The sequence below is a fragment of the Paenibacillus shunpengii genome (assembly GCF_042684905.1).
Classification (GTDB): Bacteria; Bacillota; Bacilli; order Paenibacillales; family Paenibacillaceae; genus Paenibacillus; species Paenibacillus shunpengii.
The window spans coordinates 375,841-433,511 of sequence record NZ_JBHUMJ010000011.1; the positions used below are offsets into that span (position 1 = coordinate 375,841).

The window sequence follows — 57,671 nt, forward strand, 5'->3', positions numbered from 1 at the left end:
CACTAGACAATCGCCGGAGCACATCAGGATAGTCACCATATTTTAACGATCCACGCCCCTCATCTATGCTCAAATCCAGTACATTCCCCGCCTCTTTAATCGTCCAATTCTGCTGGTAGGGATCGGCAAGGCTCCCGCCAGCTCGATACATAAGCTCCTTGTTCGTTCCCCCTTGGCGTACATGGATCCATTCACCCTCCTGCCATGATACAAAATCGATACGAGGGTCTATCGTCATCAGACGAGCCCATTCTTCATAGGACTTCACAGCAAGGTTTGGATATACATAAGCCATCGTTTCATTCACAGCGAGAATGATATCTGTCTCGTCATTGACTTCCTTACCCGCACGAAGAACTTGATAACCTGTGAACAGATCGGGCAGATCAATCACCGAGTTCTGATCCTTCGGCAGCAGTCTCGTCATTCCGCTGTCTCCCGCAATGATAATAATTGACTTATCCATCGCTGTCTCGCGCGATCCAAAAGCCTGCAGGATTCCGTCAAGCTGCTTGTCTACTTCTTTGACTCCCTTTAGTCCAGGCGGGCCGCTCTTATGTATTTTTTGATCCAAATCGGGAAGATAGGCAAATAGAAAATCAGGCAGCTTGTTTTGCTTCACCAAATATTTTACTGCTTCTACAGAGTATTTGTTCGTAAGACCCATCCGATCAGGGAGACCATCGGGCAAATTATGCGCAGTTGTACCCCCGGACGAGTTCTCTAATGGATTGGCGATCGAACCCAAAGATAGCAGATCGGGGCCCTTGACCTGGATTTGCTGCGGCAATGAAGACGGTCCATACACCCAAGCGGGAAGCTGAAGTGTATGATCCGACATCCCCCGGTAGATCAACCCGTTTATTGAACCGGATTTTAGATGTTTACGTGCCAAATCCTCGTAGATTGTGGAATGCTGCGAGCTCAGATGCTTGTCGTTTAGATGTATCAGAGCATCTGCTAGTGTTCTGTTGATGCCATGATTCCAGATCTCCGCAGGACCTGATCCATAGTTGATCAATCTCTTCTCCTGTGCGGAATACCACACGAGTCCTGGAACTTGATGCTCATCAGGATAGGTACCCGTCAGCAAAGAACTGTCAATAGAAACCGACATCGTAGGAAAGGAGGTAACCATATCCCTGTAATATTGGCCGTGATCAATTAAGTATTTGAAGCTTGGCAGCTCACCCTGCCGGATACCCTGATCAATGGCTTCTGCCATTAACGAATCGACCAGCAGAAATATAACCTTCTTGGATTGAACTCTGTCCGCCGACTTCACGTGCAGCAGATCTTGATCCTCGGATTGCGAGCTTTGATGCTGACACCCTGTTACCAAGCTTAGAATAAGAACCATGATCATTACCTTGCACAGTAGATCTCTCATGTATCACTTTACCCCCTCTATCCGTCGATTCACGTATAACTTATGAATTAGCATAAACTTCAACATTTGCATCATTCATCATTGTTATCGTTCGCCACAGCATAAAGAAACTTACTAGGGATATTTTGTTAAATTAATCTAGCTATTCAAATCAAAAAAAGGCCCTCACTCGTGAGGGCCTTCCATCATGCATTTACATCTAATAAGGCTGTAATTGTTAACCAGCTCACTCTCGATTAATCGTCGTCACGCTCATCCTTGTCTACAGACAGCACCTTGCCGGTGTTCGCATCAATCTCAACATCTGCTTCATACTTCGAGTTAACAACCTCTACCTCATATTGAAGCCGGTTGTCATCCTCATCCAGCTCAATCTGTACCACCTTGCTGTTGCTCAGCTGTTTCTTCGCTATTTTCTCTGCATCCGCTGCAGAGAGCTTCACAGAAGCGATGGCTTCCGACTCGTAACGATCATCGTCATCCTCGTAGCGGTCATCATCATAACGATTGTCATCATCATTGCTTGTGAATACATCAAGTGTCTTTCCCGTGTAAGCATCGATATGAACGGTAACATCTTTGTCGCCTTGCTCGATTTCTACATCATAGAAGGCTTTGTTATTATATCTCTCCAAATCAATATCATCGATATGACCTTTATTCCCAGCTGCCTTCAGCGCTGCTTTCTTCGCCTCACCGAAGTTTATCATCGTGTCCGGGTTGAAGGAGGATGAGGATACCCCGCTATTTCCCGTTGTACTTGCAGTTCCTGTTCCCGTATTACTTGCGGCGAAGATTGCCGTCCCTCCAGCGATCAAACCTACTGCCAAAACTCCGCTCAATACGACTTGTTTCTTCATTACTCATCAGCTCCATTTCGTGTTATTGGGTTGTTCGTTTCTCCCTTACAACACCATCTTACCCCTGCAAAATGAGAGCAAAGAAAGAGTAAGATTAGAATTTGATGAGAAAATGAAGTGATTTCTCAGCTACATGAAATCGTCTCTAATGATTAGTTAACTGAGTACTAAAGAAAGGATTATTGGTTCTCATCATCTTGATCGTCGTCATTGTCATCAAAATCATCCTCATGCTCAACAGATTTGACCGTACCCGTAATGGCAAGCACTTGAACGATCATCTCCTCACCGCTCACATTCTCAATTTCAACCAAATAATAAGGAATATCCGATTCTCTGGCACGCAGCTCGATGTCTTCGAATTCTCCCTTCACCTCGGCTAGCGCGATATCGATTGCATCCTGTTCACTGATCAGACGGATCGGTTCCTGTGTTTCAGCTGGCTGTTTATTGTCTGAATCGGGATTCTGAGGCTTTGTTTCAGATCGGGAGAGAACCTCCCCGCTGTACGGATCAAGCCTTAGTTCTACGATCTGATCTTTCGTCTGTACCTCAGCTTTGTAATATTTTCCTTCAGGGGAATCAGAGACAAGCTCCAGTAACAGCAGCTTTCCTGGAGTATCAGCCAGGACAGCCTTCTTGATAGCTTCTCTGCTCTGAGGTACCGGTGTATCCACTTCCCCCTCTGAAATCTGCTCAATGGTTTGTATGCTTCCACTCTCCGCATCTACCGTTAGGCGGTATTCGCCACCCGTTTCCGTAACCAGCCGAAGGTGATACTCACTACCCTGCAATCGGTTATCCTCAATCTTGAAGTCTGGGTACTGCTGAAGCACACTCTCGGATACGGCCTCCGCTGATAAAATATCTGATTTATTCCATGGCTGAAAATAATAAAGACCAATTGCCAGCACCAGTACTGCAGCCACACCGCCATATAAACCCCACTTTTTAACGTTCATTAGGAGAACACCCCTCTTAAGTTTCATATCACAACACAGCCATATATGGCTTATGTATGCCATTATAGCGGAGCTTTATGAGAATTTGCTGAGAAAGGAGGGGAAGCGTAATATCGCCGTTGTACCTTCTCCAGGACGGCTCTTCAGCTCAATCTCTGCCTGAATATGGCCGGCGATCTCTTTGGCCAGCGACAGCCCGAGTCCTGATCCCCCTTGCTTACGTGTTCTGGCCTGATCCACACGATAGAAGCGGTCATATACTTTGGCGAGCTCACTGTCCGACATGCCAATACCGTAATCTCGAATCGATACTTTAATATGACCTTCTTCCTTCTCGACATGGATATCAATGTGCTCTTCACTATATTTCCTCGCGTTATCGAGGAACAGAATAAGGAGCTGCTTGGCTTTATTAAGATCCGTAATCGCGAACATCTGCTCATCAGCTTCAGCGGCTTCGATATGCACATTCACCTCTCTGCGATAGGCCGTCTGATAGGAGCGGGCTGTGTCCTGCGTCATATCCGCGATATTGCAGGATTCCAGCTTCACTCCTGCAGATTCAGTCTGCCTAGCCATGAGCAGCAGCTGCTCTGTCATTTCACGCATCCTGACCGCCTCAGAATGAATGGCCTCAACAGACTCATTGAACAGATCTGGCCGCTCTGCACCTCTGCGTTTAAGCAGACTCGCGTAGCTCTCAATTACGGTTAAAGGTGTCTTCAGCTCATGAGAAGCGTTGGAGACAAATTGCTCCTGCTTCTCATAATTCATCTCCAGCCTATCCATCATGCGATTAAACGTATTGCCCATCTCAAAGAGCTCATCCTTGGATTTCTTCTCTAGATCAATGGATTTAAATCCGCCGCCCTGTTCTATATTCTTCATGGTGTCAATCATTCTTGATATCGGCTTGATAATAATTCCGCTAAGCAGACGGCTGGAAATAATGACCGCAATCAGTGCGGCTACTGTGACGGAAAATAATACGTTACGCAATACACGCAGATTGTTATCTGCGCTCGCCAGACTTTCAGTAATTTGTATATTTACGACCTCACCGTCTACCCAGATAATCGGCATCGATACAAATACATACCTCGCTCCTTCGACCTCAATGACCTGTGATAGCTTGTTTGGATGGTATGTCACTGCAAGGCGACCCAGATGCTGCTGATTTGGAGACGCTACGACAGGTCCCTCGCCCGACATCCGTACCAGACGGAGCATGCCATCGGCCGGAACAAAAGCGCGAAGGAGATCATCCGGAGCAACGCTCACCGCTGCGTTCTTTATTCCTTCCACAACGGCACTTGCTTCAGCCTCTGCACGCGCTGTCTGGGTATTAATCGACATGCGATCAAACAGAATATAGATAAATGCGTTAATCAACAGAAGCAGTACCATAAAAAATACGGACGTATAAACGTAAATCGTCGTTCTCAGCTTCATGCGTCCGCCTTAAGCACGTATCCGACACCGCGCACTGTATGTATAAGTCCGGTTTCATGGCCATGATCCACTTTTTTGCGGACATAACGAATGTAAACATCAACCACATTCGTATCTCCCATGTAGTCGTAACCCCACACCGATTCAAGAATTTGCTCTCGATTCAATACTTGGCGCTGATTGCGCAGCAAATAGACAAGCAGATCAAATTCACGGGGAGTGAGCTCTATCGAGCCCTCCCCGCGTTTGACCTCTCTAGTGGCCTCATTCACACGCAGATTACCTGCTGTGAGCCACGTCTCGAACTCTCCGGCGTTAGAAGCTGCTGCTGGCTGGGGCTGCAGCTTACTGCTCAAACGCAGCGCAGCCCGTACACGAGCCAGCAATTCTTCAATCTGGAACGGCTTGGTGATATAATCCGTTGCCCCAAGGTCCAGTCCCGACACCTTATCCTCCACAGATCCCTTCGCTGTCAGCAAGATGACCGGCGTGTGCTCGTCCTGACTACGAATACGACGCAGCACCTCAATCCCGCTCAGTCCCGGCAGCATCACATCAAGCAGAACGAGATCATACTCCCCTTGTTGATAAGCCGCAAGCCCCTCCGTGCCGCTTGTCGTTTTATGCACTTTATAATTCTCATACTCCAGCTCGATTTCAAGCAATCGAGCGATCTTCTCTTCATCCTCCACAATGAGAATGGATGCACTCATGACGACTCCCCCGCTTCATTTAAATATGAATATCATCATAGATCACAGGACTAAATTTGTTCAATCACCTCGTTAATGGATTCTGTTCCGGATACGATTGGGAAGGCCTTTCTATACGTGTTGTCCGCATCGAGCGCAGCGACAATGACAGCAGCTACATCTTCGCGAGGTATACTGCTCGCTCCGGCCTCTGGATTCAGAGATACTTTGCCGTTCCCTGGCTCATTCTTCAGCCCTCCTGGGCGAATAATCGTATAATTCAGGGACGAATTCGCCAGCCACTTATCTGCATAGTGCTTGGCCACATAGTATGGCTTAATTGACTCAGGCCATTTGGTTCTGTCTTCTGCATAGAGGGCGCTTACCATAAGATAACGAGAGATGCCTGCCTTCTCGGCTGCTTCCATCGTCTTCACCGCACCATCCAGGTCGATGAGTAAGGTCTTGTCTGCCCCTGTACTTCCGCCTGATCCCGCCGTGAACACAATGGCATCATTCCCCTTCATGGCTTCCGCCAGCTCCTCTACCGTGCCTTCCAGATCGGCAAGCACCGCCTCTATCCCTGATTTATCGAGTGCCTCTAACTGTTCCTGTTTACGAACCATAGCACGAACCGTATGTCCCGGGTTTTCCTTTAGCTGAGATACTAGATGTCTTCCAATTTGGCCGTTGGCTCCGATAACGAGTACATTCATGATGTAATAACTCCCTTCCCTAATTAAAAATTCATACCCTCAAGTTATATAAAGGCATTTCTATCTCATTACCCAAACTGAACAGTGTATGGCATTCCTTATTTTGAGATACAAGTTCAGTAATTGTCTATTGTCCCCGTTTGTCTCTTCCGTAGTACAATTTTCATCTTAATATATGTTTGCAGGTATTGCACGCAACCTGCCTGCACACGAAAAAAGACGCCCCCTAAGGGACGCCTTCTAGATGAGGAGCTTAGTACGCCAGAGCGAACAGACCCTCAATATGTTTCAGGTAACGAATGTTACTTGCTTCTTTCATGAGTGTTGCAGGAAGACCCTTCAGACGAGTCTGGCTTCCTCCAAGCATTGCGATTGCATCTTTACGTCCAAGGCTTCCCAGTGTACCGGAGAAGACTGGAGTGAAGACTTCAAGCTCGCCGCCCTTGATGGTTGCTGCCAGGTTATGTCCGATCGTCTCACCCATTTGCCAAGCAAGCTGTGCTGTTGGAGGGTAAGGACGAGCGCCTTCACTTGGAATAACAACTGCGCTGTCACCAGCGATAAACACATTCTCATGGGATGTGGAATGCAGTGTTTCTTTTACCGTTGCACGTCCGCGGTTCACTTCAATACCACAGTTCGCTACTACAGCATTACCTTGAACGCCGCCAGTCCAGATCAGAGTGCTTGTCTCGATGGAGCTGCCGTCTTTCAGGAATACCGTATGCTCTTGCATTTCTGTGATCGCTACGCCAACGATGAATTTCACGCCGCGTTTCTCAAGGCTTGTTTGTGCACGCTCAACCAGCTCTGGCGGGAATCCTGCCAGGATCGAAGGACCTGCTTCTACACTATAGAGCTCAACTTCGCTGCGGTTGATACCTTTTTGTTTGCAAACTTCTGTAAGCACATCTGCATACTCACCAACAAGCTCGATACCTGTCAAGCCGCCGCCGCCGATAACGATGGTAGCGTCTTTTTTCTCGCCTGTTTTCTTGTATGCATCCAGACGAGCTTCCACGTGAGCACGAATATTGTTCGCTTCTTCAACAGATTTCAGCGTAAAGCTGTACTCTTGAAGTCCTGGAATACCGAAGAATGCTGTTTCACTACCCAGAGCAATAACCAGGTAGTCATAGCTATAGATGGTTCCGCTCTTCATTGTGACTTTGTTCTCGTCAGGTTTGATTTCGGCAACCGTATCAATTTTAAGATTTACGTCTTTACCGCGGAGCAGTTTCTCAAGTGGAAGAGCAACAGCCTTCTCTTTGATTGTACCTGCAGCCAGACGATGCAATTCTGTAATGATTTGGTGAGTCGGGAAGCGGTTCACAACCGTAATGGTCGCTTCTTCGGCAGTCAGGTATTGACGCGCTGCAAGTGCGCTAAGCAATCCGCCGTAGCCGCCGCCCAGGATCAAAATTTGCTTCGACATATCCATCCTCCGTTCTTACTTTCGTATGAAAAAATCTTAGTCTTGTTTGTTTTGCTGACGCTCGTTCAGAATGTTCAAGAAAGCTTGAGCAAAACGAAGCGTATGTTGTACGTTAGGGTCTTTCAGCATTTTGAGCATGCCGAACAGGCCAACAGAAGACTGTTCCGCTTGAGCGCGATCGCCAGCTTCGATGGCTGCAGAAGCAACACCTTTTGCTTTTTCTACTACTGGAGTAGTAAATTCGCCAAAGGCAACTTTCATGTCGTTTACGAATACTTGGTCCTTCGCCAGCCCTTGAGCAAAGTCATAAGCTGTAGTCATTGCAGTTACCATTTCAGCCAGTTTAGGCAAGTTCTCAACCAGAACAGTAAGAGACTCCTGAACCTCCGGCTTCATCAATTGATCGAGCACATCTTTTTGTGCTTGAGGAGCACCTGTAGCAGGTACTTCTTGTTGCGTCGGTTGTGACATAAGAGAACGTCCTCCTTTACTTTGGGTTATAAGCCCGCTCGCCTGACATTTCTGCTAAGCAATCTAGTCGATCAAGGAACTACATGATTGTAATGTAACAATTTTCACACAAAGAAAGAGCCGATGCCACTAAGGGCGGCTCAGGCAGCTCTACAGCAGAAGTGTGATGTATTCCATGGATCTATTGCAGACACGAATATGATCATTCATCGCAATAACAAACTTACCGAACAGGTCATAAAAACGGATCCTATACCCTAATATTACACTTCTTACACGTGAACATGAAATAAATATTTTGGCAATTGTGAATACCTTGTGAACATTGTAACAAATACACCTTTTTTGTCAATACGACGTGCAAAAGCCTGTTCCCCATCCATGAATTTGCTTTTTCTCATATTTGCTACTATATGCGGTGTCAAAGAGCATGCTGATCACTATATGTATCAACGTATACCGCTTAAAATTTCCATAAAGTTTTATTCTCACTCTTGTTAAAATTTAACTCCACCAAATTTCACAAAATAAATAAGACTGCTCATGCCTTCTCGCACGAACCGTCTTATCATCTCGGTATTGTCCCCTGGCCCGCCCTCGCCATTACCTGAAAAATCAGCATTTGGTCATAACATTAACATTCACATGTGATATGTACATTGTACTGGGGATAAATTGTAATGAATGGAGTCCCCGGCTCGCTATTTATTGTTTATTACCGAATCAAATAGGCCCGTCTCCGCTTCATGTTTGCCTTTCTACAGACCGGGTATGTAATAACTATATCCATTAAGAACAAGGAGGCGTTCACGATGAAACAGCAATCAAGCGAAGAGGTACGCAATCAATTGGACAAGGATAAGGACTCCAAGGAGCAGGTAGACAAAATGAAAAACCATGAGGACGTGGAGCCTCAAGCCGAGAACTGGAATCCCCGCTCTGAGGACAATCTGAAGCAGTCTTAATCCTGCTAAAAGGGTTAGAATAAGCTGCAGTAACGTTATCGTATACTGCACATACAAGCCATGACCAGAGGTTACCCCTTGTTCATGGCTTGTTTCATATATGAACTTTAACAGCAAACAGAAGGAGGAGAACTCACATGGCACATACCGAATTTAAGACACGGGCTTATCATTTCCAGGATGATGGCATCATCCCAAACCACCCAAACTTACCGGTTCTCTTATATCCGGGTGTTCTAAGAGGCAGGGAACAGGAAACGGAAGCCCTATTCAACAGCCACAATTGGCAGAACACCTGGACAGGCGGCGTATTCCCCTATCATCATTATCACAGCAACACACATGAGGTCCTCGGTGTGATCAGCGGATCGGTCAAGCTGCAGCTTGGCGGAGAGCAAGGGATCGTGGTCACAGCAGCGGCCGGGGATGTGATCGTTCTTCCTGCCGGCACCGGCCATAAGAGGATTGAAGCAAGCCGTGATTTTCAAGTGGTGGGCGGTTATCCCGACGGCACCCAGTATGATACCTATACAGGCGAAGCTGGAGAGCGGCCCAAGGTACTTCAGGACATCAAGCAAGTTCCCTTGCCCGATCAAGACCCGGTATTTGGAAAGAGCGGACCGCTCCACACCTATTACCGATTAGATGATTCCGTGTAATAAGCTTCTATTCTTTTGCTCGCCACAATGGTCAAAATGATGAATATGACGACGCCAACCAGAATGAGCGGATGCTGGATAATCTCCTCCAGGTTGGTGCCAATATAAGTCACATAAAATATCATGATCCCTTTGCCGAGACCTGCCGCGAGCAGGAAGAGACCGGGGCGCATCTGAGCTGCGCCTGCCGCCATGTTCACCAGTACAAATGGCCCCATCGGGAACATCCCCAGTATGAACACGTAGCTGAACGCATTGCGGCGAATCCATCGCAAGCTCTTCTGAACCTTGGGCTTCTTCGTCCAACGCTGGATATAGGAAGTTGTTGCGATTCTGCGGATGATAAGAAACGTCAGGAAGCTGCCCCCCACCAGACCAATCCACGAATATATAAATCCAGCCCAGCCATATACAGCCCCGTTCGCTCCTACGATCAGCAGGGTTGGCAGCGGCGGGATAAAGGATTTCATAAAGGTGATGAGAATGCCGGGCAATGGTCCATAGGAACGAAACTGTTCAAGCAGCATGATAATATTTTCTTCCGTGAAATAGGACATGATATCCGTGAAGGACCAACTGTACATTAAAGAAGCCTCCCAGGTACTCTGGTAAATTTAGAGATAGTATAGCTTATTCCCCGCGATTAAAACATCGCTGCCCATAAAAAAACCTGCCCTCGGCAGGTTTACATTTATTTATTTCTAAGCTGGATCATATTCCGCTCCTGCTCATGCTCTGCTTGCAGCATTTGATCTGCCTGAATCTGACTGCACTCGTGCAGTATATGTTCAACATGCTCCAAGACATCGTTTAATGATTTACCACAAATATGACATTTCATCACGTTATCACCTATTCTCTATCGTACCTATTGTACCTTTCGTATATCCTCCTCTTATTAACCGTGATGCATCCACACGAAACCTTCTTTCACGCTTATGACCCTTGCAGCTCTTCATGCCGGTTCGTTTGCATCCAGCAGCTGCACCGAAACACCGACATCCAGAGTGGACTCTCCGCCCCGATACTTTCCTTGCAGTGGACTCACATCGACATAATCGCGGCCCGTACCCACTCTGATATGATTGGATAGAGCCTCCACATTATTCGTCGGATCAAGCCCTGCCCAGCCAATGCCAGGCACCATCACCTCAACCCACGCGTGTGAAGCAGCATCTCCCTTCAGTGCCGAATCTTCACCTACGTACAAATAACCGCTCACATAACGTGACGGAATGCCGCTCGCTCGCAGAATCCCCAGCATGACATGAGAAAAATCCTGACAGACCCCTCTTTTGTGCTCAAAAGCCGCCTCTGCCGTTGTCTCTACGTTGGTCGAGTCTTTATCATAGGTGAAGCTGCTGTACAGATAATCCATCACTTGTAATGCATAACTGAGCGGATCCTTCATGCTCCCCGCTTCCTTCTGTACAGCTCGAATCTGCTCCATATTAAGCTTGGTATACGCGGTCTCCACTAGATAAGCTCCATAATGCTCTTTATATAAATGAGACTCAAACAACGTCTTCATCTCAGAGGAGTACGGAATATCCTGCAAAAAAGGACTCCGCTGCACCGTCACAATGGAGGTAGCAATGACCTCCAGAGAGGTATGGGGCTCCGCGATAAAGAATTCTTCCACATAATTCCCCCACACATCCTCATGCCCCTTCGTCAGAGCCGAAGGATGGATATCGGTACGGTATGATATTAGCTGCTGACACTCATCCTCTAGTGGACGCAGCCGTATTGTATTCATGCTCTGATCCACCGGAGCGTCATATTTAAACGTGTTGGTATGCACAATTTTGTATTTCATCGCTTCTCTATTCTCCTGCGTAGTGAAATTGAAACTGCCGCTCTCCTGTATCCATTAAATAATAAGTTCTCGAGAACACATGGCCGATCTCTCTGCACTTTTCTTGAAATTGGCTGAGAAAGAAGTCCAGCTCCGGTCCCCTCAGCTCCGTAATATGGACCTCATCCAGCATACCCAGCAGATCATCAAGGGAAGCATACATCTCCCAGGAATAATGAGATACCCTGCCATACTCCAGAATTTGAACCGACTCCCGTACCTGGCTTATGCAGTAGCGGATCGATTTGGGATAGGCTTCATCCGCAACGAGAAAGCTGAGGATCGGACCGGGCTCCATAGCCGGCGGATGACGCTTCAGAAATGCCTCATACCCATTTGCCAGTTGCAGAGCCAGACGCCAGTAATACGATTCTCCTTGGCCTCTGCAGGCCGGATCTGCATAGATATAGCTGCTTACGACATCCAGAATCCGAGCTGTCTTCTCTGCTTGCTCGAGCCATTTGCCAACGTTGATCATATGATAGGCAGGTCCGCGTGACATCGAGGTTTCGATGATGCCTCTCGCAGTAAGGGAAGCAATCTTCGTCCGCTCAAGACAGCGCCTTACCTCTCTGCTGTCGATATCTTCTCCTCTGTTCATCCGGTTCATATCCAGGTAAACATCGTTCCAGATCTCCCAGAGGTCATCCGGGAGCTGGGTTCTCGTCATTCTTGCATTCTCCCTGGCATATTGGACACAGTTCACCACGGAATTGGGATTGGCCCTTGCGAAGACAAGCTGGTGAATAAGCGCTTGCTCCGCCCCCATTCGTTCCTGCATTGCTTCATGAAACAGATCGGTCCGTGCACATATTTCAAAGATCATCTCCCAGTCATGCTTGGCAAGAATCTCTTCCTCTGAAGCTTCCAGCATCTGAATGAATTGTACATTCAGTATACGCGCGTTGCTCTCTGCCCGTTCAATGTTACGGGACATCCAGTATAAGCAATCTGCCACTCTGCTCAGCATCTATACCTCTCCTCCCTCTCTCCGCAGAATCCATGTATCCTTTCCACCCCCGCCTTGCGAGGAATTAACAACAAGCGACCCCTCCTTAAGGGCAACTCGTGAGAGTCCGCCAGGGAGCACATGCGTGTTCCGGCCCCGGATAACGAATACGCGCAGATCGACATGGCACGGGTAAAAGCGTTCGTTCTGAAAGGACGGTGCTCTAGATAAGCGTATGGTGGGCTGGGCGATATACTGATGAGGCTGCTGCATGATTTTTAGCCTGAACCTATCGATCTCTTCGCCTGTCGCATGCGGGCCAATCAGCATATCATAGCCGCCGGAGGCTCCGACGTTCTTGACGACCAGCTCCTCCAGATGGTCCAGCACCCACTCCCGTTCCAAGCGTTCGGTTAAACGATACGTTTCGACATTCGACAGAATTGGATCTTCGTTCAGATAATAACGGATCATATCGGGGACGTAAGCGTAGATGGCTTTATCATCCGCAACCCCGTTTCCGATGCCATTCAGTATAGCAACATTGCCTTTGCGATAAGCGGAGAGGAGGCCGGAGACGCCAAGGACAGAGTCTTTGCGAAAATGCAGCGGGTCAAGAAAATCATCATCAATCCGGCGATAAATAATATCGACCCTTCGAAGTCCGCGGATCGTCTTCATATATACAACATCATCTACCACTGTAAGGTCTCTTCCCTCTACTAAAGGAATACCCATCTGCTGAGCCAAAAACACATGATCATAATAAGCCGAATTGTACATACCTGGAGTCAATAGCACCGCACAGGGGGAGGAGGAGAAGCTGAAGGACTGCGGTGTATGGTCAAGCAAGGCTTGGTAGAGATGAACAAGCTGATGCTCAAGCGGGTGAATCGAGTGTCTGGCGAACAATTCAGGGTAAACCTGACGCATAACATAGCGATTCTGATACACATAGGACATGCCGGACGGATTGCGCAGATTATCCTCGAGAATATGATATTTACCCTGATCATCCCGAATCAGATCAATACCTGCGAGGAAGATATGGTTGTTCAGTGGAATGTCTATTCCCTTCACTTGCTTATGATAGTAGTAGGGGTTGTTCATAATCAGCTCTTTAGGAATGACTCGGTCGCGAATAATGTGCTGTTCACCGTAGATATCCTCCAAAAAGAGGTTGAGGGCTTCTGAGCGCTGAATCATCCCCTTCTCAATCAGCTCCCAGTCTCTAGGGGGAATGATAATGGGAATAAAATCAAAGGGCATTGCACGCTCTGTTCCTATCTCATTGTTGTATACCGTAAAAGTAATTCCTTGTCTTAAAAAAGACAGCTGTGCAGTTTCATGCTTCTCCTTCAGCTCTTCTGCTGTAAAACGTCTGAGTCTGCGATAGAACTCGGCATAATGAAGCCTCGGCTCACCCGCCTGCATGAACATCTCATCAAAGAACGGCTCCGTTGGATACGGAATCAGCATAACGTCATCCCCTTTTATCTTTTTCTTATGTCAGGGAAGCTGCCTATTGAAGCAGAACAACGTCGAATACACTAAGGCCTCATGATGAATAATGTAATATTTCCTGCTACTGAAATGTGATTAATTACTGAAAAACAGCTGATTTGTGTTAATCATTATACAACACGTTAGATTATATTACACTTCATTTTTGTAAACCGAAGCGAAAGCTAGGATGGAATGAAGAGCAGCTGCGATAACGTTCCGCCTATTTTTTGTAAAAGTGTTGACTTCTTACCTTGTTGCTTGTATGGTTAATTACATAAGTAACTAACCAATGAGGAGAGGTGGCACATGGGACTGCAAATGGATGATGACCGCCCCATTTTTATACAGATCGCGGAACGAATCGAAGACGACATTATTGAGGGTGGTTTGGAAGAAGAAGCTCAAGTCCCTTCAACGAATCAATTTGCTTCTTTTTATCAAATTAATCCTGCCACAGCCGCCAAAGGTGTAAATCTGCTGGTCGATCAAGGCGTGCTGTACAAGAAACGAGGAATTGGCATGTTTGTAGCCAAAGGCGCGAGGGGGATGGTTATGGAGAAACGCAGAGAGCAATTCTATGAGCAATATGTCACCAAGATGATCCAAGAGGCACAGAAACTCGGCATCAGCAAAGAAGAGCTGTCTATTATGATTCAACGGGAGGAGAAACGATAATGCGTGATGTAGTGGAAATCCGGAATCTGACCAAAAGCTTCGGAAATGATGTCACCGCGATTAATAACATCAGTCTGAGCATAGAAGAAAACAAAATATATGGACTTCTCGGACGAAACGGAGCAGGTAAAACAACCTTGATGCACATCTTAACTGCCCAAATATTCCCCACGTCCGGCGAAATTCGGGTGTTTGGTGAGGAACCCTATGAGAATGCCAAGGTGCTCAATCAAATGTGCTTTATTAAAGAGAGTCAAAAATATCCGGATTCCTTCCGGATCAGAGATGTCATCGCCATTGCCTCCTACCAATTTCCGAATTGGGACGCGAAGCTTGCAGACACCCTGCTGACGGAGTTCAATCTTCCTTTGAAACGTCATGTGAAGAAGCTGTCTCGGGGGATGCTTTCTGCAGTCGGTATCGTAGTCGGTCTGGCCAGCCGTGCTCCGCTCACCATCTTCGATGAGCCTTATCTCGGATTGGATGCTACCGCAAGACAAATGTTCTATGACCGGCTGATTCAGGACTATATGGAGCATCCTCGCACCATTATTTTATCGACGCATCTCATTGATGAGATCAGCGCCATGCTTGAGCATGTTATCGTCATTGACAGCGGCCGGATTCTGCTGAGTGAAGAGGCAGAGAAGCTAAGAGGAGCTGCCTATACGATCAGTGGAAAGAAGCAGGATGTGGAAGCATTTATTCATAATAAAAAAGTCCTTCGCAGCGAGACGCTGGGCTCTATACTTCAAGTCACAGTGCGAAGCGAAGGAATTTCGGACTTCCGTAAACAAGCTGAGAGCAAACATCTGGACGTAGCCCCTGTATCGCTTCAGCAATTCATTGTCCATTTGACCAACAACCGTAATAAGGAAGAGGTGATTCTATAATGCCAGGTATACGTAATGTCATCAGAACTCACCATATCGATCGGTGGCTGTGGGTTTACATGCCCTACACGATTATGATATTTAACTTTTTGACCAATTTGATCGTCAGCACCTTTACTGGGCCCTATACTTCTGGAGGCGTGCTGAGCATTTATGTATTCATGATGACCCTTGGCATCATTATCGTGCCTATGAATTTCTCGTTCTTGCTTGGCTTCGGTGTCAGAAGAAAGGATTACTACTCAGGTACTGTTATCTGGCTGACCGTCCATATGCTCGTCGCCTCAATCGTTCTCGCTGTGCTGCGAGCAATAGAGAAGGCCACCTCCTGGGGGACTGGGCTTGGGTTCTTTAACTTTCCGTTTACTAACGAGCTCGGTTTCCTGGAGTTCCTCGGGCTCAACTTTGTCGTATTCACCTTCTTCTGCTTCTTCGGCTTCTTACTCCCCAGCATTGCCCGCAGATTCGGTGCTCTTGTGCTGGCTGGGCTGCTTGTACTTATGTTCGTTGTAATGGGCATTGCGAGCGTGCTCGTTACGTTCTATGAACTATGGGATGAAGTCGGCCGATTCTTTGTAACTTATCAGACCGATTCCATCTGGTACCTGACTCCCTTCACTCTGTTGTTTGTCGTCATTGCCTATTTCTTGCTGCGCAGGTCGACTGTCAAGTAAGCCGCTCCATGTTTTGAGCGGCTTACTTGACACTCTATTTTTGATTTAGCAGATTCAGTCGTTTCATTTTTTGATTCTCTCTCTCCGGTTGCTAACGCAAAAGTCAGGCGCTCCATTTTTGGCTGGCTCTCTCCGGTTGCTAAAGCAAAAGTCGTTCGCCATCCAAAAATTCCGCTTGGGATGTAAAACACAGCATGGTCTTCGCTAACGGCTCGACCATGGTTAGCGCACAAAAAAGCATGCCGCTAAATTTCGCGGCATGCTTTTTTGTATGAGAAAAGATTGAATTATGCAGGGAGGTCTCTCTTCTCCCCAATAGTGCGCTCCTTCTTCTTCGGCTTCGGCAGGTTCCCGAACAGGATCCACGACTGTGGAATTCGAGATGCCAGCGACACGACGATATACGAACCGATCAGTGCCACCAAGAAGCCGCCTACGTACCATAGATGGTGCAGCATAGAGATCCCGGTTTGCGGCGGGAACTCGCGGTAGATCAGCAGGAAGAAGGGGTGAATCAGGTAAATCCCGAAGGACAGTCCACCAATGCGAGACATACCGCGTACAAACATGTTCTGCCCACGTGCACGTTTATATAGCAGGAAGGCGATCTGGAAGAGCACCAGAGCCGCTGCAAATGTGTGCAGGTTCCACAAGAATTCATACCAGAGCGAATCGTATACCGCAATGCCTTTGCGGTTCAGATACCAAATCTGCGCATGGGCAATCCCCGCACCAAGCCAGACTACCCAGAGTCCAATCCAGGCGGTAATCTTAGCCGGCGTGGCATACTCCTTTTTCATCACAATCCACTGTTTGATCTTAGGGAAGTATACGCCAAGGAATGCACCCAGCATAAAATAGGCAAAATAAGACGGTGACCAGCTTCCTTTATTTGCAACAGAGATCACTCCGTACTTGTTCATGAGAATGAATCCCCATTGAATCGCTAGACCGATCGGGACTGCCCATTTGACAAGCGATGGCGCCTTCTTGAACAGCCACAGCACAAGCGGAAATAAAATATAAAACTGCATATTGATAAATACGAAGTATAAGTGCGTATATGCCTTACCTGTAAACAGCTTATCAGTGAAGCTTGTTATTGTATCCACTAAGGAACGGTCCGGATAATGCGTCACATGCAGGATTCCAAAGTAAAAGAGTGAGAACATAAAATACGGAATCAGGATGTAAAGCAGCCGTTTCTTATAAAAGCCTGTGACCAGCTGTTTATCCAGCGGTCTTGTGTAATAATTGTAGAACAAGACAAAGCTGCTGAGAAAAATAAATGTCGGTGTACCAAACTTCATAAAAATATTGAAGAAGTTGTATACACCATACATGCCGGAATCAATCATGTTTAATGTCGCAAATGAAGACGAATGCACGGTCAATACCCCGAGAATCGCCATACATCGCACCAGGTTCAGCTCGGGAATACGTTCCCTTTTTTCTAATTGTGTTTGACTCATCATTTAAAACTCCTTGTTTCTATATAATAGAGTTCAGCAATTTGTCCTTATATAACAGGATCTTCTGAGCTCACAGTGCTTCATCTATCATAGATCATTCATGCTCTGTGTACCTTAAGAATCTCTTAATCTATTTTTAAATACGGATAAACATCCAATCACTCTGACCAATCTATTGTATATGATAACATGATTTATTTGTATTTTTACTAGTAAAAAAACCACCTATTGGCGGCTTTTTTTAATATTAGCTATTTTTGGATAGGTGCTAACTGCGTGAAATCGCAATCAATGCCGGTATCCGTCAGGATTGTGCTGCAGCAGGCTGTGCTTGTTCATGTACGGGCGGATGCTCCACCAAGGCATGCTTGCGCCAAGCACCGCTCTTCCAGCGGAAATGCATAATGAACGCTCGAATCCACTCATCCGCTGCATTCGCCATCCATACACCAAGGAGGCCCATATCGAGAGAGAATACGAGTACATAGCCAAGCGGAAGACTTACACCGACCATGGAGATGAGACCCATATATACCGGGAATCGTGCATCTCCTGCGGCGCGCAGCGAATTAATCATGATCATATTGCAGGTTCTGGCTGTCTCCAGCACGATACTGAACAGGATCACCTGCGATCCAAGACGAATAATTTCGGCGCTGTCTGTGAAGATCCCAAGAAGCGGCTCCCGCAGCGCAATAATAATCAAATCCATAATAATCGTGGAGGTCAGCCCGATCTTGACGCTTTTTCGCAAACGGGCATATGCTTCTTCCGGATTCCCTGCACCAACGAAGCGTCCGACAAGAATGGAGGTACCGATCGAAACCGCCATGCTGAACAGATAGATATAGTGTGAAATTTGAGCAGCATACTGCCTTGTCGCCAGGGATTCCGTACCGAGATAAGTGACATAATATAAGAAGACGAGCTGACAGACCTGATAGATGATCTGTTCAAAGGCCGACGGAATGCCGATCTTCAGAATTTTCCCTACATAATTCCTGGAAATGGTGAAGTAATGCTTCCACTCGATACGAACAGACAGCACCCTGTACAGAAGCCAGAAGAAGATCACGACGCAGATTAAACGACTGAGCACCGTTGAGATGGCTGCACCTTGAACACCCAGTGGACTAAAGCCAAAATGCCCAAATATAAGCGCATAGTTACCGACCAGATGGATAACATTCATCACCAGAGAGACCAGCATCGTCTGCTTCGTATATCCATAAGTCCGAATGATCGCGGCAAGGATGTTAATCAAGGCTTGGAGGAATATCCCTCCCCCTACAATGGTTAAATAAGCCTGACCGAGTGCAAGAAGCTCTCCCGAAAGATTCATGGCTTGTAGTATGGAGCGCCCTCCAAATACAAACAATATACTGATCGCAAGTCCGACACACAGGTTCAGGGTAATCGCGATAGCAGATACTCTTGAGGCTTCTGCCAGCTTCCTTGAACCGATGTACTGGGCAACGACAATGGCTGCTCCATTACCGATGACCTCTAGTATCAGAATGGCGATGGTTACGATCTGATTCGCTGTACCAACGGCCGATACGGCCTCATCGGATACCGCGCTGAGCATAAATGTATCGACTGTACCCATTAGCATGAACAGAAGCAGCTCTAAAAATATGGGCCAGGTTAACGCAAAAAGCTTAAGATTATTCGTTTCGGCGGCGCCCCCGCCCGTTGCTGTCGTCGTCATAATTTCTCCCTTGCTGACTCATTAATTAATATATGAAAACGGCTTTCGAAAATTTTCTGGAATTGATGAAAAACATAGGTAGTTTATCATAATATTTTCATTTGATCACCTAAAAAAAGAATATTTTTGCGGGACATCGTTTAGCTGCAGGTTTTTCGGGGTTATTTCTACAATAAAAGCATTTATGTGTTCTGGAGTTCCGCCCTTCCGGCGATCTTAAGAAATACATATAGGATGCACGAGATTTTTTGATATGGAGAGGGGAACATACCATGAAACGTAATCATACGATGATGCAGTTTTTTGAGTGGCATGTTGAACCGGACGGTTCCCATTGGAAACGACTGGCCGAGAAAGCTCCCGAGCTGAAGGCACAAGGCATTGACTCCGTCTGGATTCCCCCGGTTACGAAAGGCTCCTCGCCTGAAGACACGGGATATGGAGTGTATGACTTATACGATCTCGGCGAATTCAATCAAAAAGGGAGCGTTCGAACCAAGTACGGAACCAAAGCGGAGCTGCTCGAAGCACTAGCCGCCTGTATGCAGAACGGCATTGCCGTATACGTCGATCTGGTCATGAATCACAAGGCTGGAGCCGATGCAACGGAGCGCTTCAAAGTCATTGAAGTCGATCCTAACAATCGTACCAAGGATATCTCCAAGCCGTTTGAAATCGAGGGCTGGACCAAATTTGATTACCCTGGACGGGGAGACAAATACTCCAGCTTCAAATGGAATCATACTCATTTCAACGGCACAGATTATGATGCCAAGACCAATCGGACCGGCATCTTCCGCATGGCAGAAGAAGACAAGGCCTGGAACGAGAATGTAGACGATGAATTCGGCAACTATGATTATCTCATGTTCGCTAACATCGACTACAGCATCCCTGAGGTCAGAGAGGAAATGATCCGCTGGGGTAAATGGCTCATCGACACTTTACAGTGCAACGGTTTTCGTCTGGATGCCATCAAGCACATCAACCATGAATTCATCAAGGAATTCGCTAAAGAGATGATCAACAAACGCGGACAGGATTTCTACATTGTCGGAGAGTTCTGGAAGCCCGATCTCGCGGCCTGTCAGAACTTCCTGGACACGGTCGATTACCAGATTGACTTATTTGATGTATCTCTCCACTATAAGCTGCATGAGGCCTCCCAGGCTGGAAAGAACTTCAATCTCAGCACGATCTTCCAGGATACACTCGTTAATACCCATCCGACTCATGCGGTAACGTTCGTTGATAATCATGACTCTCAGCCGGAAGAGGCACTCGAATCATGGATTGATGATTGGTTCAAGCAGAGTGCCTATGCGCTGATTCTGCTGCGTCAAGGTGGATACCCTTGCGTATTCTACGGTGACTATTATGGAATATCCGGTGAGCATCCAATTCCTCCGAAGAAGGATGCGATCGATCCGCTGCTTCACGCCAGATATCATTACGCCTATGGTCCACAGGAGGATTACTTCGACCATCCGAATACGATTGGCTGGGTAAGGCGCGGGGTCGCCGAGTTCCCTCATTCCGGATGTGCCGTCGTTATCGGCAATGGCGAAGAGGGCAAGAAGCACATGAAGGTAGGCTCAGAACGGGCTGGGCAGACCTTTATCGATATTACGGGCAACCGGACTGATCAGATCAAGATTGGCAAAGACGGCTTTGCCGACTTCCCTGTGAACGGTGGAAGCGTATCGGTATGGGTTGAAGCATCGAACAACAATTGATCCGCTAATTGGATAGAACATGCTTACCAAATTACAAATCCCCTGCCCTCTAACGTTATGGAGAGGCAGGGGATTTATGTTATTTAATTTTGGAACAGCTTCTTGGCCTATTATTTGAATGCCGGCAGCCAGTCACCGTGAGCCTCAATTAAGTCATCACACAGGGAAGTAATATCGTCCAGGGACAGCTCGGCAGCTGTATGTGGATCAAGCATCGCGGCATGATAGATATGCTCCTTCTTCTGAGTCACCGCTGCTTCAATCGTCAGCAGCTGGGTGTTGATGTTCGTACGGTTCAGTGCAGCAAGCTGAGGCGGCAGATCCCCGACATAGGTCGGCGTAATGCCAGAGCGGTCTACTAGACACGGCACTTCAACACAAGCTTCCTTCGGAAGGTTCGTAATGAGTCCGGTATTCATGACATTACCGCCAATCTTGAACGGATTACCTGTCTCCATCGCTTCCATGATGTATGAGGCATACTCTGCAGATCGTGTGTGCTCAATACTTTCGCTGGCAAATATTTTGTCCCGCATTTCCTTCCAGCCATTAATCTGGTTAACACAGCGGCGCGGGTACTCATCCAGCGGTATATTGTATCTGTCGATGAGCTCAGGATAGCTCTTCTTAATAAAGTAGGGATGATATTCTGCATTATGCTCCGAAGATTCGGTGACATAATAGCCAAACCGAAGCATCAGCTCAAACCGTACCATATCATGATGCTTCTCCTTCTGCTTCTCAGCCGCCCGGCGTTTAATCTCCGGATACAGATCCTTGCCATCCTTCTTCACTTCAAGCAGCCAGGCCATATGGTTGATGCCGGCAATCTTCGATTCTACTCCCGCCGTATCCATCTCAAGCGAGCGGAACAGATCGGAGACGCAGTGCTGTACGCTGTGGCAGAGTCCAACCGTCTTGATGCCGCCAACCGTATTCATAACATTCGTAAGCACAGCCATCGGATTGGTGTAGTTCAGGAACCAAGCGTCCGGGCAGACCTCCTGCATATCGCGGGCAAAATCCAGCATCACCGGAATCGTCCGAAGATTACGGAAGATTCCCCCGATCCCCAGCGTATCCGCTATCGTCTGGCGCAGACCATATTTCTTCGGAATCTCAAAATCAGTGATCGTACACGGATCATAGCCGCCGACCTGAATCGCATTAATGACGTATTTCGCACCGCGAAGTGCTTCTTTGCGGTCATGATAGGCGATGATTCGGCAGGTGCTGCCGAGCGTTTCCTTTATGCTGTTAAGCAGCCGCTCGGAGTCCCGCAGCCGCTCTTCATCAATATCAAACAGAGCAAGCTCGAAGTCCTGCAAAGCTGGAGTTGTCATCACATCGCCGAGTACATTTTTGACAAAAACGGTGCTCCCCGCACCAATGAATGTAATTTTGGACATTTTATCTGCCTCCCATAGTCAGCAACCGCTGTATTGAATACAGCCTAACTATACGCCTGGGCAAGGGCAGGAGGACATAGAATAGTCCAAGATAAACATGTTATAATCCCACTTGATTGATTAGGAATGGTAATACATTTACAACCGTTCCGCCCCTTTTGTTTGGTATAATACAGCTACATACGTGCAAAAGGGGTTATCATACAATGCCAATCAATGAAGTCTATCTAACCCTCCAGGATTCGCAGGAGAAGATGGAGCTCCGCATGGATTTCTTCGGCCTGCAGGAGTGTGAACCCGGGCACAGCTGGGGTCCAGGTCTACGAGATGCCTACATCCTCCATTACATCCATAAGGGACATGGGAGCTTTCGCTATGAAGATCAGACGGCTCAGCTCGGTCCAGGACAGGGATTTGTCATTTTCCCAGATGAACGTATTCACTATACCGCCGATGAAGAGGACCCCTGGACTTATTCCTGGATCGGTTTCAGAGGAATATATGCCAAATCCCTGCTGCAGCGCGGAAGCTGTACGCCTGAGCATCCCATCTATTCAGCTGCATCCGGAACTTGTTTCACTTCTTTCTATGACGATCTCATTCATGTTCGTCATCATGCCGGTGGGGATGTTCATAGTCTGGGTATTCTGTATAAAGTGCTGGGCGATCTCATACGCAGCGCTCCCGCTCCGGCTGCATACCATAAGTCCCCATCACGGGACAGCTATATTCGGAAATCGATCCGCTTCATTGAGAACGGATACAGTCAGAGGATGACGATTCAGGATATTGCAGAAGCGGTCGGTCTTGACCGCACCTATCTGTCAGGCATCTTCAAGGAGCATTTTGGCGTGTCGCTTCAGTCCTATCTGCTGGAATACCGGATGAGACGGGCCGCAGAGCTGCTCCGGAATCCGGAGCTGTCAATCAGTGATGTCGCCCACTCCGTAGGCTATAACGATGCATTTTTATTCTCCAAGATGTTCAAGAAGAAGCAGGGCCATTCTCCCCGCCATTATCGGCAGCAGCTTAAATAATTTAGAATAATCAATAGGAGGAAACAAAATGAAAGAAAAGTTACTGGAAGTAGTCATTTCCTTAGTACTAGGATTCTTTACTGGCACCTTACTAAGCAGCAATGGAACGGATCTACAGGAGAGTGGCGTCGAGATTCTTTTGGGATGTATTCTATGGAATCTTATATTCATGTATTTACGTATGCCCCGAACAGAGAGCTCCCCATCTCCAGGTAAAATAAAAAGTAATCATAGTAAATGACGCCCCTGCTGGCGGATCACACAAAAAGGGCCTGTCTGCATAGGACAGGCCCTTCATATTATGGTGTTTGCTCTTCATCCTTTTCCGGATCCATCAGCTGATCGCTGGTAATGGATGCATCTGTCCAGTTGTCGACTAATTGCTGCGCGTAGTCCAGCTTATCGTCATCCAGCATGTAGTACCAGGCCCCATCGCTCTTGCCGCTTCCCTCCAGCATATAACTGGTCATCTGCGGAACAGCTTCCTTATCATAGAGCAGCTTGCCGAGATCCAGGATAAAGTCTGAGGTCATATCTGTCTTCATATTACTGCTCGCGATAGACAGGATTTCTGGAATCTTGGTAATATTTCCGATCTGCAGCATCCGTTCTGCTGCGGCTTTGAGAAAGATACGCTGGCGCTCCGTCCGCTTGAAATCGGAATCCTCACGGTACCTTACATAATTGAGTGCATCCTCCCCTGTATAGATGGGCTTGTTCGCCTCAATGTACAGTGGAATATGGTACTTGTACTTGTTCTGAATCGGTTCTGTGATAGGAAGCTCGACACCGCCGAGCGCATCGACCACTTCAACAAGCGCATTAAAATTCACTTTTGCATAATAATCTACGTCGGTTTCCAAGAGCTGCTCAATGGTTTCCACACTCATCTTGGCACCGCCGTAGGCATAAGCCGCATTCACTTTATCTCTTCGATCTCTCCCGGCAATCTGCACATAGGAATCCCGCGGGATCGATAAGAGCAGCATCCGGTGATCCTCTGGACGAAATACGGCATAGATCATCGTGTCAGATCTGCCGACATCCCCTTCGCGCTCGTCTACACCAAGGAGAAGCATGCTGAACGGCTCCAGTTCCTTCTCTTCTTCTGTCACAGCAGGTCCGGTAACTTCATCAAGTGGTTCATAAGAATCATCGAGTGCCGTCTTGACCGGCTTCTCTACGAACAGCTGCAGCGCCGCCCACCCCAGCTCCTTATGAAAAATATAAGCAAATGAGCCGACTAGCAGCAGGATAATAAAAGAGATGATTAATGGCTTTTTCGTCTTCTTCTTCGCTTTTTTGTTCTTGCCGGCTTTCTTACGGTTGCTCCGTGTCAACGGGTATTCAAGATCGCTCATCAGCTTCTCCTTTCTTCACTATCTTTTTTGTCGACGTAATATATATCATTTTTAATAAAATTTGATGTTTTGGGTCAGATTTTGATTCGATAACTCATCTAATATACTACAGTTTTCCATATTAAGGAATGTTCATTTCGCAGAATGTCGAAATCTTGCTCTCCTATTTCTATAACGTGCCTTTTCGGAAGAATGTTGCCTATAATGTGATTTAGTAGGATCAATTTCATCCTTTATTAAAGCGACAAAAAAGATATCATGAAATGGATTCGGACAAAAAAGAGATGGATATTGGAGGATGATAGGTGTGAGGGATCAGGAGCTGTTTGACAAAGTGTATGCTGCGATACTTGCGCGAAGCGACCGATATGACGGCATTTATTATTCCGCGATCAAAACGACAGGCATCTACTGCAGACCCTCCTGCCGCTCCAGAACACCGAAGCCGGAAAATGTCACTGTCTATGCCAGCATTCAAGAGGCGGAACGCAGCGGATATCGAGCCTGTAAGAGGTGCCAGCCAAATAAGCAGGAACTCATTAACCCTGATGCTGATATTGCAGAACGGGTTACCCGCTATATTTACGCACATTACAGAGAGCCGCTTACTCTCCCGCAGATCGCTGAAGCGCTCAGTATCAGTCCCTATCACATGCAGCGGGTGTACAAGAGAGTTACCGAAGCGTCCCCAGCTCAGCAGCTGCAGCATGTCCGTATTGAGCATGCGAAGGAACAGCTGAAGAGCTCGGATTCGGAAATTCAGGATGTGGCATTAAATGTCGGTTTTAAGAGCGTCTCGCACTTTATCCATGTTTTTCAAAAGAGAACAGGTGTCACACCCCAGCAGTACCGCAAAGGGGATATCACATAGAGATTATTCATTTGAACAGATGAGGAGGTATACCGTATGGAGACCGTGTACTGGGCTGAGCTCAGACATTCTTTATTTCAAAATCAGACGATGTATATAGCCGCAACAGAGAAGGGGCTGTGCAAAGTGACCTGGCCCACAGATTCGATGGAGGTGCTGATGAGCTGGATTCACCGCCGTTTTCCAAGAGCAGATATGATAGAGAATCCCGAGAAGCTCGCACCCTATGTCACTCAGCTGAACGAATATATGAATGGAGCAAGACAGAGCTTCCGTCTGCCGCTGGATCTGAGAGGCACGGAATTTCAGAAGAAGGTATGGCATGCGTTACAGCAAATTCCCTATGGCGAAGCACGCAGCTATTCCGATATAGCTCACGGGATTGACCGCCCTCAAGCAGTCCGTGCCGTTGGTACTGCAAACGGGGCGAATCCTGTGCCCATCATCGTTCCCTGCCACCGTGTCATTGGTAAGAACAACACACTGACGGGGTTTGCCGGTGGATTGAAAGTAAAGGAAGCACTTCTTAACCTGGAGGGATATCATGGATATACCGCAGCAGGACATGCCCGGTTCCAATTCTAAAGTGGAGTTCTATCCTGGAGATATTCGCTTCAAGCTGTCTCTGCCTGAGCTGTTTAACTATGAAGAGATTCTGTATTATTTGAACCGTTCCAAGCTGGAATGTCTGCATCAGGTGGATCAGGGGAGGATATATAAACTGATTAGAGTTAAGGAAGCGGAAACCATGCTTCCGCTTCAGCTGGAGTATGATCAAGAGGCACATGCGTTGATTGTTCAATCCCTGCTGGAAGCACCGCTCCTTGCTGAGGAATGCCAAGCAGCAGCTGCCTATATAACCGAATGGCTGGATCTGGACAGAGATCTCACTCCTGTGGAGACACTTGTCACGTCTGACCCCATTCTCTCGAAATTCTCTGCATCGTTACGTGGACTCCGGATCGTTGGTGTTCCTGATCTATTCGAGGCTTTATGCTGGGCAGTGCTCGGACAGCAGATCAATCTGACCTTTGCTTATACTTTAAAACGCCGGCTTACCGAGACTTATGGCGAGCAGCACCAATACGGAGAGCGTACGTACCATCTCTTCCCGACGCCTCAGTCCTTGCTGACGGCATCCGTACAGGATCTGAAGGAGCTGCAGATTACGACCAAAAAAAGCGAATATATATTGGATCTGGCCAGGCGGATAAGCAGCGGTGAGCTCCAGAAAGGCGGCCTTCTTGCTTCGGGATACTATGAGGCCGAGCAGACGCTCATCTCCATTCGCGGGATCGGCCCCTGGACAGCACATTATGTGCTGATGCGCTGCCTGCGTGATCCCGCTGCCTTTCCTATCGGTGATGCCGGACTTCATGCTGCGCTGAAGCGGGAGCTTGGTCTCAGCGTGAAGCCGGCTCCTGATCAGATCCGGGAGCTGTTTAAGCCTTGGGCAGGCTATGAGGCCTACGCCGTCTTCTATCTATGGAGAACCCTTACGTTGTAGGTCACACTCCTGGCGATTTTGATCCTACTTTTAATCCTCTTGCAAAGGCTCATCCTGTTCTGCATAAAGCTTCAGCATCGTGAGCTTGTTATCCCAGAACCGCTCATAGTAAGACAACCAGCGCTTCAGTTCGGTCAGAGGCTCGGTATCCAGTCGATACCTGGTCTCGCGTCCAACCTTACGGTCCTGTACAAGTCCGGCATCAGCCAGCACACGCAGGTGCTTGGATACGGCGGTTCGGCTGATGGGAAACCGCTCACTGATGGCACCAACCGGCATTTCCCCATGGCTCAGTAAATGAAGCAAATCCCGGCGGGTAGGATCTGCAATCGCTTGAAAGACATCATGCTTGGGTGCAGCTGACATCAATGCTACGCTCCAAACTGCGCTGCCAGCTTGCTAACAATTCCAGTCCATCCGCCCGACATCCGGTCACGCACTACGCTGTGATCTTCGCCGAAGGAGGTCTTCTCTTCTACACTCCAGCCGCCATGGGTAAGTGTGAACTCCGTCTGCCCATCCTTCTCTGCCAGCTCGAAGGTAATGAGCCAATCCTTGTCCCATTTGAAGCTGAGCCGATGCGGCGGTTCGAGCTCAGTCACTTTGCATTGCGAATTCCCAAACGGTCCTGCCTGCAGTTGAAATTCATGCCCAAGCACAGGCTCAAAGTCATTTGGCATAAACCAGGCAGCGATACCTTCGGCCGTAGCCACCTTGCTCCATACTTTCTCGATGGGCGCATCGATAACGATTGTCTTCTGAATATCCGGCAATGTTTGCGTCATTTATTCTCTACTCCTTCGCTATTTTCCAGTTAAATTGTCTAAGATTATAAGTGTGTTCAATTTCTCTCATGATTATATGACACCTTTTGGTTTCGTGTAAAGGGAAACCTTTAGGTTTCATTTTACAATTTATGAATCTTCGTTTGTTCATGATAAAATGGAAATATTGAACACGGGAACATCATTCCCGCCATGATAAGGAGATGAGGAGTACATGAAGCAAGATCTGATTCGGCGTATTACCGGTTATGTACGTATGGATACACAGTCGGATGAGAACAGCGAGACCTGTCCGTCTACACCGGGGCAGCTGGAACTGGGCCGCAAGCTTGTAGAAGAACTTCAGGAGATCGGGATGCAGGAAGTCACAATGGATGATAACGGCTATGTGATGGCAACACTGCCTGCGAATACAGACAAGGAAGTTCCGGTCATCGGTTTTCTAGCGCATCTGGACACAGCTACTGATTTTACAGGCAAGAACGTAAATCCTCAGCTCATCGACGCCTACGACGGTAACGATATTGTGCTGAACAAAGAGCAGAATATCATTCTGTCACCCCATGATTTTCCTGAGCTTGTGAACTATAAAGGACACACCTTAATTACAACAGACGGGACAACCCTGCTCGGTGCAGATAACAAAGCCGGTATTGCCGAAATTATGACCGCCATGGACTACCTGCTGAATCATCCTGAAATCAAGCATGGCAAGATTCGAGTCGCCTTCACACCAGACGAAGAGATTGGGCGCGGACCACACCGGTTTGATGTTGAAGCCTTTGGCGCGAAATATGCCTATACGGTTGACGGCGGACCCCTTGGAGAGCTGGAATATGAGAGCTTTAATGCAGCGGCGGCCAAGATCGTCTTCAAGGGCAAGAACGTTCACCCCGGTACTGCGAAGAATAAAATGGTCAATTCCGCCAAAATCGCTATGGAGTTCAACGGTCTGCTTCCCGTAGAGGAGGCGCCGGAGCATACGGATGGCTATGATGGTTTTTATCATCTGAACTCCATACAAGGAGACGTAGAAGAGACCACGCTCAGCTATATCATCCGTGACTTTGACCGTGCCCGCTTTGAGGCAAGGAAAGCAAACATGGAGCGGATCGCTAAGGATCTTCAGGCTAAATATGGTGAAGAACGTGTCCAGCTTACGCTCCGCGACCAATATTACAACATGCGGGAGAAGATTGAACCCGTCAAATTTATCGTTGATATTGCGGGCGAAGCGATGAAGAGTCTCGATATTGAGCCTCACATTGTCCCGATCCGCGGAGGCACAGACGGTTCCCAGCTGTCCTACATGGGACTGCCGACACCGAATATTTTCACCGGCGGAGAGAACTACCATGGGCGCTACGAATATGTATCTGTAGATCATATGGTCTTAGCCACAATGGTGATCATTGGAATCATAGAGCGGTTTGAGCAGCGGGAAGCGTAAGGAATATAAAAAAGAGCGGCACATCTGACCTGCGGGGACAGATGTGCCGCTTGCTTGTGCTTATACTATACGGCAGAGTAATCTCTATCTTATCCAGATGTGGAGACTAGTTGTTTGCGTAGACGCGTTCCTTCTCCACATCCACTTCCTCTTCTGGTGCAAAGATCATATTCTTCTCAACGAACAAACGCTGTGCCGGCACAGCCAGCTTGATCCCCTCTTTTTCCAATATGTTCAGAATCTCAAAGTTGATCGACTCCAACACTCGCATATGCTCGACCCAAACCGTCGTATACGTAAAGAAATAGAAGAAGATCGTAATCTGTTCATTGGTCATTCCTTTAACACGAACCATCAGCAGCTCTTTGTCCACTTCCGGATGACTCTCAATATATTCACGAAGCCGCTCAACGGCTGTGACCAGCTTCTTCCGATCCGAATCAATCGCAACGCCGAGATCGAAGGTGATACGTCTCTTGCCCATCCGACTCCAGTTGGTAATGGCCGACTTCGCAAGAATATTGTTCGGAATAATAACGATAGAATCCGCAAAAGTACGGATCTTCGAGCTTCTAAATGAAATATCCTCTACCATACCTTCTACGGTATCGGTCTTAATCCAATCACCCTTCGAGAAAGGCTTCTCTGTCACGATAATAACGCCTGCGATCAGGTTACTGAGCGTATCCTGAGCGGCCAGCGCAACGGCAAGGCTTCCGAGCCCTAGTCCTGCGACTAAACCATTAATGCTGTAACCCCACTCTGCTGCGATAATTGTCAGTGTCAATGCAATAACTAAGAATCGGAGCACCTTGGATAAAAAGGGGATGATCATGTCCGACTCTTCAACGCCCCATTTGGTGGTAAAACCGGCAAAGAATCGGGATGACCTTCCTGATAAGTTATACAATCCCCATCCGATACACGCGATAAAGGCGGTTCGAATGAGATGAGAGAATAGAACCCATTCTCCGCCCCCATCGAAATAAAACCGAACTGCACCCGAAACGCCGAGCAGAATCATTAGAGCGCGGATCGGATTACGAACAGTCAGGTAGAGATTATCCCACTTCATACCGAAGAATCGTTTCATTAAACGAAAAAGACGGGTTGAGGTCCATTTGTTAAAAACCGTAAAGACGAGCAGAAGAAGCACCGCAACGGCTAGTCGAAACCAATTAATTTCACCAAAAAATTCAACAACACTATTCAAATTCAATAATAGACACACCTTTACTACGATTTAAAACGAATCACCTTCAATACTTTGGACCATTGTAACATGAAGAGGTATTGCAAATCCAAAACCGACTTTATTCCACTGGGGTGAACGGTAAACAAAAAAAGACAAGCAAATCAGAAAGTGAACAGCCGTCACTTGATTGCTTGTCTTTAATATTGATTTTTTTAGTCACTTTTACTCTGCTTCTATTCCCCTTAAATAACGCGATCCCAGAATCGATGTGCTGCTACGGCATTCAAGAATTTCTCAGCGAAGCTTCCCAGCTCTTCTCCACTCGCAGCCGTTATAATTCCCGGTGCTGAGGCAGCTGCAGAATCAGACGCCATACCCAGGCCTTTTACAAGGAAGGATACTCCTTCATTAACTGCACCAATCGGCTTATAGTGTCTGTAAGCTTCCTTAATAAACTCCGCCGCGTTAGGGTCGGCTGCAAGCGCCTGCACACTATGTTCACCGCCGGCCACGTAGATCGCATCAAACAGTAATGAATCGCTCGTGAGGAAAGTATGCATCGCCTCCATACTTACCCCTCCTTGTCCTGCAACAGGTCCCAGATGATCACTGACCACTTCGGCCATGGCACCTGCTTCAGTCAAGGCGTTCATCAAGGTGATGGCATGCTGATCAAAACCATCTCCCGCCAGTATGGCCACTTTACGCGTCTTTGCGGAATGAATTGTGTTCGCCATGCTAAGTGCAGGAGAAGACTCAATCACCGGTGACTTCGCTGGATGCTCGGCAGACTCGGGCAGCTGGACACCGATCTTAGGAGCCACCGCAGCAGCCAGCTCAGGAGCAATGTTCATCAGCAGATGAATGACCTGCTGACGTATTTCCATCCGCTGAACCTTCCCAAGCTCAAATTGGAATGCGCTGATGAGATGTTTTTTCTCCGGCGCTGACATACTGTTCCAGAACAGCAGAGCCTGGCTGTAAAAATCTTCGAAGCTGCCGCTTCTTGCCTTGATCTTGTGCCCTTCCACTTTCTCCGCATAATGCTGATATCCGCCTTCCTGCGGCGATGCAGGCGAAGGCGTGTTACCCGCAATACTGTTCTTATGATAACTCACCGGACCTTGATTGATCGTCATCCGGTGCATGCCATCACGCTGGTTGTTATGCACCGGCGCGACTGGACGGTTGATCGGAATCTCCGCAAAGTTCGGCCCACCAAGTCTGGAGATTTGAGTATCCGTATAAGAGAATAGACGCCCTTGGAGGAGCGGATCATTACTGAAATCAATTCCGGGCACAACATGGCCTGGATGGAAAGCAATTTGCTCCGTCTCCGCAAAGAAATTGTCTGTGTTGCGATTCAGCGTCATTTTGCCGACTCGGCGCACAGGAACGATCTCCTCCGGCCAAATTTTTGTCGGATCCAAAATATCAAAGTCAAATGAAAACTCGTCCTCTTCCTTAATAATCTGAAGCCCCAGCTCGTATTCCGGATAATTGCCGGTCTCAATCGCATCCCACAAATCTCTGCGATGAAAATCCGGGTCCTTACCCGCTACCTTCTGGTTCTCATCCCATACTAAAGAATGGACGCCAAGTACTGGCTTCCAATGGAATTTGACGAAATGGCCGATGCCTTCCTCATTGACCAGACGGAAAGTATGTACACCGAACCCTTCCATCATGCGATAGCTCCGCGGCAGTGCCCGGTCCGACATCGCCCACATCATCATATGTGCTGATTCATGATTATTCGCGATGAAGTCCCAGAAGGTATCATGTGCAGAAGAAGCCTGCGGTACTTCATTATGCGGCTCAGGCTTAACGGCATGCACAAAGTCAGGGAATTTCATCGCATCCTGAATAAAGAACACCGGTATGTTATTTCCTACGAGATCATAGTTTCCTTCCTCCGTATAAAATTTCGTGGAGAAGCCCCTTACGTCGCGCACTGTATCCGCCGAACCGCGCGAGCCTGCGACCGTAGAGAAGCGGACAAAGACAGGTGTCTTCACAGAAGGATCCTGCAGGAATTTAGCTCGGGTAAGAGAGGTTAACGGCTCGTACACCTGAAAATAACCATGCGCGCCAAATCCGCGGGCATGTACAATTCGCTCCGGAATACGCTCATGGTCAAAATGCGTCATCTTCTCCCGAAAATGAAAGTCCTCCATTAAGGTCGGACCGCGGACTCCCGCTTTCAAGGAGTGTTCATCTTCAGATACCTTCAGTCCCTGATTGGTGGTCAGCTTCTTACCGTCATTATTTACGCGAAAAGAATCCAGCTGCTCCTGCTTGGCATTTTCATTCATGCGCTTTTCTTCGTTACTCATCCTGGCCTTCCTCCTCTTGATCATCTAAAGTCCAAATAAGTCCAAGCTTTTAAATAAGTACCCTGCATGGATAACGGTTAAACGGCTTCATCACCAACAAAAAAACCATGAGGATAAAGATCACCTTTACCTCATGGTTTCTTCATTTAATTTTCACTATTACTTCACTTCTACACGGATCGTCTCACTTCTTGTGCATTAGAATATCATGATATACAAATAACCTATAATAGCTCCTATAATATAAAACCCAACTAAATCCAACCGACCATTACTCTTATTTTTTTGGATAAACCAAATTTCAAGAGCCACGACCAATCCAATCATCGAAACCTTATAGATTAGGGTTACAAAAGGTAAAAACAACCCCAATACTAGTACAAGGATCCGAATAGCCCACAAAAAAACCGGATTCAATCCACCACCTGCTTTATGCATAATTTAGCTTCATATATCGTCATTATCTACCCATATAACACAAGATTGGCCGAACTTGTCATGAAGTCCTTGTTTTTGAGCATCGACACAGACGATAAGATATCCAATAAATAATAGCATAGCAGAAGAAAATTTTCCAACTATTTCCCTTATAACAATATTCTCCCATGATAATTGGAGGCCTGTTTCGGTTTGTACAACTTTAATACCAATAACCATTTTTCCCAATGTCTGACCATAACGAAGGGTTGGAAAAATAAAATATGAAATAATAAGCAGCATACTAATTGAAGCACTTGACAACCCTGAGATATGTTTCTCCAAAAATCCAACAAATAGAATATAGTGTAATGCGACTAGGGCAACTAAATCCAGTGTAAAGGCCATAAGGCGTACCCAAAATCCAGCATAGTTTATCGTTGTCTGCATTTTCTAACTCCTTATTCATTTAATGAAGACGATACAGCACTCTTGGGTCTGGTTCATTTATCATCGAGAAGAAACTCTCCAATATTGTTTCAACAGACAAGGATGTCCCTCCTGAGTACCCTAAGCTTAGTAATGGTTCTTTCTTAGTATACCGGACTATTTTTGGTTCGCGTAACTCTAGTGTCTTTACCAAGTCCCCAGTCGCATTATGAATTGAACCAAATTTGTCTATTAATCCAAGCTCCTTCGCTTGTCTACCTGAATATATTCTGCCGTCTGCCAACTGTTTAACCGATTGAAGATCCATTTGCCGTCCTTCTGCTATTACTTCTATGAATCGATTATAACTTTCATCAATAATACTTTGATATATGACTCTTTCCCCATCTTTCAATTCCCGCATTGAATTCGCAAAATCTTTATATTCTCCACTTTTAATATTTTCTTCCTTTAAGCCCAATTTATCGGCTATACCTTGGTAATTGTAAATATTCACAATAACACCGAGACTACCCGTGATGGTAGCTGGATTAGCATATATTTCATCAGCCGCTGCAGATATGTAATATCCCCCTGAAGCAGCAATCGAGCCCATACTAACTAAAACCCTCCGGCCTGTAGCTTTCACTTCCAATATTTTGTTGTAAATAACATCTGAAGTGACAACGTCTCCTCCTGGAGAATTCACATATATTACAATTCCTTTGACTTCAGGATCTTTTTTCGCTTGATCTAACATGGAAATAATTGGATGTTCTCCACCTACATTAGAGGATAACTCTCCTTCAAGAAACATTTGCACAATTTTCCCTTCAGCGTTCCCTTCGATTACGTTTTCTTTCCATACTTCCCCCCCAGATTGATTATACCCTTTAATTAGCCACGTGCTGATTAAACCCACAAGTATAAAAATTAGTACAACCGATGCAACTACTCTTCTCATATCTGCCTCCATCAGCTTATCTGAAAATAACTCGTTCATCAGCGATTAAATCATTTCGTTTCAGGATTTCGCCACCAACTGTAAAGGGAACCGAACGACCATTAAAGTAACTGGTCTCTACACCGTCTACTCTCTCAATAACATGCATATGTAAATGTGGTTCACTACTATACCCCGAATTTCCAACTTTGGCCAACATATCCCCCTGTAAAACCGTTTCTCCTTCACTCACGCGAATACTATCTTTTTTCAAATGGAGGAGTAATACTTGATATCTACCTTGTTCAATAACTACCATATTTGTTTCATTTGATGAAAAGGTTTTCTTTATCTGGTCTTCTACTCCATTTGTGACATGAACAACAGTTCCGTTAACAGGGCTATACACTGTTTCATCAAAGATCGGATATGACTGCAGATCACTTAATTCTGCAAACAGGTTATGCGATTTACCATATGAGTTAAGTTTAACAAAATCTAAAGCATGACGCTGTGAAGAATATTCAGCATGATAGTTTAAAATTGGAGAACTACCTCCATGAACAACTGCGTAGATCCCACCTTTTAGTGGAAATTTTAAATCAATTGATTCTTGATTCTTAAATTCATACGAAAGTAAACTTATGAACAGATAACTCGTAAGCACAGACTGTACTGTGACAAATGCGAAAAGGATCGACTTTCCTATGCTTCTTAATAAATTACCTTTTATTTTCCATGGTAGTTTTTTTAATCTCTTAATCACTATTAATAATGAAACCAAAAATAAAACAATCAACATCATACGTAAATAGTGACTTATATGCGTCCAATTACCTGTTATTATAAATAGACTTGTTACATTGAAAACAAATAGTGTACATCCTACAGACGACCACTTGCTCCGAAATCTGTAAAATATCAGAAAGCCACATAGGACAAAGGGCACAACTAAAGCTTTAACTAACAACATTTTGTTCCTCAATTCCTCGCAGAAGCTCGATGGCTTTGGACTGAAACTCATCATCAGCCATAAATTTGGATATAAACAAATCTAGCTTTCGCGATAACCATATATGATTTATTCTTTTAGGATCATTTATAAAAACAGCCAACTGGTAATTACCACCTTTTCTATCCTCCAAATACAATACCTTATTTAATATAGTGGCCGTGGATCCCCCCTTTTGTCCAACCTTGCAAAACCTTGAGTCTTGAGGGGGAGTGAATTCTATCAGCTCTTTTATCAATTCAGTAGCAACAGGGGCTAGACACTTTCCAAGTTGAATATATCTCATTATATTGGCATACTCTTGCGTTGTAGACTGAGGTTGTTTCATCGATTCGACACGCATAACGTCTATACGGTAACTCTCCGATCGATTTAATCGCTTAATAAGAGATTTTCCTTTATCCATACTTATATCTTCAAACAACTGTATGGCTTTGGCTTCATATTCATTTGTAGGCATCTCCATCAACTTCGATGCAATCTTTGAACTAGGACATCCCGTTTCCTCCATAACGCTTGCAGCGATTAATCCGGCAGAAGATATTGGAAATATGCGTCCATGTTGATTTAAGTTCCATTTGTTCAAAAGCAGATTGATTTTCTTTAAACCTATCGTTTTCATTAAATATTCCGTATTCGCATTTGAGCTGAACTTCATCATTCCGTTGGCAACTTCTTTAAGACTAACACCGTTATTAACAATTGCATTCCGATTCCCTGCGTCTTGCAACCACTCTGGATGGGCATTCCCATCAGAACGTGGAATGTAATAACGGTCCAGTTCAGCTAATGGTATCCTTGTATCAGGATCCAGCTCATTCTCTGATACTTGTCTGGCAAATTCAACTACTATAATGATTTTTAGAACACTGGCTAACGGCATTTTCCGATTTGATTGATAGCCAAGAATCGTGTCTCCATTTTGAATAAAGTGCAACGATGCCTGGTTAGGATTTTCCGACATAAACCGAAGTACATCGAACTCCGTTTTTTTGTCATCTTTTTTCTTCTCATAAACGGCCAATACCCTTATGCCAACGTACATAAAAGCAATAGTGCACAAAATGATAGCAGCAATCATTGCCATCCGCATAACTCCTTTGCTTTCTTTTTGAAGGAATTTCATTTCACTGTTGGTGTAATTTCACAACTATCATTACAATGATTTACAGGAATAAGTTTGCGGTTCTTAGCGATATAATCGTAAACATATCCGCCAATACCCAACCATTTTGAAACTGCAATAAACGGAAGTACAACCCACAGCGGGATGAGCTTCTGTGATATATGAACGACGGAGCTAATTCCTTTGCGAGGCATACCGCCATTTACACCTATACTGTGCATACGCAATTCGACTTCTTGAGGATCAAGTTGATATGTGTCTATTATGTTAGGCATGCGAAAGCTAACGCAGCGTATTAATCTAAAATAATCCATTGCATCAATTCGTTTCACGATCCCCCTGCACATTGGACACCAGCCGTCATAAAAGACTATGATTTGCTGCGCTCGTAGATATTTAAAGCCAAATTTTCTGGTTGCCCGCTTCATTACAAGTTGTCGATATCTAATCCACCTCAAGGTATTCTGATACATTTTTTGATACTCACTGTCGGTAAACACAAGGCATTCCATGCAAATCATTACAATTGAAAATGTCAGCAACCCCATTCCGATTCCAATTCCCCCATGGAAAAAAACCATACTGGCAACCATAAATGGCTTAACTTTTTTGTTTAATATAGTGAATGGAAATGCCAACTTAGTTATAATACTGAGATAAGAAAATATGATAGTCACGATCAAGTAATTTTCAGTGAGGTGTTGGAGTATAGGCCTGCTGAATTCATCTACTTGGGAGATATAGTAAATTGCAGTCCCGCTTTGCCATAATTCTCCCATTAATTGATAACAACCCGAAAAAAAATAAACGATACATAATTGCACTATACAAGCTAAAACGACAAAATTATGAACCATCATTTCTAGTTGAGTTATAAAATCGTTTTTCTTGGCCTTCTTTCTTCTCCGTAACTTTTCTGCATCGACTGAAAAATACATCGTAGTATTTGCGAAGATGAGCATAAACAAGCAAATACTTAGCAGATTATCTCCGCCATCACTAATGTGATTCATTCTTACATAAAGAGAATAAAAGGTTATGTAATTTAAAATTGAGAAACACCGACCTTTATATCCAATGAGGTAAATGAAAGCAAACAAAATTCCCAAATGATATATTAGGTCAAAAAAGAGCGGCGAACTGCTTAAATTATATAAAGAGAGAACGGAGGACTTAAATTCGTCAGTGTAAAGATTTACCCCATCGTCTCCCCATAAGAATTCCCGTTGTCTATAGTGGATTAAATAATTATAAATTATGATTATACCAAAACAGACTCTCAGTAATCCTGCTCCAATCAGAAAGTGACTCTGAGTCATCCAATTACGGAAGTTTAACAACATCTTTTGTTACCTCCTTCCATTCATACGCTGTTAACACTTCCTCCATGTCATAATTATCTTCTTTTCTTTGTGAGTAAGGAACCGCCTTAGTTTTGCTTGTCGTTATTTGTACAGAAATGAGTTCACTATCTGGATAATACTTTTTTGCTGCAGCTGTAGCATATCGATATAATGCAGTTTCCGCCTCCTCTTGCTCCTTAGAAAGTGCTTCATCAATAATTGTCATATCTTCATTCTTTTCTTGCTTTTTTTCAATAATCTTATAAGTAAGATCATCTGCGCTGCCAATTTGCAAGCCATTCATATAGCCCATACTGATTCGAATAATTCGATTATAAGGGGAGAATAGTGTTTCGTTATTCACTTCAATCATTGGACTTGTTACATCCAACCATTCACTCTCTACTTCTTTGGAACTATGCTGTTCTCTATATTTAATCTTTACATACAGCTTCTGATTTATAGTTAGCGGATTAGGAGCAAATAAATGCCAGTTCTGATAAAATACCGGACTTACATAACGGTCAGTTAACGGCTTCAAAGCAACAGATATAGGATTTACCGGTCCCGCATGAAGAGAAATGATAATGAAATGGACAATGAAGTAAAGTGAGAAAATAACCAACAAAATATTCAATGTACAAATTCGCCAATTATGAGATTTCATCTTCCACTCCTCCATTTTAAGCAAACAAATCAAGCAAGGTCCTTACATAAACCTGTAAGGAACCTTGCAGATTACTTTGTTTTAATTGTCGAATATTTCATCCGTTTCTTGCAAATTGGTATCCACTACTTCTGTCCCGAATAATGAACCGAGAAACAAAACCTGGTTGAGAGCGTCCTTATTTGCCTTATAAGCTTCAGTCACATAAAAGGTGGCTTTTGAGACAGCCGAAGCAAGTGCTACCTCAGGCACGGCCGCTACTGCATTTAATCCGGATTCATTTACATTCGAACCAACCGCCTCTGTCTTAGACCCACCTGCTGAATAAGACGCGTTAATCGTAAATGCTCCTAATGAAAAAATACCCAATGATAAAGCAATTGCAATAACTTTCCTTTTCACTATAAACAACCTCCATAATTACAGTATTAGGTGGCCACCTTTTTGGATAGTTTATCCATTTTTAATTATAGAGCAAATATTTTAAACTGAAATAATAAGATAATTAGTAATGACATTTAGGGGGAAAAATGATATAATACCTAATTTTTTCGCAAGTGATATGATAATTTTTGTATGACGTTTTTTTAACTGTCCCCAATCTACATATGGGAAATTGTTTTTAAGTAAGTTTGTTATCTTGTATATTTCATTATTGATAGTCTGCTCGCTATAATGAAGTTGTGTAGCGATATCCGCCCTTTTACACCCTTGTGACAACAATTTTAATATCTCTATTTGATTGGGACTTATTTTTTCATAGAGATCATTTTGTCTGAACTGATGTACTTTTGTTAAAATCTTTCCAGCTACGGAATGGTGAATGCTCGAAATGTTAGCAGCTGCATTTGTTATGGCTTCCGGCAAATCCTTATAAAAGTCCTTAGTGATATAATTTATAGCCCCCCCGTAAACAATTGCGTCAATTATCATTTCCTCACTTTCCAGGTTTGAGAACACAATTGTTTTAATACCTTTTGCTATCCTTCTTGCTTCAACCATTAGCTCTAAACCTTCGTGACAACTCCCTGTTATATGAAGATCTAACAATAAAATATCAACTTTTAAATGACGTATGTAGTAAAGCAGATCGCTACTATCCGTGACGTAGCCTACGATATCAATAGTTTGTGGTTTGGAAAGGATATTACGTAACAAATCGTTATATCGTGAATCGTTATGACATATAAGCAGGTTAATCTTCAACATAAATCCTAATTCACTCACCCTTCTTAAGCTAATATTTTTTCCAGGCTGTAATAACTATGTTGAAACACCCCTCAGGTAAAAGGAACAAAACCTTCATCCAAGGGGTTAAAACTAGAAATAAACTAACCTTTTGGTTATTAGTAAGTAATTATAACAAGCAAAAGTATATAATTTCCATACTTTAAAAATTTATGTATTATGCCTAGCGATTATTTGGTACAATAATTTAAATAAGCACGGTCCAATGGACCGTGCTTCCCTATGTCACTCAAAAGTCTAGCCTAAATTATGAACATGCGCTTTAGCGGAGCAATACCTCCCATTAACCAGTTAATCATCAATGATGAACTAAATACTGTCCTTTCTACTCTTCTACTTCTACACGGATCGTCTCACTTCTTGTGCTGCCATGCTCGTTGATCAGCTCAATGTAATATTCATAGGTTCCGGCCGCCTGATCTGATATCTCGGTGGAGGCTGTCTGTGCATTGGGTGTATGGGCAGCCAGCTCCTGAGTATCGATCAATTCTCCATTTTCATAGAGACGGTACGTTGTTCCGTTTACGCCCCACCACATATTCATCGTAACAGCATAGCTGCCATCGCCGTCCCAATTATCACTTGAAATGCTTGGCTTACCGGGCGCAGCATCTCGGACCGTCACGGTGTGCGGCGCCGACTTCGTTACCCCGTGCTGGTTAGCCAGCTCCGCGGTATAGGTGTAGGTTCCGTTTCCTCTTCCGGATAACGGTACTTGAACGCTCTGAGCGCCAGGTGTACGGTCGGACAGAAGCTCGGTATAGATGAGCTCGCCATTTTCATACAGCTTATAACGAGTGCCGTTATCCCCCCACCACATATTCATCGTAACTGTGTACTCTCCGTCCAGGAGTCCATGGTCGTGTCCATTGTTATCTGACAATACGGGAACTCCCGGTTTGCTCTTGGCAAGCCCTTCTTCCTCCGCTCCTGCATAACGGATGTTTGGAGCAGCAGGCTTCTCCATCCCTGTCCCCAGATAGAAGCCGGTGTGAGGGGGCTGATTATAAGCAACATTTTGCCAGGCAACGCCTAGACGATAGATTGGGTCATGCATGAGTGTACGAATTCGGTGCTCACTTCCATCTGTTGTCGTATAGATGCGAAGCTCCGAGCTGTCGCTGGAGCGCCAGATGACCTCTTCCCGCCAATCTCCATATAAGTCAGCCTGAAGGCTCGGGTTTGCCTTGGTTGAATTGTTCGACGCTGCTCCTTCTGCCGTCAGCAGATTCAGAGTCGTCTGATTCTCGTAATCCCATTTGTCGATACGAATATCATCCTGAAGCTCTCTCAGCAAATCACCATCCCACCAGATTCCGAAGTTCGTGGAGGAAGGCATCTCACTAGATATCTGCTCGCCTGTAATACTGTAGAGCGAACTGAGCGGGATATGCTGTTCATTCGTAATTGTGGCCGACCACACCTCTTCACCTGGATAATTGGGATCGATATCGGCGGACATTCCCCGGCCAACATCCCTTCCCATCGGGATACCCCACAGAATCTCACCTGTCTGCGCATCTCGAACCTCCATGCCATAGGCTGCGGCTGCGTTCTCATGAACACTAAAGACCTCAAGACCATCACGGTTCGGATTCAAGTCACCGAAGTGCATAGCATCGCCATGCCCGAGTCCAGTGTTGTGCAGCGGTGTTCCGTCATCGTCAATCGCTATTGCCCCGAACAGGATCTCGTCCTTGCCGTCGTGATCCACATCACCGACCGACAAGTTATGGTTGCCTTGCCCCGCATAACTGCTGAGGCCCTCATCATTCGTGTCAAAGCGCCATCGTTTCACCAGCTCTCCACCGACAAAATCATAGGCTGCCAGCACGGTTCTCGTATAATACCCTCGCGAGAAGACAACACTTGGATGTTCTCCGTCCAGGTAAGCAACCGTAGCCAGGAAGCGGTCTACCCGGTTACCATATCCGTCACCCCAAGCGTTCACATCTCCTCTTGGCGGATCGTAAGGAACCGTGTTCAACGCTTTTCCCGTTGCTCCTTCAAAGACGGTCAAAAATTCATTGCCGAGCAGCACATAACCTGAGCTGTTTCTGTGATCCAGCGAGCCGTCTCCAATCACTTGTCCCGTACCGTCTGTCGTTCCGTCTGCGGTCTTCATGGTAATCTCTGCTTTGCCGTCACCGTCCAGATCGTAGACCAGAAATTGAGTGTAATGCGCACCTGCCCGAATGTTATGCCCCAAATGAATTCTCCACAGCTTGGTCCCATCCAGCTTGTAAGCATCCATAAGCACTTCACCGGTATAGCCTGCCTGAGAATTATCCTTACCGTTTGTTGGTGACCACAGCATGACAATCTCGTACTGGCCGTCTCCATCCAGATCACCTACACTTGCATCTCCCGCATAGTAGGAATAGGGTTGTCCGTCTTTTGTATAAGCATCCTGCGGCTTATCCAGCGGAATGCTCTTGTATCCATTCTGCCATACCTCAGCTGTCTCAATGCTCTCCTGCTTCACTCCATTCAGTACAGGTTCGATTCTATACACGGAATCCGCCTTACCCTTAGGATCGAGCAGATTCGTGCGATCGGTCAGCGGCTTACTCGTAATGAGCACATCGTCCCTGTAGACGTTGAAAGCAATGGAGTCAGGATCTAGCCCTAGCATTCTCCAGCTGACAAACACACCTTCCTCCGTCTGCACCGCTACCGGTGCACGGTCGAGATTCTCCATCTGACGATATAAGGTGGTTACGGCCGGAGTCGAGAGGACGTCAGACGGATCTGAAATTCCTCCTGCATTCACCGAGGCAGCCTTGTAATAGTAAGGTATCGTGCTAAGAATGGTTTGATCCGTGTACACCGGCTCATTGGTTTTGCCGATAAGGACATAATCTCCACTCTCCGACTTAGAGCGATATACATTGTAGTATTTCGCCGCGGCCTCCTCGTTCCACGAAAGAGTGACCTCATTCTTATGAATGGAATCTACGCTAAGCCCTTGCGGTACTCCAGCCTTCTCTACAGAAGGATCAATCATGGATACCCCAAGCTCTGCTGATGCCACGGATTCAAGACCTGCCGCATCAACTGCGGTTACGGTATATACATAATTCATTCCGATATCTATTGTTTGATCAATATAGGATGTCTCACTCGTCTCAGCTATAAAAGAGGCCTTATCCTCCCCATCAGCTTGGCGGTATAAGCGATATAACACAGCTTCTTCAACACTCTGCCATATCACATCTGCTGATGGAGGATCACTCTCAAGATCAATCCCCTCCAGCTCAAGACCGGTCGGAGCAAGCAGTAGTGGGGTTATCTCAATGCCATTCAAATGAGCCGTCTGACCCGAGATCATCACATTCAGCTGGCCGTCCGACACGGTGATCGGGCTGTGCACCTTCTCCGCAATCGTCTCCTTACCTGAGCTGGCTGTACCATAATCTTTGCCTTCAATATTTATGTTGGTTCTTGCTGAACCGATCCAGTCGCCCGTATACGTCTTGACTGCATATGTTCCGTTCGGCAGATCCGCCTTAAATTCGTAACGACCGCCGAAATTAATGATGAAGTCCCTGCGCAGCGCATCCGTCGCTCCGCCGCGATCCCGATCGGCAAATGCCCCTTCGTGCAGCTTGAGTCCATATCCTCTATCAGCGGTATACAATACCGTTTGATTGACTTCCGTATAGCCTTCGGCAACAGGCGAGCCAGCGGGTCCGAAGTCATATCGCAGTGCTGCTGACTTGGTCCCGATTGCAAGCTCCTCAGACGGCTCAGAAGCTCCTCTGCTGTTCACTGCAGTAACTCTTACCGTATAGGCAGCTCCTTCCTTGAGGCCTGCAATATTATAGCTAGGTATGGTAGCTGTGCCGGCCAGCTTGTAAGCTGTGTCTGCTTCCTCTGCTCCCTTCACATAGATCCGGTAAATATCTGCACCAACAACCTCGTTCCATTTCAGCAATGCTCCGCTGTTGCTGATATTCCCGGCAGCAAGACCTGTCGGCTGCCCTGGCACTGAATCAGGGGGAGCTTGTTCCTGTATATACTGAGATAACGGAATATTCAATTCCTGAATCGCGCCGGCAACCATTCTTGCCAGTTGAATAGCCCCGTACTCCTGAAAATGCGTATTGTCCTCCGCACCATTTGGAAAGGCTCCATATACGCCCGGCTCGACATGCAAGAACACGGACTTGGCCTCTTCAGGCCCAATGGAGTCATAATAGGCGACACTCAGCGTACTGAGATCAATAATCCGGGTGCTCTGCTCCTCAGACACTTCCTTCATGGCTTGTACGTATTCCGGGAAGCTGACATTAAACTTGCCCGTGTCTGGATTAAAGTCCCTGCGTCCTACCGGTGTCACCAGAATCGGTTCAGCTCCGCGCTGCCTTGCTCCGTCGATATAGGTCTTGAGATACACTTTATAATCTTCAGGCGAAGCATAACGATCCGGGATCGAAATTGTCGCATCGTTATGACCGAACTGAATCAGCAGCACGTCTGACGGGCGAATAACCCGCAGAATCTCATCAAGCCGTCCCTGCGCTATAAAGTTCTTCGTGCTCCGCCCGCCAATTGCGTGATTCTTAACTGTAATCTCTTCACTGAGATAGCGCGGCAGCATTTGTCCCCATCCCGCCTCCGGCTTCCAGTAAGGATCGTAGGTCTGCACTGTAGAATCACCAGCGATATAAACCGATGGATGCTCGCTTGCTGTGCGGTCTGGGAGCCTCGTTATCACCAAGGCATTTAGCTTTGCGCTTGATCCGCTGAATCCAAAATTCAGCTGACCGTCCACCAGAGCAATGTCAAAGTTCATCTCGAGAAACGCTCCAGCCCCTTTTGAGGTCAGCTGTACTTTTTGCATGCTCTCTACAGATACAGCAATCTCAGACGCCTCTGCAGCATCACCCGCTACGAGCGATACCGTATAATCTCCATTTGGTAAATCGATCTGGAATAGGCCGCCGTCCTGAATGCGGGCATAATCGGATCGAACAGCATCGTCTCCGCCGCGGTCAGTCATTGTGACTTGTGAAGGATCAGTAAATCCGTAACCTGCTTCTGTTGTATATACATTCGGCTCTGCAACTTGGGTATAGCCTGCTGCTCCTGCTCCATTCCCAAAGTCAAAGCGATACAGTCCTTCAGTAAGCGTTTGCATATTAGATGGATCTGCTTCATTCTGCTCCGCTGCTGGAGCCCCTTCCTCATTAGCAGCCTCCCCTTGCGATGTGCCCTCCTCTGTCTCAATTTCTCCCTGGCCCGCTTCGCTAGAGCCTTCTTCTCCTCCTGTCTCTTCACCTGGTGCTTCTACACTAGGTACATCTACGTCAGGTATTTGCTCATCTGGAATTTCTTCATCCGGTACCGTTCCCTGCGGAGTATTGTCTTCTACAGCTTCATTTCCTTCCAGAGGTCCTGTCCCCTCCTGCGCCTGCACGGCTTGAACCCCCCATTCACCCGGTGTAATTATGGTGGAGAGCACCATCATCATGACTAGAAAAATAATTAAGAAACGCCGTCCACCGATTTGGTGCCTGCTCTTCCTGTTCACTTCAACGCGTCCTCCTTTGAAAATGGAATGTAATCCCTTTCATGATAGCGTTCCGTCTCGTCATTTAACATTTAAAAAACAGTGTTTTTTACACAAAAATCAGTGTTTTCACCTACGCAAAAAAACACCGCCCATCCCCCTTCCGGAAAGAACCTGCGGTGTTCAAGTGTCTCAAGCACTTTATCAAGAATTATCTACGATAAAGCCTTTATTCTAAACCGAGTGCACCTCGCGCCATTGCCATAACTCCTTCATCACCTGACAGTAGAGCAAATTGTCCCACAAGAACCGGGTAGGCCGCATATCGCTCCACAATATGCTCCTTCATTCTCGGCCATACCTTCCCTCCAGCTGCTTCATAATGAGTCAGCAACCGCTGAAGCTCATCCTCCCCAAAAATGGCGTAGTAGATCGTAAAGTCGGCAGCCGGATCAGCCACCTCGGATTCCGTCCAATCAATCAGCCCGGTCACTCGCTGCTCACGATCCAGCAAAATATGAGGCGGATGAAGATCTCCGTGGATCAATCCGCATACATCAGGCCAGTATGTCTCATCGGACAGCCAGGCCTGCCACCTATCCCACAGCTCCGCCTTTACCCCGATCTTCTCCCTGACTTCCTGTGCTTGGGACGCATAATGGCTTCTTACCTCCTGCGGTGTCTTCACCCGCAGTCCTGCTGCAGCTGCCTGGGTCCCGTTAATCGCATGCAGGGCTGCAAGCGCCGCTGCCAAAGATCGCACAAATTCGTCCTTCAGCTCCTCATGGTTCGTATTCCAGGCATAGCCCGATGTCGATACATCCGCCATAGGAATACCATCCAGTCTAGGATAGGCGATGAGCTCATCCGAGAATACTTTCCAATCCGGAACATTCACGGGCAGTCTGCCATGGATATAATCAAGCACCTTCTTCTCATTCGCAGCACGCTCGAGTACATCTGACCTTCTTGGCTTACGAATGACCCAGTCTACATCCGACGCATCCTTCGCCATCGCAACTTGGAAATCCATCCCCGACTCGGTTACCTTCGCTTCATTCGACGCAAAATGTAATCCATATTTACGGGCAAGATCCAGCAGCTCCTTAGCCGCACTCGTATTCTTCTGCTCTTCATATCCATTTGTCATTACTGTTTCCTCCTAATTGATCAAAATAAAAAAAACACAGGCAATCGTCTGCCTGTGTTCGATTTACGGGATCGCAAAAAAGCATAATGAGCGCCTAGAGCGTGAGCTGGAACACAGCTTGCCAGCGTCCGCGTGCTCAGCTCTTCTCATTCATTGCTTTATGACAAATAGAATGCCAACTCAGGTATGCCAGGCATCCGAGCTGCTCATAGCTCAGGCAAGCATATTCTTGAGAAGTTATCTACATGTGGACATACTTATCCCGCTTCATCTATACACAAGACAGATGACAAGAGTTTCTCTTCAGCTGCTAAATTCATATGGAATAACTTAGCACTAAGCATTTCTCAAGCGGATATAAGCAATCAGCACACGTAACCCTCCGTTCCCATTTGAGTTAGTATCAGCTTAGCATACCCTAGACCGGCTTAACAATGAGAAGATACGTCTTTAATAGGTAATAAACGATTTAAATCATCAGGAGCGGCTGCAGATCCATTTTCTTGCCCAATCTTGCACTCTCTATTGCACCAAACACCATGGCCATACTATAGATGTTATCACTGCAGTCGGTTTCAGCCAGCCTTCCCTCGTCCAGCGCCTGAAACATCTCGTCGAGACAGCCGTAATGTCCCTCGCGTCCTGTCCAGCTCTCTCCAAGCTCCACCTGCTCTACCTCATGAAAAAATCCTGTGCCTCCCTGATCTTTGATAAATTCCGCAATCGGCATCCGGTGCCCGTCCCAGCGTGCAGTTCCAGTGCTTCCGATGATACGCCAATCCGCTTCCCAGGATGTATTCAAGCCGACAGCTGACCAAGAGCCGCGGTAGCTGAATACGGAGCCGTCGCTCATTTCAAATATACAGATGGCAGATGCATTACCCTGATACCATGAGCCTTCTGGATTGTATTCATGACAGTAGACAGATACTGGGTTTGCCCCTGAAATGTACCGTGCTTGATCGAAGGTATGAATCGCCATATCAACAATGAGTGGACTGCTCATGACATCGCGAAAGCCGCCAAACCTCGGTCCCAGAAAAAAATCGGCATGCACGGCGCCTATTTTGCCTATCCTGTCATGGCGCAAGAAATCACGGAGTGCCCTGATTTGTTTTAGATATCGGCGGTTTTGCATGACTACATAACGCTTCCCCGTCTCACTGCTGACTCTTACAATCTCCTTCGCATCTTCAAAGCTCTCTGCCATCGGCTTCTCACCGAACACATTGCAGCCGGCCTTCATCGCACAGGTGACGATGTCCTTATGACTGGCGGGTATGGTGCAGTCGAACACTAGATTGGCATCCGTCGCTTGAAGAGCGGCGGACAGCTCCGTAAATGTAGGCACCTGCAAATTCCGGCGCTCCGCCATTTTCTTCGCACTCTCTTCATATAGGTCAACCAGCCCAACAATCTCCGCATCCTCTTTGGCTGCAGCATAATCAAGCCAGGTATTGGACATCCCGCCGCACCCCGCAACGATGATTTTGTGCTTAGACATAAGACTCCCCTCCTCTATACCGGATTCGGCACAAAGTCACCGCCGCGGCATTGCTTCAAGTAACGGAGTGCATGAACCTGACCTGTCATTTCCAGCTCTCCCCGGTATACCGGATCATGCCATCCTTCAATATCTATACTGCCTGTATAGCCCGCCTGTCTTAAGATCGTAATGACATCGGTCCAGTTGGTATCCCCGAATCCAGGCGTGCGATGCCATACATAAGGCTCCGGACCATGAATCCCATGCTCCTTGATGACATCCCAGGCAATGGTGGCATCCTTGCCGTGTACATTAAACACTTTGCTCACCCATTTTCTAAGCTGTGGAATCGGGTCAATCAGGCCGACCATCTGGTGGCAGGGCTCCCATTGCAGTCCGATGTTCTCCATCGGCAGGGCATTAAACATAAGCTCCCATGCTGCGGGATGATGGGCAATGTTCCAGTCTCCACGCTTCCAATCTCCATCCATGCTGCAGTTCTCAAAAGCTAGACGCACCCCTTTACTCTCAGCAAAACGAGCCAGTTCACCGAACACCTCTACATACCGCGGAATAGATTCATCAATGGAGCCGGGCATACGACCCGTAAACCCCGTAACAAGATCTGTTCCAAAATCTGAAGCATGCTCAATCAGACGCTTCCAGCTTCCCAGCGTATCCGCATTCTTCCCCTCCCCAGTCAGCGGATTGCCAAATATGGATAAGCTCGTAACTGGGATATGATGCGGGTCCAGTAGTTCACGCACCCCTTTGGCAAGCTCCTTCAAATCAATCCCGGCAGTTGTCTGCCAGAAAGTGAGCGAAAAGGACTCGAACCCATGAGGGATAATCTGAGGCAGTACACGTACGGCATCGCCTCCATTAACCAATGTTCCAATTCGAATAGGATGCATTTGGTGGTAACCTCCATTTAAAGTAGGATCTTTAACTGAGTACTATGGTACTTAAAGGAGCCTTGCCTCTGCTATATCCGAATTAGCGATATATTCGCACAATCTTACGCAGTTTGTATCGATGATAGCGTTGACATTCCGCTTTTTGCTCCAATATATTGATAGAAATGGTTGAGTACATACGACTCTGACAAGGGGGTTATTCAATGACGATGCATCCACACAAGGAAAATACATGGATTCCCGATCGAACTTTTCCGATTAACGTATTTTTCGTAAACGGCATCTATTTGCACTGGCATGATCATATGGAATGGGTGTATGTAAAGACAGGAAAAGTGAAGCTCCAGATCGATGGTGATTTTGATGTTCTGGAGCAAGGGGATCTTGCTTTTGTTAACTCGAAGCAGCTCCATCGAGCTGAACAGCTGGCACCGGATACACAGCTTGTATGCATCGTCTTCAATGAAGCTCTCGTCAGAGGCAATGGACTCGATATTACCGAGCATCACTACTTTCTCCCCTACCTCCATCTCAAGCAGCAGTGGCCCAGAATTGTAAGAAGCCGGGAAGCCTGCATGCAGACGATCAGCTTGTCCTTCTTGAGACTGGTAGAGGAGTTCGAGAAGAAGCAGCCGGGATATGAGCTTATGGTTAAGAGTGAGCTGCTCCATATCTTTGGACAGTATTTCCGCCATGCACAGCAGGTAGCCGAGGTTCGAACCTACCGTCAGCCGGACACGCACAATCTCTCCCGTCTCCTCGAAATGCTGCGAGAGCGTTATCAGGAGGATATTTCTGTTATGGAAGCGGCTCGGCTTGTGAGCTTAAGCCCCAATTATTTTTGCAGTGTGTTCAAAAAAGTGACGGGAAAGACACTGAAGGAGTACATCCATACGCTTCGTACCCAGGAAGCAGAGCAATTGCTGCTTACAACAAGCTATAGTATTAGTGAGATCGCCGAGGCTGTCGGCTTCTCGAATTTAACTTACTTTGGGAGGGTCTTCAAAAAAATAAAGAACATCCCTCCATCGGATGTCCGCAAAATGAGATCCATACCTCAATGACATGGATAGCCCGTACTACCATTCCTCCTCCATTCGAAAAGTGACGACCAAGTCATCGCTGCCCGTCAATGAGCTGACAACTAAGGTAAGGATTGTACCCGAATTCAGTGCATACGTGAGATCCTGTGCTGCAAAATAAACCGTCGTATTCGCATACGCGCCCGACAAGCCTGCCGAGGTTCCCTGTGTCAGCACTCTTCCGCCAGTGATGGTCGTGGCGGTTGTGTTCACTTGAAGTACGGTATCGTTCGTCGGTATGCTCGTTGTTGATGTAGGGAAATTGACAAAAGTCCCGTCAATCGTCCCCCCCTCGACCAGCATGTAGCGGACTGGCTGCTTGGACAGAATGTCGAAGCTCTGCGGATAGACCGCTGCGGCAACACCTGCCGGCAAGGCAAAGGAAGGAATCCGCTGAAAGCTGATGGCCGGGAAGTACGCATCTGTTACCGAGAAATCAGAGTGAATCTCTGATGTGATTCGGCTTATATTAAGCTCCCGCAGAGAGAGGGGATTATAGAGGCCGTCCGGACTTATTCCGTATATGGCAACTTCCATACCCTGCAGTGAGCATCTAACATCAAATTGAAAGAAATCGTAGGTCACTAGGTACGTTCTGTTTACAATCTCGCCTGGGTTGATGAGGAAGAGATCTTCTGCAAATAGTCCCTGAATTCCCGTACTGTTCACTGCCCCCGTCAAGTAGCAGGTTCCCGCTGAATCGGCATTGTTAATGATCTTGATGAGTGCTTGGCTATAAGGCCGGACACCTTGTACTACTTGATTTAATACGTTCATTGTTGATACCACAGGCATTACAAGCCCTCCTTATTGCCACGTATTCTATATACTATATGTAGGTTTCCATAAAAAGTGTGGGGTGTGCTATAGTTACATTAGTCCATGGAATTCGATTGTTTTTTCCTATAGAACTATATAGAATGAACTAAATATCTTTAATTGATAATGATACTCATTATTGATGATGACATAGGAGTATATAACGTGTACACAAAACCCTCTGAACCTCCGAAAAAACCCAAAATTCAGGCACGCCCTGTCAGAGCATTGCTGACGATTGTCATCGGCCTGGCTGCCATCATTCTATTCATTGGGGTATCTATTGCTGTCGGAGCAGCTGATATTCATTTGCAAACTGTCATTGATGCGATCTTCAGATATGATCCCGATTCTACTCAGCACAACATTATTCATGAGCTGCGCATTCCCAGATCCTTGGCAGATGTGCTTATCGGCGCTGCCTTCGCTGTATCGGGAGCCGTCATGCAAGGAATGACACGCAATCCACTCGCGGACTCCGGTATTCTTGGCATCAATGCCGGAGCTACGTTTATGATTGCTCTGTCGCTCGCTTTCTTTCCCGGCATGTCGTATGGAGGAACGATCCTCTTCTCCTTTGTTGGAGCGGCTATGGCGACCGGTCTGATCTATGGGACAAGCTATCTCGGCAAGGCCAAAATCACTCCTGTACGTCTCGTGCTGGCAGGTGCTGCGATTACCTCGCTATTAACGGCACTCAGTCAAGGAATTGCGATCCACTTTAGATTAAGTCAGGACCTTGCTTACTGGGTCGCAGGAGGGGTCGCAGGCATCAAGATGTCGCAGCTCATCGGTGTGCTTCCTTGGATTGTCGGGGCGCTCATCTGTGCGATGCTGATCTCCAGATCCATCACCCTAATTAGTCTAGGGGACGACATCGCCTCCGGGCTTGGTCAAAAAACAGGCATCGTCAAGCTGTTCGGTGGAATAATTGTGCTCATTCTGGCCGGAGCTGCCGTATCTGTTGCCGGGCCGATCGGCTTCGTCGGTCTGGTTGTGCCTCATATGGTACGTTATATTGTAGGCGTGGATTACCGCTATATCATTCCTTGCTCGGCTGTCCTTGGCGGACTGCTCATGCTCCTGGCGGATATGGGTGCAAGGACCATCAATCCTCCTTATGAAACACCTATCAGTGCTCTGTTCGCCCTCGTCGGCGTTCCCTTCTTCTTATACATCGCTCGCAAAACAGGGAGGGGACTATAAATGACCCAAGAATCACTTAGACAGCAAATCCAGTCAAGTAAGCATAAGAAAAGAACGAAGCAGTGGATCGTACTCAGCAGCTTCTCGCTGCTCATCATCATATTTACGCTGATCAGCATAAATACCGGATTTTCAAAATTGACCCCGGCTGAGGTTCTAAATACACTGCTGGGGAACGGGACGGCTAGGCAGAATCTCATTCTATTTGAGTTCCGTATGCCGCGGATCATTATTTCGATGCTAGTCGGCGCCGGTCTTGCCGTATCCGGATGTATATTGCAGGGTGTATCCCGCAATGCGCTCGCGGATCCGGGCATTCTCGGCATTACTACTGGTGCGGGCTTCGTTGTTGTAATCTATATATCCTTCTATTCCAGCAACTCCGATGCCCCTGCCTTCCTGCTTCCCATCCTTGCACTCATCGGAGGACTCTCAATAGCAGCGATCATCTATGCTCTCTCTTACAGCAAAAAAGACGGCCTCAATCCTAATCGTATGGTCCTTAACGGTATTGCCATTACCGCAGCAGTAAACGGGCTCATGATTGTGCTGATGCTCCGGCTGAATCCGGAGAAGTATGATATGATCGCGAGCTGGCTTGCGGGGAGCATCTGGGGCTCGACCTGGAATCAAGTCATTGTCCTTGTGCCTTGGGTCCTCTTGCTCATCATCATTGCCTTCGCGCGCTCCAGAATGATGGATGCCCTGACGATGGATGAGCATGTGGCGATGTCTCTTGGTGTTGGACTGAACAAGGAAAGACTGTTTCTTATCCTGATCGCTGTAGGACTTGCCGCATCCTGTGTAGCCTTTACCGGGGGTATCGGCTTTGTCGGGCTGATTGCACCGCATCTCGCCCGCAGGCTTGTTGGTCCGAGCCATAACATGCTCCTGCCAGCTTCGGCACTTGGCGGGGCACTTCTCCTGCTGGTGGCCGATACACTTGGGCGCTCCATCCTCCAGCCTTCCGAGATCCATGCAGGGATCATGGTAGCCATAATTGGAGCTCCTTATTTCTTATATTTACTGTCACGTTCGAGAATGTAAGCTCGCTCTATAGGCAAGCTCCAAACATGACATTGCGATTGGATAAATCCCTGACATTTAAAGTGAAGAAGGTGTGCGGGAAGAGAGCGCGAATGTATTTAGATATCGTTTGATAAATGGAGGAGGAGCTTAGATGTCCACTGATGCGGTATCACACAGTACGTCCAGTACTCTCTCGGGGGAGCTGGAGGAGCAGATTATTACATGGAGAAGACATTTGCACCAGCACCCGGAGCTGTCTTTCGAAGAATTCGCCACCTCACAGTTCATATTTGATACACTCAGCCAATTTCCGGGTCTTGAACTGAGCAGACCCACGCCTACCAGCGTCATGGCCAGATTAACGGGGCCTTATCCGGGCAAAGTGCTGGCACTGCGCGCTGATATGGATGCCCTGCCGATTACGGAGGAGAATGATATCCCCTTTGCTTCGATTCATGAAGGTGTAATGCACGCATGCGGACATGACGGACATACCGCCATGCTGCTCGGGGTCGCCAAGATCCTCGCGGAGCGCAAGGATTCCCTGCATGGCGAGATCCGGTTTCTGTTTCAGCATGCGGAGGAGCTGCTGCCTGGGGGAGCCCAGGAGATGGTCAAGGCCGGCGTGATGGAAGGTGTAGACTACGTCGTTGGCAGCCATCTGGATGCAGGTCTCCCTACCGGTCAGATTGGCATCATTTATGGCCCGGCCATGGCTTCGCCGGATAGTTTCCGTCTTACGATCACTGGCAAGGGCGGGCATGCTGCCTATCCTCATATGACGGTCGATCCGATTGCCGTCGGAGCACAGGTTGTGACCAATCTACAGCATATCGCATCCCGCAACATAGACCCGATCGATCATTTAGTCGTCTCCGTCACCAAGTTTATTAGCGGTACCGCCTATAATGTCATTCCCGGCTCTGCTGAACTGGCTGGCACAGTTCGCAGCTTCACTCCCGAAGTGCGCCGTGAGGTTCCCGAGCTGATGCATCGCATACTGCGCGGAATTACTGAAGCTCATAATGCCGAGTATGAACTCGACTATGAATACGGCTACCATCCTGTCGTGAATGAGACGGAGGTCACTCAAGTCGTGCACACAGCAGCTGAAGAGCTGTTCGGTAAAGATCGTATCGCTATGATTCGACCTGCGATGGGTGGAGAAGATTTCTCGGCATATCAGCAGGAAGCCCCTGGTGTATTCTTCAGAGTAGGCTCTCGTAATGAAGAGCAGGGCATCGTCTATCCTCACCACCATGCACGCTTTAATATAGACGATGAAGCACTGGCCTATGGAGTTCAAGTCTTTGTCAGAACAGCAGAGAAGCTGCTGAAATGGACTTGATATGATCAGATAACCTCTCTGCATGGAACCATCGAATTGAAGCACCTTAAGCTCTATCCATATATTTATGAAATGAAGAATAGCCGCTTCGATCAGCGGCTATTCTTCATATTGCTTCAAGCTTTGCATCAGTAATAATCGAACATGTTCTTTGAGTACATCCGGCTCAAGCACCTTCACTTCGGGACCATAGGACAACAATCGCCGCGCAGTATAGGCGAGCTCCGATTCCGGAATCCTCCCTCTCCAGATCCCTTCGTGCAAGTCCGCAAAGATAGGATCATTCTCAGCCAGCCGCTCTCCAATATTCGTAAAGACGACCACCGCAGCATGTCCTTGAGGCTGCTCCACTCTATGAAGCCACTCCTTCAAAGAAGGGAGCGTTTCATTACTCTCTTCCAGCATCTTGGCAGCATCCATCCGATCTACCCTGTACAGCAGCGTTCTCCCGTCGTCCTTCTGTGCCGGCATATACCAGAAGCCATGCTCGTAGTACAGGCCCAGCGGGAACGCGTCATGAACCTTCATGCCTGATTTTCCTGCGTAAGTAAACTGCAGCTTTCTTCGATCTATCGCTGCATTCAGTACCACCGTCGTGTATGGAGCCGGTCTTGCCTTGACGGACGAGATAAACATAATATGCTCTTTTGTGCGGTCAATTCGATCCTGAACCTCAAGGGGAAGGTCATTCGCATAATATTCTGACAATGCCTCCCTGATACCGCCGTAAGGCATATCCTGAATCTTTTCCAGCCATTCCATCATCAAGTAGATTCCATATGCTTCCTGTAAACGAAGCTGAAGAGGTGGTAAAATACCATTTTGCAAGACCTGATACCCGCCATGGGCTCCAACCTCGGTATATACAGGCATTCCTAACTCCTGCAAGGCAGTCAGATCCCGCTGTATTGTACGAATGGACACCTCAAACCGCTGTGCAAGCTCACGGGCCGTATATTTCTTGCGAGAATTCAATAGTCTCATGATGGCAAGTCTTCTGCGATTCATCAGCATACCTCCACCTTTGTTGATTTTCAGAAGATAACAGGCCTTGAAGGAGACCCAGTTTCATGCTCTCAAACCGTATTATTGATGATAATAAACGGATTGTGGATGACATGGACTTTTTTTATCCTATTTTAGCTTTTGTGTATTACAGTTACAAAGCAGTCAAGTAATTCATACATCCGTATTGTTTTGTCCTGACGGAGGCAATCTATATTTACTGCCATATGAAATGGGATGGATTGCTTTGTCAACTTTTACTACACATGGGTATCAATAAACGGAAGGGAAACCTTACCCGTTTACATAGGAGACAAACCGTCGTTAGCTGAATTTACACTTGGCATTGCAGGAAGTGCACAGCCCTTTTTACTTCGTTCATGATAATTTGGCAGGCAGATGCTTAATATTACCTCCTGCAAAGTTTTTGACAGGTAAAAACATCTAACGGTATGATTAGCAGAAGCACAGGAGGTTATTTCATGTCAGACATCACGAAAAAGGACATTGTCGACAGTGTCCCGCAGAAAGGTTTTTTTGGACATCCTAAAGGGTTGTTCACCTTATTCTTTACAGAGTTCTGGGAACGCTTTTCCTATTATGGAATGAGAGCGATCCTTCTCTACTATATGTACGATACGGTGACAAACGGTGGACTCGGCATTGCCGAATCTACGGCATTGTCCATCATGTCGATCTACGGTTCACTCGTATACATGTCCGGAATCATCGGCGGCTGGTTAGCCGACCGGGTATTTGGTACGTCCAAGGCCGTCTTCTATGGTGGTATACTTATCATGTTCGGTCATATCTTGCTTGCGATTCCAGGCAGTGTGGCCACATTCTTTGGCTCCATGGTACTGATCGTACTCGGTACCGGATTATTGAAGCCCAACGTGTCGAGTGTCGTCGGCGATATTTATGCGACGGAAGACGACCGCCGCGATGCCGGTTTCAGTATCTTTTATATGGGGATTAACCTGGGGGGCTTCCTTGCTCCGCTGATCGTAGGTACGCTGGGTGAGTACAACTATCACCTTGGTTTTGGTGTCGCAGCTGTAGGTATGTTCCTGGGTCTTGTTGTATTTATGCTGACCAAGAAGAAGAACCTCGGTCTTGCGGGTACAGTGGTAGCTAACCCAATTCCACCTGAGAAGAAGAAAAAGCTGTACACTTCGATCGTAATCGGAATCATTGTCGTTGCTGTTATCGCTGTGGCAGGTGCCCAGACCGGCTTACTTACGTTTGACTCCTTTATTTTCATCGTCGGGATTCTCGGTATTCTAATTCCGGCCGCTTACTTTATTGTCATGTACAACAGTCCGAAAACAAGCAAGGTGGAGCGCTCGCGTATACTCGCGTACATCCCGCTCTTTATCGCCTCTGTTATGTTCTGGGCTATTCAGGAGCAAGGTTCAACGATTCTCGCTTCTTATGCAGATAACCGGACTCAGCTGGAATTCGCAGGCATCACGATTGCACCAGCCTGGTTCCAATCCGCGAATCCGCTGTTTATCATTATCCTGGCACCAGTATTTGCCTGGCTGTGGGTTAAGCTTGGAGACCGTCAGCCGTCCATTCCGCAAAAGTTCTCGCTTGGGCTTCTGTTCGCAGGGCTATCGTTCCTTGTCATCCTGCTGCCAGCCTACTTCGGCGGAAGCGATACACTGGTTAATCCGCTGTGGCTCGTACTCAGCTACTTCATCGTCGTGCTCGGTGAGCTGTGTCTGTCACCGGTCGGTCTGTCCGCGACAACGAAGCTTGCGCCTGCAGCCTTCTCGGCTCAAACGATGAGTCTGTGGTTCTTGACGAATGCGGCTGCTCAGGCGATTAATGCTCAGGTCGTTAAGCTGTACTCACCTGAATCTGAAATGGCATACTTCGGTATCATCGGGGCGATCT

At 46.8% G+C, this 57,671-nt stretch carries 51 protein-coding genes (2 of these 51 only partly in view); 16 read left to right on the plus strand and 35 right to left on the minus strand.

Going from position 1 to position 57,671, the window contains the following annotated elements; all coding sequences use genetic code 11:
- From ACFSVM_RS23695 to ACFSVM_RS23730, 8 genes are all read right to left on the minus strand, one after another.
- Positions 1 to 1,390: the 5' portion of an alkaline phosphatase family protein gene (locus ACFSVM_RS23695; RefSeq protein WP_090724867.1), read on the minus strand. 224 nt of this gene lie to the left of the window's left edge; 1,390 of the gene's 1,614 nt are visible here — the first part of the coding sequence; its start codon is at positions 1,388 to 1,390; its stop codon lies off the left edge, out of view.
- Positions 1,391 to 1,626: 236 nt separating this feature from the next.
- The gene (locus tag ACFSVM_RS23700) at positions 1,627 to 2,250 is read right to left on the minus strand and encodes a PepSY domain-containing protein (RefSeq protein WP_090724868.1); all 624 of its coding nucleotides are present in this window, start codon (positions 2,248 to 2,250) and stop codon (positions 1,627 to 1,629) included.
- Between the two features lie 179 nt (positions 2,251 to 2,429).
- Positions 2,430 to 3,212, minus strand: a complete 783-nt coding sequence (locus ACFSVM_RS23705; RefSeq protein ID WP_177178728.1) for a PepSY domain-containing protein — start codon at positions 3,210 to 3,212, stop codon at positions 2,430 to 2,432.
- Between the two features lie 75 nt (positions 3,213 to 3,287).
- Positions 3,288 to 4,664, minus strand: coding sequence for a sensor histidine kinase (locus ACFSVM_RS23710; RefSeq protein ID WP_379264940.1), 1,377 nt, complete (start codon positions 4,662 to 4,664; stop codon positions 3,288 to 3,290).
- Positions 4,661 to 5,377 carry a response regulator transcription factor gene (locus ACFSVM_RS23715; RefSeq protein ID WP_379264942.1) on the minus strand — a complete coding sequence of 239 codons (717 nt, stop codon included), beginning with the start codon at positions 5,375 to 5,377 and terminating at the stop codon, positions 4,661 to 4,663. Before ACFSVM_RS23715 ends, ACFSVM_RS23710 begins: the two co-directional genes overlap by 4 nt.
- A gap of 50 nt (positions 5,378 to 5,427) precedes the next feature.
- On the minus strand, positions 5,428 to 6,072 hold the full coding sequence (locus ACFSVM_RS23720; protein ID WP_379264944.1) for an SDR family oxidoreductase: 645 nt from the start codon (positions 6,070 to 6,072) through the stop codon (positions 5,428 to 5,430).
- A gap of 253 nt (positions 6,073 to 6,325) precedes the next feature.
- Positions 6,326 to 7,507, minus strand: coding sequence for an NAD(P)/FAD-dependent oxidoreductase (locus tag ACFSVM_RS23725; protein ID WP_076314308.1), 1,182 nt, complete (start codon positions 7,505 to 7,507; stop codon positions 6,326 to 6,328).
- Between the two features lie 36 nt (positions 7,508 to 7,543).
- Positions 7,544 to 7,978 (minus strand): DUF1641 domain-containing protein, encoded by a 435-nt coding sequence (locus tag ACFSVM_RS23730; protein ID WP_076314307.1) that lies wholly within the window; start codon positions 7,976 to 7,978, stop codon positions 7,544 to 7,546.
- 812 nt (positions 7,979 to 8,790) lie between these two features.
- On the opposite strand from ACFSVM_RS23730, the gene ACFSVM_RS23735 reads away from it, so the two are divergent.
- Entirely contained in the window at positions 8,791 to 8,943 is a 153-nt protein-coding gene (locus tag ACFSVM_RS23735; protein WP_379264947.1) for a hypothetical protein, read from the plus strand.
- A 137-nt stretch (positions 8,944 to 9,080) separates the two neighbouring features.
- Positions 9,081 to 9,602, plus strand: a complete 522-nt coding sequence (locus ACFSVM_RS23740) for a cupin domain-containing protein (protein WP_379264949.1) — start codon at positions 9,081 to 9,083, stop codon at positions 9,600 to 9,602.
- On the opposite strand, the gene ACFSVM_RS23745 is transcribed toward ACFSVM_RS23740, so the two are convergent.
- The 5 genes from ACFSVM_RS23745 to ACFSVM_RS23765 form a co-directional block, all read right to left on the minus strand.
- Complete coding sequence (locus ACFSVM_RS23745; RefSeq protein ID WP_379264951.1) at positions 9,578 to 10,186, minus strand: TVP38/TMEM64 family protein; 609 nt, start codon at positions 10,184 to 10,186, stop codon at positions 9,578 to 9,580. The genes ACFSVM_RS23740 and ACFSVM_RS23745 overlap by 25 nt on opposite strands.
- A 107-nt stretch (positions 10,187 to 10,293) precedes the next feature.
- A complete protein-coding gene (locus tag ACFSVM_RS23750; protein WP_379264953.1) occupies positions 10,294 to 10,443 on the minus strand; it encodes a hypothetical protein in 150 nt (49 codons plus the stop codon).
- 114 nt (positions 10,444 to 10,557) lie between these two features.
- Positions 10,558 to 11,421, minus strand: a complete 864-nt coding sequence (locus ACFSVM_RS23755) for a transglutaminase family protein (protein ID WP_379264955.1) — start codon at positions 11,419 to 11,421, stop codon at positions 10,558 to 10,560.
- 7 nt (positions 11,422 to 11,428) lie between these two features.
- Entirely contained in the window at positions 11,429 to 12,430 is a 1,002-nt protein-coding gene (locus tag ACFSVM_RS23760; protein WP_090724885.1) for an alpha-E domain-containing protein, read from the minus strand.
- Entirely contained in the window at positions 12,431 to 13,888 is a 1,458-nt protein-coding gene (locus tag ACFSVM_RS23765; protein WP_076314302.1) for a circularly permuted type 2 ATP-grasp protein, read from the minus strand. It abuts the gene before it with no gap.
- A gap of 333 nt (positions 13,889 to 14,221) precedes the next feature.
- Here ACFSVM_RS23765 and ACFSVM_RS23770 point away from each other — a divergent pair, with 333 nt between their 5' ends.
- The 3 genes from ACFSVM_RS23770 to ACFSVM_RS23780 are packed head-to-tail and all read left to right on the plus strand — an operon-like array spanning position 14,222 to position 16,157.
- Positions 14,222 to 14,590 carry a GntR family transcriptional regulator gene (locus ACFSVM_RS23770; protein WP_047912709.1) on the plus strand — a complete coding sequence of 123 codons (369 nt, stop codon included), beginning with the start codon at positions 14,222 to 14,224 and terminating at the stop codon, positions 14,588 to 14,590.
- On the plus strand, positions 14,590 to 15,483 hold the full coding sequence (locus ACFSVM_RS23775; RefSeq protein ID WP_379264958.1) for an ABC transporter ATP-binding protein: 894 nt from the start codon (positions 14,590 to 14,592) through the stop codon (positions 15,481 to 15,483). The genes ACFSVM_RS23770 and ACFSVM_RS23775 overlap by 1 nt, the downstream gene beginning before the upstream one ends.
- Positions 15,483 to 16,157, plus strand: a complete 675-nt coding sequence (locus ACFSVM_RS23780; protein ID WP_076314300.1) for a hypothetical protein — start codon at positions 15,483 to 15,485, stop codon at positions 16,155 to 16,157. Before ACFSVM_RS23775 ends, ACFSVM_RS23780 begins: the two co-directional genes overlap by 1 nt.
- 287 nt (positions 16,158 to 16,444) lie before the next feature.
- On the opposite strand, the gene ACFSVM_RS23785 is transcribed toward ACFSVM_RS23780, so the two are convergent.
- Together ACFSVM_RS23785 and ACFSVM_RS23790 are read right to left on the minus strand one after the other, a co-directional pair.
- Positions 16,445 to 17,629 (minus strand): acyltransferase, encoded by a 1,185-nt coding sequence (locus ACFSVM_RS23785; RefSeq protein WP_379265238.1) that lies wholly within the window; start codon positions 17,627 to 17,629, stop codon positions 16,445 to 16,447.
- 304 nt (positions 17,630 to 17,933) lie between these two features.
- A complete protein-coding gene (locus ACFSVM_RS23790) occupies positions 17,934 to 19,340 on the minus strand; it encodes an MATE family efflux transporter (RefSeq protein ID WP_379264960.1) in 1,407 nt (468 codons plus the stop codon).
- Between the two features lie 272 nt (positions 19,341 to 19,612).
- Here ACFSVM_RS23790 and ACFSVM_RS23795 point away from each other — a divergent pair, with 272 nt between their 5' ends.
- Complete coding sequence (locus tag ACFSVM_RS23795; protein WP_090724895.1) at positions 19,613 to 21,076, plus strand: alpha-amylase; 1,464 nt, start codon at positions 19,613 to 19,615, stop codon at positions 21,074 to 21,076.
- A 110-nt stretch (positions 21,077 to 21,186) separates the two neighbouring features.
- On the opposite strand, the gene melA is transcribed toward ACFSVM_RS23795, so the two are convergent.
- Complete coding sequence (melA, locus tag ACFSVM_RS23800) at positions 21,187 to 22,485, minus strand: alpha-glucosidase/alpha-galactosidase (RefSeq protein ID WP_076314296.1); 1,299 nt, start codon at positions 22,483 to 22,485, stop codon at positions 21,187 to 21,189.
- Positions 22,486 to 22,691: 206 nt separating this feature from the next.
- On the opposite strand from melA, the gene ACFSVM_RS23805 reads away from it, so the two are divergent.
- The gene (locus ACFSVM_RS23805; RefSeq protein ID WP_379264963.1) at positions 22,692 to 23,522 is read left to right on the plus strand and encodes an AraC family transcriptional regulator; all 831 of its coding nucleotides are present in this window, start codon (positions 22,692 to 22,694) and stop codon (positions 23,520 to 23,522) included.
- 299 nt (positions 23,523 to 23,821) lie between these two features.
- On the opposite strand, the gene ACFSVM_RS23810 is transcribed toward ACFSVM_RS23805, so the two are convergent.
- Positions 23,822 to 24,883: an LCP family protein gene (locus ACFSVM_RS23810; protein WP_083655996.1), complete on the minus strand. Its 1,062-nt coding sequence runs from the start codon at positions 24,881 to 24,883 to the stop codon at positions 23,822 to 23,824.
- Between the two features lie 307 nt (positions 24,884 to 25,190).
- Here ACFSVM_RS23810 and ACFSVM_RS23815 point away from each other — a divergent pair, with 307 nt between their 5' ends.
- Genes ACFSVM_RS23815 through ACFSVM_RS23825 form a run of 3 tightly spaced genes read left to right on the plus strand, consistent with a single transcriptional unit; the run spans position 25,191 to position 27,261 of the window.
- A complete protein-coding gene (locus tag ACFSVM_RS23815; RefSeq protein WP_379264966.1) occupies positions 25,191 to 25,754 on the plus strand; it encodes a bifunctional transcriptional activator/DNA repair enzyme AdaA in 564 nt (187 codons plus the stop codon).
- Positions 25,755 to 25,790: 36 nt separating this feature from the next.
- Positions 25,791 to 26,339, plus strand: a complete 549-nt coding sequence (locus ACFSVM_RS23820) for a methylated-DNA--[protein]-cysteine S-methyltransferase (protein ID WP_379264968.1) — start codon at positions 25,791 to 25,793, stop codon at positions 26,337 to 26,339.
- The gene (locus ACFSVM_RS23825) at positions 26,299 to 27,261 is read left to right on the plus strand and encodes a DNA-3-methyladenine glycosylase family protein (protein WP_379264970.1); all 963 of its coding nucleotides are present in this window, start codon (positions 26,299 to 26,301) and stop codon (positions 27,259 to 27,261) included. The genes ACFSVM_RS23820 and ACFSVM_RS23825 overlap by 41 nt, the downstream gene beginning before the upstream one ends.
- Positions 27,262 to 27,291: 30 nt before the next feature.
- Here the strand turns inward: ACFSVM_RS23825 and ACFSVM_RS23830 are convergent, their stop codons facing one another.
- The gene (locus tag ACFSVM_RS23830) at positions 27,292 to 27,627 is read right to left on the minus strand and encodes an ArsR/SmtB family transcription factor (protein ID WP_076314292.1); all 336 of its coding nucleotides are present in this window, start codon (positions 27,625 to 27,627) and stop codon (positions 27,292 to 27,294) included.
- Between the two features lie 5 nt (positions 27,628 to 27,632).
- A complete protein-coding gene (locus ACFSVM_RS23835) occupies positions 27,633 to 28,046 on the minus strand; it encodes an SRPBCC family protein (RefSeq protein WP_379264972.1) in 414 nt (137 codons plus the stop codon).
- Positions 28,047 to 28,260: 214 nt separating this feature from the next.
- On the opposite strand from ACFSVM_RS23835, the gene pepT reads away from it, so the two are divergent.
- Positions 28,261 to 29,496 (plus strand): peptidase T, encoded by a 1,236-nt coding sequence (gene pepT / locus ACFSVM_RS23840; protein ID WP_379264974.1) that lies wholly within the window; start codon positions 28,261 to 28,263, stop codon positions 29,494 to 29,496.
- A 106-nt stretch (positions 29,497 to 29,602) separates the two neighbouring features.
- Here pepT and ACFSVM_RS23845 read toward each other — a convergent pair whose 3' ends face one another.
- The 14 genes from ACFSVM_RS23845 to ACFSVM_RS23910 form a co-directional block, all read right to left on the minus strand.
- Entirely contained in the window at positions 29,603 to 30,715 is a 1,113-nt protein-coding gene (locus ACFSVM_RS23845; RefSeq protein WP_076314289.1) for a mechanosensitive ion channel family protein, read from the minus strand.
- Between the two features lie 218 nt (positions 30,716 to 30,933).
- Complete coding sequence (locus ACFSVM_RS23850; RefSeq protein ID WP_379264977.1) at positions 30,934 to 33,027, minus strand: catalase; 2,094 nt, start codon at positions 33,025 to 33,027, stop codon at positions 30,934 to 30,936.
- 447 nt (positions 33,028 to 33,474) lie between these two features.
- Positions 33,475 to 33,894, minus strand: coding sequence for an RDD family protein (locus ACFSVM_RS23855; RefSeq protein WP_379264979.1), 420 nt, complete (start codon positions 33,892 to 33,894; stop codon positions 33,475 to 33,477).
- Between the two features lie 19 nt (positions 33,895 to 33,913).
- Positions 33,914 to 34,837 carry a signal peptide peptidase SppA gene (gene sppA, locus ACFSVM_RS23860; protein ID WP_179085573.1) on the minus strand — a complete coding sequence of 308 codons (924 nt, stop codon included), beginning with the start codon at positions 34,835 to 34,837 and terminating at the stop codon, positions 33,914 to 33,916.
- 16 nt (positions 34,838 to 34,853) lie between these two features.
- Entirely contained in the window at positions 34,854 to 35,621 is a 768-nt protein-coding gene (locus ACFSVM_RS23865; protein WP_179085572.1) for a M23 family metallopeptidase, read from the minus strand.
- A 154-nt stretch (positions 35,622 to 35,775) separates the two neighbouring features.
- Positions 35,776 to 36,915 carry a serine hydrolase gene (locus ACFSVM_RS23870; RefSeq protein ID WP_076314284.1) on the minus strand — a complete coding sequence of 380 codons (1,140 nt, stop codon included), beginning with the start codon at positions 36,913 to 36,915 and terminating at the stop codon, positions 35,776 to 35,778.
- Between the two features lie 35 nt (positions 36,916 to 36,950).
- Positions 36,951 to 38,297 carry a DCC1-like thiol-disulfide oxidoreductase family protein gene (locus tag ACFSVM_RS23875; protein WP_379264982.1) on the minus strand — a complete coding sequence of 449 codons (1,347 nt, stop codon included), beginning with the start codon at positions 38,295 to 38,297 and terminating at the stop codon, positions 36,951 to 36,953.
- The gene (locus tag ACFSVM_RS23880) at positions 38,278 to 38,964 is read right to left on the minus strand and encodes a DUF5819 family protein (protein ID WP_076314281.1); all 687 of its coding nucleotides are present in this window, start codon (positions 38,962 to 38,964) and stop codon (positions 38,278 to 38,280) included. The genes ACFSVM_RS23875 and ACFSVM_RS23880 overlap by 20 nt, the downstream gene beginning before the upstream one ends.
- Positions 38,965 to 39,045: 81 nt before the next feature.
- Positions 39,046 to 39,366 carry a hypothetical protein gene (locus ACFSVM_RS23885; RefSeq protein WP_076314280.1) on the minus strand — a complete coding sequence of 107 codons (321 nt, stop codon included), beginning with the start codon at positions 39,364 to 39,366 and terminating at the stop codon, positions 39,046 to 39,048.
- An 81-nt stretch (positions 39,367 to 39,447) separates the two neighbouring features.
- On the minus strand, positions 39,448 to 40,191 hold the full coding sequence (locus ACFSVM_RS23890) for a response regulator (protein ID WP_379264985.1): 744 nt from the start codon (positions 40,189 to 40,191) through the stop codon (positions 39,448 to 39,450).
- Positions 40,192 to 40,537: 346 nt separating this feature from the next.
- Entirely contained in the window at positions 40,538 to 45,748 is a 5,211-nt protein-coding gene (locus ACFSVM_RS23895; protein WP_379264987.1) for a rhamnogalacturonan lyase family protein, read from the minus strand.
- 208 nt (positions 45,749 to 45,956) lie between these two features.
- The gene (locus ACFSVM_RS23900) at positions 45,957 to 46,877 is read right to left on the minus strand and encodes a macrolide 2'-phosphotransferase (protein ID WP_379264989.1); all 921 of its coding nucleotides are present in this window, start codon (positions 46,875 to 46,877) and stop codon (positions 45,957 to 45,959) included.
- A 469-nt stretch (positions 46,878 to 47,346) separates the two neighbouring features.
- The gene (locus ACFSVM_RS23905; RefSeq protein ID WP_379264991.1) at positions 47,347 to 48,381 is read right to left on the minus strand and encodes a Gfo/Idh/MocA family protein; all 1,035 of its coding nucleotides are present in this window, start codon (positions 48,379 to 48,381) and stop codon (positions 47,347 to 47,349) included.
- Positions 48,382 to 48,395: 14 nt separating this feature from the next.
- Positions 48,396 to 49,277, minus strand: a complete 882-nt coding sequence (locus ACFSVM_RS23910; RefSeq protein ID WP_076314275.1) for a sugar phosphate isomerase/epimerase family protein — start codon at positions 49,275 to 49,277, stop codon at positions 48,396 to 48,398.
- A gap of 206 nt (positions 49,278 to 49,483) precedes the next feature.
- On the opposite strand from ACFSVM_RS23910, the gene ACFSVM_RS23915 reads away from it, so the two are divergent.
- Complete coding sequence (locus tag ACFSVM_RS23915) at positions 49,484 to 50,344, plus strand: AraC family transcriptional regulator (protein WP_379264993.1); 861 nt, start codon at positions 49,484 to 49,486, stop codon at positions 50,342 to 50,344.
- A 15-nt stretch (positions 50,345 to 50,359) separates the two neighbouring features.
- On the opposite strand, the gene ACFSVM_RS23920 is transcribed toward ACFSVM_RS23915, so the two are convergent.
- Complete coding sequence (locus ACFSVM_RS23920) at positions 50,360 to 51,157, minus strand: hypothetical protein (protein ID WP_076314273.1); 798 nt, start codon at positions 51,155 to 51,157, stop codon at positions 50,360 to 50,362.
- A gap of 189 nt (positions 51,158 to 51,346) precedes the next feature.
- Between ACFSVM_RS23920 and ACFSVM_RS23925 the strand changes: the two genes are divergently transcribed.
- The 3 genes from ACFSVM_RS23925 to ACFSVM_RS23935 all read left to right on the plus strand — a co-directional run bounded on the left by ACFSVM_RS23925 (position 51,347) and on the right by ACFSVM_RS23935 (position 54,764).
- Positions 51,347 to 52,387 carry a FecCD family ABC transporter permease gene (locus ACFSVM_RS23925; RefSeq protein WP_076314272.1) on the plus strand — a complete coding sequence of 347 codons (1,041 nt, stop codon included), beginning with the start codon at positions 51,347 to 51,349 and terminating at the stop codon, positions 52,385 to 52,387.
- Complete coding sequence (locus ACFSVM_RS23930) at positions 52,388 to 53,434, plus strand: FecCD family ABC transporter permease (protein WP_090724917.1); 1,047 nt, start codon at positions 52,388 to 52,390, stop codon at positions 53,432 to 53,434. It begins immediately after the preceding gene.
- Positions 53,435 to 53,567: 133 nt separating this feature from the next.
- The gene (locus ACFSVM_RS23935; RefSeq protein ID WP_379264996.1) at positions 53,568 to 54,764 is read left to right on the plus strand and encodes a M20 family metallopeptidase; all 1,197 of its coding nucleotides are present in this window, start codon (positions 53,568 to 53,570) and stop codon (positions 54,762 to 54,764) included.
- A 99-nt stretch (positions 54,765 to 54,863) separates the two neighbouring features.
- Here the strand turns inward: ACFSVM_RS23935 and ACFSVM_RS23940 are convergent, their stop codons facing one another.
- Entirely contained in the window at positions 54,864 to 55,772 is a 909-nt protein-coding gene (locus ACFSVM_RS23940) for a helix-turn-helix transcriptional regulator (protein WP_076314269.1), read from the minus strand.
- A gap of 479 nt (positions 55,773 to 56,251) precedes the next feature.
- Between ACFSVM_RS23940 and ACFSVM_RS23945 the strand changes: the two genes are divergently transcribed.
- Positions 56,252 to 57,671 carry the 5' portion of a peptide MFS transporter gene (locus ACFSVM_RS23945; protein WP_090724922.1) on the plus strand. The gene runs 71 nt beyond the window's last position, so 1,420 of the gene's 1,491 nt are visible here — the first part of the coding sequence; it begins with the start codon at positions 56,252 to 56,254; its stop codon lies beyond the right edge, outside the window.

Bases quoted from the DNA above. Each gene is read 5' to 3' on its own strand.
- ACFSVM_RS23700 (WP_090724868.1), bottom strand. From the start codon at position 2,250: ATGAAGAAACAAGTCGTATTGAGCGGAGTTTTGGCAGTAGGTTTGATC.
- ACFSVM_RS23705 (WP_177178728.1), bottom strand. From the start codon at position 3,212: ATGAACGTTAAAAAGTGGGGTTTATATGGCGGTGTGGCTGCAGTACTG.
- ACFSVM_RS23710 (WP_379264940.1), bottom strand. From the start codon at position 4,664: ATGAAGCTGAGAACGACGATTTACGTTTATACGTCCGTATTTTTTATG.
- ACFSVM_RS23715 (WP_379264942.1), bottom strand. From the start codon at position 5,377: ATGAGTGCATCCATTCTCATTGTGGAGGATGAAGAGAAGATCGCTCGA.
- ACFSVM_RS23720 (WP_379264944.1), bottom strand. From the start codon at position 6,072: ATGAATGTACTCGTTATCGGAGCCAACGGCCAAATTGGAAGACATCTA.
- ACFSVM_RS23725 (WP_076314308.1), bottom strand. From the start codon at position 7,507: ATGTCGAAGCAAATTTTGATCCTGGGCGGCGGCTACGGCGGATTGCTT.
- ACFSVM_RS23730 (WP_076314307.1), bottom strand. From the start codon at position 7,978: ATGTCACAACCGACGCAACAAGAAGTACCTGCTACAGGTGCTCCTCAA.
- ACFSVM_RS23735 (WP_379264947.1), top strand. From the start codon at position 8,791: ATGAAACAGCAATCAAGCGAAGAGGTACGCAATCAATTGGACAAGGAT.
- ACFSVM_RS23740 (WP_379264949.1), top strand. From the start codon at position 9,081: ATGGCACATACCGAATTTAAGACACGGGCTTATCATTTCCAGGATGAT.
- ACFSVM_RS23745 (WP_379264951.1), bottom strand. From the start codon at position 10,186: ATGTACAGTTGGTCCTTCACGGATATCATGTCCTATTTCACGGAAGAA.
- ACFSVM_RS23750 (WP_379264953.1), bottom strand. From the start codon at position 10,443: ATGAAATGTCATATTTGTGGTAAATCATTAAACGATGTCTTGGAGCAT.
- ACFSVM_RS23755 (WP_379264955.1), bottom strand. From the start codon at position 11,421: ATGAAATACAAAATTGTGCATACCAACACGTTTAAATATGACGCTCCG.
- ACFSVM_RS23760 (WP_090724885.1), bottom strand. From the start codon at position 12,430: ATGCTGAGCAGAGTGGCAGATTGCTTATACTGGATGTCCCGTAACATT.
- ACFSVM_RS23765 (WP_076314302.1), bottom strand. From the start codon at position 13,888: ATGCTGATTCCGTATCCAACGGAGCCGTTCTTTGATGAGATGTTCATG.
- ACFSVM_RS23770 (WP_047912709.1), top strand. From the start codon at position 14,222: ATGGGACTGCAAATGGATGATGACCGCCCCATTTTTATACAGATCGCG.
- ACFSVM_RS23775 (WP_379264958.1), top strand. From the start codon at position 14,590: ATGCGTGATGTAGTGGAAATCCGGAATCTGACCAAAAGCTTCGGAAAT.
- ACFSVM_RS23780 (WP_076314300.1), top strand. From the start codon at position 15,483: ATGCCAGGTATACGTAATGTCATCAGAACTCACCATATCGATCGGTGG.
- ACFSVM_RS23785 (WP_379265238.1), bottom strand. From the start codon at position 17,629: ATGAGTCAAACACAATTAGAAAAAAGGGAACGTATTCCCGAGCTGAAC.
- ACFSVM_RS23790 (WP_379264960.1), bottom strand. From the start codon at position 19,340: ATGACGACGACAGCAACGGGCGGGGGCGCCGCCGAAACGAATAATCTT.
- ACFSVM_RS23795 (WP_090724895.1), top strand. From the start codon at position 19,613: ATGAAACGTAATCATACGATGATGCAGTTTTTTGAGTGGCATGTTGAA.
- melA (WP_076314296.1), bottom strand. From the start codon at position 22,485: ATGTCCAAAATTACATTCATTGGTGCGGGGAGCACCGTTTTTGTCAAA.
- ACFSVM_RS23805 (WP_379264963.1), top strand. From the start codon at position 22,692: ATGCCAATCAATGAAGTCTATCTAACCCTCCAGGATTCGCAGGAGAAG.
- ACFSVM_RS23810 (WP_083655996.1), bottom strand. From the start codon at position 24,883: ATGAGCGATCTTGAATACCCGTTGACACGGAGCAACCGTAAGAAAGCC.
- ACFSVM_RS23820 (WP_379264968.1), top strand. From the start codon at position 25,791: ATGGAGACCGTGTACTGGGCTGAGCTCAGACATTCTTTATTTCAAAAT.
- ACFSVM_RS23825 (WP_379264970.1), top strand. From the start codon at position 26,299: ATGGATATACCGCAGCAGGACATGCCCGGTTCCAATTCTAAAGTGGAG.
- ACFSVM_RS23830 (WP_076314292.1), bottom strand. From the start codon at position 27,627: ATGTCAGCTGCACCCAAGCATGATGTCTTTCAAGCGATTGCAGATCCT.
- ACFSVM_RS23835 (WP_379264972.1), bottom strand. From the start codon at position 28,046: ATGACGCAAACATTGCCGGATATTCAGAAGACAATCGTTATCGATGCG.
- pepT (WP_379264974.1), top strand. From the start codon at position 28,261: ATGAAGCAAGATCTGATTCGGCGTATTACCGGTTATGTACGTATGGAT.
- ACFSVM_RS23850 (WP_379264977.1), bottom strand. From the start codon at position 33,027: ATGAGTAACGAAGAAAAGCGCATGAATGAAAATGCCAAGCAGGAGCAG.
- ACFSVM_RS23855 (WP_379264979.1), bottom strand. From the start codon at position 33,894: ATGCAGACAACGATAAACTATGCTGGATTTTGGGTACGCCTTATGGCC.
- sppA (WP_179085573.1), bottom strand. From the start codon at position 34,837: ATGAGAAGAGTAGTTGCATCGGTTGTACTAATTTTTATACTTGTGGGT.
- ACFSVM_RS23865 (WP_179085572.1), bottom strand. From the start codon at position 35,621: ATGATGTTGATTGTTTTATTTTTGGTTTCATTATTAATAGTGATTAAG.
- ACFSVM_RS23870 (WP_076314284.1), bottom strand. From the start codon at position 36,915: ATGGCAATGATTGCTGCTATCATTTTGTGCACTATTGCTTTTATGTAC.
- ACFSVM_RS23875 (WP_379264982.1), bottom strand. From the start codon at position 38,297: ATGTTGTTAAACTTCCGTAATTGGATGACTCAGAGTCACTTTCTGATT.
- ACFSVM_RS23880 (WP_076314281.1), bottom strand. From the start codon at position 38,964: ATGAAATCTCATAATTGGCGAATTTGTACATTGAATATTTTGTTGGTT.
- ACFSVM_RS23900 (WP_379264989.1), bottom strand. From the start codon at position 46,877: ATGACAAATGGATATGAAGAGCAGAAGAATACGAGTGCGGCTAAGGAG.
- ACFSVM_RS23905 (WP_379264991.1), bottom strand. From the start codon at position 48,381: ATGTCTAAGCACAAAATCATCGTTGCGGGGTGCGGCGGGATGTCCAAT.
- ACFSVM_RS23910 (WP_076314275.1), bottom strand. From the start codon at position 49,277: ATGCATCCTATTCGAATTGGAACATTGGTTAATGGAGGCGATGCCGTA.
- ACFSVM_RS23915 (WP_379264993.1), top strand. From the start codon at position 49,484: ATGACGATGCATCCACACAAGGAAAATACATGGATTCCCGATCGAACT.
- ACFSVM_RS23920 (WP_076314273.1), bottom strand. From the start codon at position 51,157: ATGCCTGTGGTATCAACAATGAACGTATTAAATCAAGTAGTACAAGGT.
- ACFSVM_RS23930 (WP_090724917.1), top strand. From the start codon at position 52,388: ATGACCCAAGAATCACTTAGACAGCAAATCCAGTCAAGTAAGCATAAG.
- ACFSVM_RS23935 (WP_379264996.1), top strand. From the start codon at position 53,568: ATGTCCACTGATGCGGTATCACACAGTACGTCCAGTACTCTCTCGGGG.
- ACFSVM_RS23940 (WP_076314269.1), bottom strand. From the start codon at position 55,772: ATGAATCGCAGAAGACTTGCCATCATGAGACTATTGAATTCTCGCAAG.